Here is a 57,671-nt window from a genome sequence, read left to right as displayed (position 1 = left end):
ACAGCCCATGGCCGCGATCTTTGGAACATCGTATCCCCCTAGGAGAGCGGCGGCTTTGGGAAACGGCATTTCCAAGCCTTCCGCCAGTCCTTCAAGCTCCGAGAGCAGCTGTGGGGCAAACTCGTTATAGATGCTCTTCAACTGTTCCGTATCGATCTCCGGTTTGGTGGCCGCTTCAAAAGCTTTTAATATCGGTTGATTCCGCAGGCTGCGACCCAGCTTAAGCCCGTTATGATAGTTATCTTCTCTAAGCTGCATGATGTGTACCGTGTAATCCGGCATTTTTACCCCTCCACCTCGGCGGTTTCCATATGGGAATATATCCCTTATCCGATTATAAATGCATTTCATCCATCTTCCAATAAAAAGCTCCATCCCGGCATGTTTACATGCTTGGAAGGAGCAGATTTTTAGGCACGGGGCAATGTTTCAAACATTCGAACGTATTGCTCATATTTTTCGGACCAGGCCTCTTTGCGCGACTCCAGCGTCCTGCCATCCAGGAGAGCCCCAATGACGTCCAAACATACGTCCCAACCGGCAATATCCTTCGGTGTATGATCCGTAATTTTCGTTATCGTCTCGATCAGCACCAGACGACAGCCTTCGGGCTCGGGATACAGCTCAAAACGCACCCGGTCCTCTCCCCACGTATACTCCAATACCGATAACTCCCGATAGTCCGTAATTTCAAATTCTTCGAACGTTCCGTCCTGCATATCAAATGTAATTCTGCCGCCTTGGCGCAAATCTTCCACTTTAAGCTCCGAGAACCATTGAGTCAGCTTGTCATTATCCGTCAGATAGGACCACACCTTCTCTGCTGAATGCTTCAGGCGGCGTTCAAATCGCACGCTCGTTCCGAACTCGTCTTGCTGTACAACAGCCAGCATTTTTCATCCTCCTCAAGAATGTATTATTCAACATGGGTTCTTCAATCAAATTACATTTCGATGTTCAAGGAGTTTCATCCTCATCCAGCAACCTCTCCAGATCATCCAGCTTGTTCGTCCAGAATTGACGATAAGGCTCCAGCCAATCATGGATTTCCTCCAGAGGCTTGGCATTCAGGCTGTATACATGCCTTTGAGCCTCTTTCCGCAGAGAGACTAGACCAGCCTCCCTCAAGATGCGCAAATGCTTTGATACGCCCGGTTGACTGAGCTGAATGAGATCTACCATCTCACCCACCGTGCATTCTTTCACACGCAAATAATCCAGTATGGACCTGCGGTTCGGTTCTGCCAATACTTCAAAAAGGTTATCGTTCAACATGTTCATTATATTACTAGGAAGTTATATTCCTGTAAAGTTATATAAAAAGATGACACGATCTTTGAACAAACATAACCCCTGCCTAATAATGAACCAATCCGCTGCTGCTCCCTCACGCCTGCCATCCTGAGAATCCCGCCGACTGGAAGCACGCGATGATTATTATCCATCCAAGGTGGCTGGTTCAACCCCCTTTGGACTTTGATTCCAATTCCCATCAACCCCATATGCCCATCCTGCATCCGAAATATCAAAACGAACGATCTCCGGCATCTGATCCATTCCTGCAGGACGCTGCTTTCAATAAAGGGAAGTAACAGCAAACCTCTGCTGTCTCTTCCCTTCTTTATGGTCAGGTACTAAAAAATATTTTTGTATTGCCGATGTTATAGTTGAAACTTTATTCAAGGCCAATGCGTCATATTGTAGAGGGAAATAATAACAAAGCTAAATTTCAGGAGGTTGAGTGTGTGAAAAGAATATGGACTGCCTTGCTAGCAGCTATACTGTTAATCCCCATGACATTCCAATCGCAGGCACAGGCGGCAGTGAACATCAGCGTCTTGATTGACGGCGTCAAGCTGTATACGCCTCAAGCACCTGTCATGATCCAAGGACGCGTCATGCTTCCGATGAGATCCATCTTCGAAGCCTTGGATGCATCGGTCAAATGGAATCAAAAAACGAAAACCGTCACAGCGACCAAGAATGGCACAACCGTCATTCTAAAAATTAACTCCAAGACGGCCACCATCAATAACAAGACGGTAGCGCTGGATGTTCCGGCGAAAAACTTAAAAGGAAATACCATGGTGCCAGTACGCTTCGTAAGTGAAGCCCTCGGCCAAAAAATCGGCTGGAATTCCAAAACAAAAACGGTCACCGTCAAAACAACGAACAATTCAGGCGGCGGCGGAAATAATACCGGTATCGTACCGGTGAATTATGTAACCCTTCGTGACATCGGCAACGCCGGCGACGGCCGCGATCTTCAGGTCAGCTTCTCCAAATCATCGACCGAATCATTAATTTCGCATTACCGCGTGATGATTGTGAAGCAGTCCAAGACGTTAAACCAATCAGAGGCACAGCGCGTGTCCTCCGCAGCTTACACAACGGTGTACCCGTCCGGCTCGGATCAGACTCTGACCCTCACGTCGAGTTCAAGGGACGTAGATAATGATCTTATCCGCGATAACCAGGCTTATAAAGCTTACGTATTGGCAGTCAGCAAAACAGGCGGGACATATGCCCTTTCCTCGGCTTCGCCGTCGTTGACGCTGACCAACACCAATTCGGTGAACGGAGCAACGAACGTGAAGGCAAGCGATGTGAGCGACTACGGCGATGGCCGTGATCTGCAGGTCAGCTTCACGCGTGCCCAGAACGAGAGCAATGTAACCAACTATCGCGTGTTTGTGGTGAAAACGAAGGATGCAGCTAACTTCAACTTGGCAGCAGCTAAGTCTGTAGCTAGCCAGAATTATACGACAGTGAGCAAAACCAGTACGACGAATACAACGCTGTCCACGACGCTGAGTTCTTCTGCTCGCGATACTTCAAACGAGCTCATCCGCAGCGGAGTCGCTTACACCGTGTTCGTCCAGTCTGTGAGCAGCAATGAGAACGTGCTTGCAAGCAACCTGTCCTCAGGTTCGGCTTCCATCACCCTCAGCACAGGCAATGCAACGGTTCCATCCATTACGCAGGTGACGGATATCAGCGATTATGGTGATGGCCGCGATCTTCGCGTAAGCTTTAACAAGGTATCCAACGAATCCAACATTCACTCTTATCGCGTGTTTGTCGTAAAGGACAGCAATTACAGCAGCTTCAACTTGAGCAAAGCCAATGCTGTCTCCAGCTACAACTATACCCAAGTCAACAAAACCGGGAATAACATCAACAACTTGACGCTGGCGTCGGGTGCTAGAGACGTAGACGGAGCAACGATTCGCAACGGTGTGTACTATCGCGTATTCGTCATGGCCGCGGACTACAATAACTCCAATAATAACGTGTTGTCCGCTCCATCGAGCTCCATCATCTTGAGTTCCAGCACCAATCTGGGCGCAGTCACCAATCTGTCCGTCACTGACGTGAACAACTACAATGACGGACGCGACTTGCAGGTGTCATTCACCCAGCCGTCGGATCGTTCTAACATCAGCTATTACCAAGTATTCGTTGTAAAATCATCTGATAGTTATTTTGATCTGAATAGAGCCAATAACTTAAACAACAGCTATTATTACACTCAAATCAATAAGAACAACAGCAGCAACTACATTACTCAAACCCTGAATTCCAACAGCCGTGATATCGATGGAGAGCTGATTCGCAATGGCATCAGCTATCGTGTATATGTCCTGTCCGTAGGATATTCGGGCAATAACAATGCATTATCCAATTACTCATCGATTACGCTTGGAAACAACAATCAGGGCAATGTAAACCCTGTTTCCACGCCAACCTTGTCCATTATCGGCAATAATGGTAACGGAAGTGACCTTAGAGTTGCCTTCAATCCTGCTAATGGTGAAAACTTCATCGACCATTATCGGATTCTCGTTGTGAAGTCCTCCAAGAGCCTGACTGTGTCCCAAGCTTATGATAACGGGAATTATACCACGGTTAACAAAACCGGCAGAACTATCACTCGAGATTTGGCCAACACGACCAAGGATTCCGACGGGGATCTCATTCAAAGAGGTTCAAGCTACCGGGTGTATGTCTTGTCGGTAGGCTACTCGAATTACGGCAAAGCACTTTCATCCGTCTCTCGTGACGTAACAATACAGGGCGTGACTGAAGTTGGTAAGGCTACGAACGTTACGGCAGCGGATGTGGGCAATGAAGGAAACGGAAGTGATCTGAAAGTAACCTTCTCTCCTGCAAATGGAGAGGGTAATATCGATCACTATCGTATTTTTGTAGTCAAATCATCCAAAAATCTGACATTATCCCTAGCGCAATCAAACAGTTATTACACACAAATGTATAAAGCGAACAATTATAGTCAAAATTTAGACGCTAATGCCCGAGACACAGACGGTGAACTGATTCGGAATGATCAAGGCTATCGCGTGTATGTCTTATCGGTAAGCAACAGATCCTCTAATTACAGCGATGCTCTATCCGCTCCATCCGGCGAAATCAAGTTGCAGGGAGTAAGTGAGGTAGGAGAAGCAAATAATGTTCGAGTGATTGATGATGGTGACCGAGGTAACGCTAGTGACCTGAAAGTATCCTTCACCAAATCTGCAAACGAACAAAACATTAGTCAATACAGAATCATCGTTGTAAATGAATCAGATTTAAGCAAATTTAATCTAGATGTTGCTAATGGTTTAGCAGCAGAAAGCTATCTTACCGTCTTTCCTGGTGCTAACTATAATGATAAACTCATAGATGGAACCCTTGATGCATTCGGAAAGCAAATTGTTAATCAACAAACATACCGTGTGTTTGTTTTATCTGTTAGCAACAACAAGAATATTAAAAACAAGCTTTCAGAAGCTTCCAATTCAGTAACATTGGAAAACAAAACACCTATGGAGATTCCCTCCACTGTAAAAGCAGAAATTGTACGCGGAAATGGCAATGCCAGTGATGTTGATGTCAAGTTCACGGGATCAACTACAGGGATTAAGGAATATCGAATCATGGTTGTTCCTTCAGATAAAGATAAAATCTTGATCTTAAAAGATGCTGAAGCAATAACAGATAGCAGTCAATACACTGTAGTTAAGCCAGTAAAAAGCGAAATAGTGCAAAAATTAACCAACTTGAAAGACGTGAACAATGTTCCCATATCAGAGGGTAAGGAATATAAAGTTAACGTTCTAGTCGTTGCGGATGGAAAAACGCAAAATTCTAACGGCTTATCTCCAGCATCCGAGAATTTCACCATCCCTACCCCACTCCAAACTTCGGCCGTTAAAGCCAGTTTGAATAAAGACGGGAAGCTTCAAGTCGATTTCACGAAAGCGATCAACGAGGCAAGCATCAAGCATTATCGATTGTTGTTTGTGCCAAAAGAAGAAATCACAACCTTCGATCTTCCAAAAGCAACGAAAGCTGCTGCGGTAGAAAATGCAAAAGCAACGATAACACCAAAGGGTAAAGACATCTCAGAAATTATCGACATCGATGCGGTAAATCAAGTTATTCAAAGTGATACGGAATTCGCTGTATTTGTTTTATCGGAATTAAAAGACCAAACAAGTGTGCAGACAACTACCCTGCTCTCTAAACCATCTAACATCTTGAAATTACCTACAAAAACTCCATAACGCGAGTTATAGTGTAGAAGTTTTCAATCAAAACATCAAATGCATCAGTTCTCAACAAAAGCTGTTGCTCCTGTTCAGATTTGACAGGAGCAACAGCTTTTCTACCCCATCAACCCATCAAACCCTTTTCTGACTAACTGCATGAATCATAATCTTACGAAAAGCGGAAGCAGCGTAACCGGCAATGCCTCTTAGGACACTCTATAACATCAACAGCCTGTCGGGATTATTCCCGCAAGCTGTTATCATTCTTCCCCCTGGGCCTTCATACACGCGTCGGAAGATGGCAGTTGTATACTGCATACGATTTGGTTTTTATAATTATTCAGCAGTGGAATGAACAAAAGCTCAAGCGACATCACTTGAGCTTTCATCTGTTTAGGCTTGAGCCATATCTCGTTCAGCCAGAAACTTATCGATAATGGCCGAGATGACATTCATGCTGACAGGCTTGCTTACATACTCGTCCATGCCCATCCCTAAATATTTCTCGCGATCGCCTTTGATCGCATGGGCCGTGACGGCCACGATATAAGGCTTTTTATCGGATGATGCCGATTCTTTTATGGCGCGGACCGCTTCCGTTCCATCCATGAAGGGCATCTGAATGTCCATGAACACGATGTCATACGAGTAACGCTCGAGGGCTTCAACCGCCTCGAGTCCATTCTGGACGGTGGTCGAATTGTATCCCAGCTTCTCAATCATTTTCTTGAGGACTAACTGATTCACCTCATTATCCTCGGCAATTAAAATTTTCAGATCGTTTCCTAAGGAGTGATTCTCGTGAACGGCCTCATTCTCCTGTTTATTGCCAGCATTCGACTCAAACGAAAAAGCAACCGTAAACGTAAAGACAGACCCCGGCTGGTTCTGATTCTTCTCATACCAGATATCTCCGCCCATCAACTGAACGAGTTTTTTACAGATCGCCAGCCCCAGTCCCGTCCCTTCCACCTTGCGGGTCATATAATGGTCCACTTGATAAAAGGGTTCAAATAGCTGCGCAACCTTCTCACTCGACACACCTATGCCCGTATCCATAACGGAGAATTGGATAAGGGCCGAGTTCCCTTGGTTCTCGACACACTGCACAGAGATGGAGACGGCGCCATTAGGTGTAAATTTAATGGCATTACTAAGCAGGTTCATTAAGACCTGCCTCAGCTTCGTCACATCCCCATACACTTGATTCGGCACGTCAGAAGCTACAGAAGTGGTCACCTCAATATTTTTCTCCAGCGCCTTTGGAAGAATCAGGTTCAATGTCTCGGACAAAGCCGTTCTCAGGTTAAATGTTTCCTCCACCAGCTCTGTTCTGCCCGATTCGATTTTTGAAAAGTCTAAAATATCATTGATGATGTTCAGAAGGGTTGTCCCGCTTTTCTTAATGATCTGTACATAGTCCCGCTGCTCCTCATCAAGCTCCGTCTCAAGTATCAGGTCCGTCATCCCGATAACACCATTCATCGGCGTACGGATCTCATGGCTCATCATCGCCAGAAACTCGCTCTTGGCTTTATTTGTCTTCTCGGCTGCTTCCTTCTCGATGATGAGCCTCTTCTGCTCCGTCATGTCCTTGGCAATGATGTAAAAACCCACATTCTTGTTATGGATGACAATGGGTGCCAGTGTAGCGAGCACTTCAACCGTATGTCCGTCTTTGTGATGGATGACGTTAATGCCCTTCTCGACAGCAACATAATCAGCTGAAGCAGAAAGTACGCGGGTAAGGTTACGTTCACCGATCAAATTCGAGATCTTGGTTCCAATTAATTCCGGAATCTTATAACCCGTCAACTGCTCTGCCATCTGGTTCCCGTTAATGATCCTCCCCTCCAGATTGAAGGAGATGATCGCATCATGGTTATACTTCTTCAGCGAAGTGTAGCGTTCAATACTCTCTTGGAGCTTTCGCTCGGCTATCTTGCTCTGGGTAATATCAACAATTTGCGAAATGAAAAATAAAGGGGTTTGATCCTTTTCGTCACGAACCAGAGAAACATGCATAGATGCCCAGATGCCATGGCCGTCTCTATGTACGAATTGTTTTTCCACCGCAATAGTTGAGGACGACTCGTCCAAAGACTGATACAATTTATCTTTATTGTTAATGCAATCAGAATAAATATAATCGGTTGCCAGCTGTGCCATCAATTCTTCTTCCGTGAAGCCAAACATTTTGCAAGCCGCAGGATTTACGCTGATCCAATTTCCTTCTATCGTAACCAGGGCAATGCCAATTGGAGCACTTCTGTAGACATGTTCAAACAAAGCCTGATGGCCAAAAATGTTGATATCACTCATCCTCTGCACCTCCTGATACCGATTATTATACATCAGCATCTTTGAAATGGGGCTTTTTCAGAGTATTTTTATACTGCTAATCATTAGCAGCGTCATATCGGTAAATCAAACAAGAGACGTCATCTCCTGCATAGTGAAAATCCCACCACATTACCAAGCGATTCGCTCTCGTTCACGAAAATACTCCCCGCTCGGTCCATCATCCTCCATCGTCGCCAGCCATACAGCCGTATCAGCCCCTTCGGCAACGGTTAGCGGAGCATCCGCACCGCCCATGTCGGTCTGAACCCGGCCCGGGCAAACCGCGTTTACCTTTATGCCGGTACCAGCTACATCCTGCGACACGAGGCAGGTTAACGCATTCAGCATCGTTTTGGAAATACGGTAAGCCGAGGATGACCCTTTTAAACCGTAACTACCCTGCATTATTTCGAAAGCACCAAGACCGGAGGAGATGTTTACGATTCGCCCGTAATGATGCTTCTTCATCAAAGGGACCGCCGCCTGCGTCATACGCAAAACACCAAAAAAATTTGTTTCCAGCGTTTGGCGCACGACCGACTCCTCCACATCCAGCACAGAAACCCCCCGGTCCAAAATCACTCCGGCATTGTTCACCAGCACGTCCAGGCGGCCATAGTCTGACTGTATTCGCTCCATCATCCGTGCCACATCGTTGATTTCATGGACATCCGCCACGTACAGCTTTACAAGGAGCCCGTCCACAAGCAATTCCTGGACAGCCAGCCTCCCCTTCTCTTCGTCCCGGGATGTAATAACCACCTGAAGTCCATTGGCAGCAAGCTGTCTTGCAATCTCTTTTCCAATTCCGCGGTTGCCCCCCGTCACGACAGCCACTCGCTTCACTTCCTGTCCATCAACCTTGCTCATTACGCCGATCCCCCTTGTCTAAAATAGCTTCCCATGCCGTAATGTTCTCCTGCAAATGGATTTCCGCCTGTTTCAGCAGCTCGATCTGCAGCTGGATTTCATCCAGCTTCCGTTTACCTACCTCAACCGCATTCGGGAGACATTCGATTTTGAGCTGCTCATCAAACGCACATTGGAAAAAGCTCATAATCTCCTTCACCGTCAATCCCAGGCTAAAATACATCTGGATCAACCGAACCCGCTCAATATCCGTCTCCTTATATTCACGATAGCCATTATCTTGACGGTCCGGAGACAATAGCTCCTTCTCCTCGTAATAACGCAAGGAGCGCAAACTTACGCCCGTTTTACGTGAAAATTCACTAATATGCACACGCAGCAGCCCCTTTTTCATTCGATTAACCGCATTGTAAACCATCACATCATGTGAAGGTCAATCCGGAATTCCACAAGCATCAAAAAAAAGAACAGAGCTTAAGTCTGTAATGACTGCTCTGCCCTTTACCCGGGACCTGACGATTCGTTCAGGTTATTTTACTCAGTACATAATAAAACCCATTATCTAAAGTAGTCCATGGCATAAACATAATCTTTTGCCCATTCGGAAAAGGTTAGCTGTGGATCCCAAGTGACTGCACCAATCGCTTTGGCACATCCCCAATCCAATATACGCTGATGGAGCATATGCACCCTAAATCGATCAACAAAGCCTTCCTTATTTGCAGAGCCCTGTAAGTACATCTGTATAAAATGCCGTGCTACTTCCTGTTCCTCGAAATCCCAGTACATAATCACCATCTTAGGCAAATCGGCTGCTCCATCCCCAAAATATCCGGTTGTAAAATCAAAAATGCCGCTGATTCGCCACTCCTGACAAACCGTATCATACGCTACCAGCATATTTTCCGCCTTAAAATCCCCCATAACAAAAGTGGGTGAACCATGCTTATCGAACTCATCCGCCGAGTCACGCAGCACCTCTTCCACCCATTCCGTATCGGTTGGAGTGATCTGGGAATATTGTTTGGCATCCTCCAACCAAAACCGAATTCGCTGGTAGAGCCACTCTTTATAAGATCCCTCAAACGGGCGAATCCTTTGCGTTTGCGGGTCGAGCTCGCCATACTGATCCACTTTCCAGCCGTGCATTTCATTTAAAATGTTAGCTGCTGAAGAGGCAATATCTATTCGATCGGCTCCATCAAGCCTTGCTCTAAGTTGTGGATCATTCATATGTACGCCATGAAGACGAGGCATGATCGCGTAGCTCCAGCCGAATATATCGATGGATTCATCCAACAGATATGGGGCCGATAAAGGCAGTGATGTATACTCTTGCAAATAGTCCGTATAAAATTTTTCTTCAACCAACTGCCCTGTATAAAGGGGATTTCCCTTTAATACATAGCTTCCTTGGCTCGAGTTAATGAACAACGTCTGATTTCCTACTCCCTCAGACGTTTTCTCAGCTGAAATGAGGTTCCCTAGATGGTGTCTGTTCAGCATAGCTTGAAGCTGCTCATCCGTTACATGACCGATGGAGTTGGTTGAGAAAAAGATCTCTGTTGTCAATTAAAGCACCTCCTTAAAAATTTTCGCTTCTGCGCCTTGCCAGGCATATATTTATTCACAAAAAATCCTATCATCAGATGATCCCAAACAGCTTCAGCAGCTTGTTACGGGTACTATATAAGAATTCGATACACGGCGAATAATGCCCTCTACATCAATAGAAAACGCCTCTGTGTATCAAACATCAGAGGCGTTTTCGCTCATTCATCGATTATTCAATCTATGATACATAACGGCCTATCGCCGCTTGATACACACTCTTAGGCCGAAGTCCAATGAGTTTGTCTGCCGGTTCTCCGTTATGAAACACAATCACCGTCGGCATGGACATAATGCCGAATTGAGCGGCAAGCTCTGGGGATTCGTCACAATCCACCTGATAGACATCCAGGCGACCCGCTTCTTCCTGACTCAGCTCATCCAGGATGGGAAGCAGCACTTTGCACGGCGGGCACCACTTGGCTCCAAATTCAACAAGAGTGACTCCATTCTGTTTAATCGCGCTTTGAAAGCTGGCTGCATCTATTTGTGATAAACTCATTTGCATTCCTCCGCTTCTTCCGATTCTCGTTCATCCAGAATCGATTGCATGCGTTCCTCCAGATTCATCTTGATATGATTCAGCTGGTGAATTTGCGCCTCGATCTCGGCAATTTTTTGACGGAAAATCGGGAACACCTCCGCGCAAAACGCCTCTTTATTTTTCAAGACGCAATGCAGGAAACCAGCGATCTGCTCGGTGGACAACCCCAGATTCAAATACAACTGGATAGTACGCACCTGTTCTTCTGCGAGGCTCGAATACTCCCGGTATCCGTTCTCGTTGCGAACCGGCATAAGCAGTCCTTGCTGTTCGTAGTATCGAAGCGAACGGATGCTGACTCCGGTACGGGCTGCAAGTTCTCCGATTTTCATGCTTCTACGCCTCCTAGATGAACGATTCGATTTCATTGTAAACCCTGACACTAGTGTCAGGGTCAAGCAAATTCTGTGAATATTTTAAAATTGATCGTATTAGAAACGACGGAGATCTCCATCGAATGTTATTTTCTTTTCTTGGATTTGCCTTTGGAGCTTGTAGAAAGTTTGGGCCAACGACTTGACGGCACATGCTGGAGCATCGTATGGAATACAGTTCCCCACTGCTCTTCGTTCAGCCTACTGATGGGGAGCTCTCGATCCACCCCCAGCAATCGGACCAGCTTCGTAATCTGGGGAGGCGTGAACACGCCCGCCAGGGCCACGAATAACGGCAGCCTCGAGTCCCGCAATCCGTAGGCTGCCAGCGCTGTAAACTTCGGCTGATGCTGCGTGGCAATGAGCGGCTTCTTCCTCCGGTTGATAGCTAGAATAGCGGAATCCACTTTGGGAGGCGGCGCAAAATGTTGAGGCGATATGGTTCGCACGAGCCGAATGTCGTAATGCATCCTCCAGCTTAAGATACGCGGATCTTGAACAGGAACTGCCGTAAAACGTTTGGCTGCACCCTTTTCCACAAGCAGCACGGCTCGCTGCAGCGGCACGCCGGGATGATCCAGCAGCCTCGCCATGATCGGCGTGGTGATCGAATACGGAATATTCGCCACGACGGCAAACGGACTTTTCGGAAGAGGAACCTCCAGGAAATCAGACTGCTTGACGCGAATGTTGCTTCCATCTTTTATCTTGCTGAACAGTTTATCCACAAACGCCGGATCGGTCTCGATCGCGAGCACATGTGCCGCCTTCTCTGCCAGCGGAAAGGTTAATGCCCCTGTCGCTGCTCCGATATCGAGAACGGTATCGGTGGATCGGATCTGGGCCAAATCGATCATATCATGAATCAGCCGTTTGCTGACTAATAAATGCTGCGCGGAAAAGTTAGACGGTTTCTTCAGCTTTTCCCGATTATTTTTATTATTTTTGGACACAAAAAAGCACCTCATTCATTCGTATAGTAATGAAAAAGGCACAGCACAAATAATCCTTCGCATTTTTACATGAAAATGGATGGATTTAGATGTTCTGTACCTTCATTAACGAATACGTATGAATGCGATGCAACACATGTTAGGACAATCCTCCCTTAGATGAAACGGATAAAATAACAACCACAGTATAGCATAGGCATTCCCCTGCCTCACGGGTACATTCTTTTAAAAAGATTTTTTACCGTCGGTCCATGCGCTGGGTATGGTATGTTGAGGAAGATAGGGTTCAATGGTTCCGAATTCTAATGAATATGAGTCAACTGGCATACTAGAAGGAGCAAACCGATATGGAAATCTATTTCACGAATGAAGTCATAGCGTCAAAGAGTGAGGATAAAAATTATGTGAGAAATCAATTGATTGCGTATAATCTCAAACACTTCCCAGACGACTTAAAAGACCGGTATCAGGAAATCAATTTATTGTTGAGGAATGCGGACGGTCAGATTTTGGGTGGGATTGTGGGGGAAATATGCTGGAACTGGCTGGAGATCCACTACTTATTCGTGGATGAACCATACCGTAAATCGGGGTACGGAGCCAAGCTGTTGAACGAGGTGGAAAAAATAGCGATAGAGAAGCAATGCGAGTTCGCAAAGTTGGATACACTTAGCTTTCAAGCCTTGGATTTTTACATCAAGCAGGGTTATGAGGTATATGGCAAGATCGAGAATGCCGGACGGCATACGCATTACTATTTGAAAAAGGAACTTTAAAAGAAGGCAGTAAAACCGCCTTCTCTGATCTTCCATCTCAGCTCTCCACCGACTTCTTCCCTTTTGATTTGCTGTTTGCCTTTTGCAGGTTTTGCTCGACCCGATATTGAACGATTCGGCGTATCAGGTCATAGGGCAAAGGCTTATCGATGGGAAATTGCAAGGTACCTTTGGACTTATGATATTCCTTTAACTCATCTTGAAACGCCTCAATGCCGCTGGGGGCCGGGTAAAAACCGATATGCTTCTTAAATGCCGCAAAATGCACCAAATTTCCGTGATATTCGAAGGTCGGTATCTGATAGCTGATTTTTTCCTTCGCTTCCGGAGCCATCTCCTGAATCACTTGTCTTAATGTCTGGAGAATGCTTTGAACTTCGGGAGTGCAGCTTGAAATATATTCGTCGATCGACCCATAAACGATTTTATCCTCTTTCATGGAATAACGTCCCTTTCACAGGTTAATAGGTTTCATAAACGAGATCAGCATTCAACGAACGAATGGTTTAACATCTCACATACTTGCGTTTGAAACCAAGCTTCCCTCTCTCGACTTCTTTCCTAATATTTTCGGAAGCGTTCAGGAACTTGCTCTTGTCGCCCCGCTTCATCTCTACCGGTCCTACGGCCTTTGCGGTCTCAACCGCCTTATCATGGAGCGGCAAATAAGATACGGCTACAGTGTACATGAAATTATTCATCGCGGATTTCGTTCGGTCCAAAGACTCATGGATGGTCTTTTCCACCAGTTCGAGCATGGCCGAGATTTTACTTTCCGGGAACTCATGATCGGGTCTGCTTCCGAGCAGCCAGCAGTAACAGCTCCACCCCGCCGACATTCTAAGCTCTTCGCCGCTTGCGATCCATTGATCGGCAACTTCCTGCGCGATATCCGCCTCTGCCAACGTTACGGCAACCACATAATCGGACAGCATATAAAAATAGGCCGCATCCATCCAACGATCATAATCCGCTGCCGTCATCCCTTTAGGGTCTGCAATGATGCCGGCAAAGTACATGGCGTCATAGTTTCCGGTGGCGTAAAGCTGCTCAGCCAAAGGCTGATTGATTTTGATTTTCTTGGCAATCGGCTTCATGGCGCCTGTTGCTACGCCAAAGAGCGGTTCACGCGCCCCATTGGACAGGTACATTTTCTTCAGCCGTTCCTTGCCGAGTGCTTCAAGCTCCGACATTACGGATTCCACATTCATGGTTCGACACTTCCTTCATTGGCTTAGTATGCAGCTGCCGGGTAAGCGGCAGGCCGCACTCCACATGACTTGAGTGTACAATAATAATGACGGCCAAGCCTAGTCTCTCTTGATGGAAAGTTCCGGATTCTGTTCAAGGTTTTAAGCAAAAAAAACGGCGATTACTTCCCGATGGAATATCGGGAAGCAATCGCCGGCAGCAGAAGTTACATAGCCTCCGGTTCTTCCAACTGGACTTTCGGTGTCACCACTGACACGAGCAGTTCGTTTGCCGAAGAGATCAGCACGACGCCGTCAGGCAGTTTAAGGTCCCCGACATGTAAAGAATGCCCAATCTCCAGTTCGCTGATTTCAACAGGAATGGTGGCAGGAATACGGTCCGGGAAGGACTCAATCTCGATGAACGTGCTTTGTATTTGGACGACTCCTCCAAGTTTGGCTCCCTTGGCGGCACCGATGTAATCGAGATTCACTCTCGTGCGCACAACTTCATTTATATTAATACGTAAAAAGTCGACATGGATGTATTCACGAGTGATTGGATCACGCTGAACCGACTCCAGCAAAACCGGAAGCGGCTCCCGATCGTCAAAACGAAGCTCAAGGATTCCTCCTTTGCCGTTCCTTGCCCATTTGCCGAATTCTTTGGCGGACAGTTGAATCATCATATTCTCTTCCCCTGTGCCAAATACAATTGCCGGAATTCGCCCCGATAGACGAAGCTGCTTAAGTCCGGTTTTGTTCATCGCGGCGCGCGTTTCTGCTCGTAAATTTACTCTCATCTCAACAACACTCCTCAAATTATCGTTATTTTGGGTGTACTCACCATCAATCATCCATAATGAACTACGGATTTCTCCCCCCGTAGCGGGGAAAGTAGGAGCACCATTGCATCACCTCCAGATAGACATTTAATGTAAAACGCTTTTATATATGCGAGAAGGCACCTCGTCCCATGGGAACGAAATGCCTAATTACTTGCTACCATATCATAGAAAAGGGGGGTTGTCGACCGCGGTGGTATGGGGGGGCCATTACAGGAAGGAATTCCGAGCGGTTATGATTATACGAAAAAGAGGAGCTTTCCGCCCCTCTGTGTAGTTCCATCAAAACATCTCATCTATTTGTCCTACCGTACATTTATCGAAAACCTCTTCAAAATTCAGACCCTTAGCGAGCCACGGAATCCCCTGGCAGCATAGTATGATTCCGCTCCATTGTGGTACACGAAGACAGTGTCGTAGCGGCGATCACAAAAAATGGCTCCGCCGAGTTTTCTAATACTGGCAGGTGTTACCACCCAGCTCGATGTTTTCAAATCGAAATTTCCAAGTTTTTGCAATTCCCGGTATTGTTCTTCCGATAGCAACTCTATGCCCATGGCGGTTGCCATTTCAACAGCACTATTCTTCGGTTTGTGTTCTTTTCTTGATTCCAGCGCTTCACGGTCGTAACAAATACTTCGGCGGCCTTTTGGACTCTCAGCTGAACAATCATAAAAAATGTATTCGCCCGTCTTGTTGTCATGACCTACAACATCCGGCTCTCCGCCGGTTATTTCCATCTCATGGAGCGACCATAGCTTTTCAGGATTTGCTTTAAGCTTTGTTTGTACGTCATCCCATTCCAGGCCTATATGGCGGTACATGTTTTTCTCATAACGGGCTTTCAATGTATGGAGTAGCCCTTCACGTTGCTCTGTTGACAATTCCTTTGCCAAGTTAGATTCCCCCCTCATACAATTATGTGCGATACCCACCACACCGTATAACTTTGAGCAACACTATCACATCTCATCTATTCTTTTCTCACCAACAACGTTACCGCTTCCACATGGCTTGTCTGCGGGAACATGTCGACCGGCTGCGCCCATTCGATTTCATAGCCGCCCTCCAGCAGAACCTTGCAATCTTTCGCCAGGGTTGAAGGATTGCAAGAAACGTACACAAACCGCTTCGGCTTGGTGCGGAGCACTGTCTCCAAGAAGCGCGGGTCCAGGCCGGTGCGCGGTGGGTCGGCAATGATGACGTCCGGCTTCATGCCCTCCTTGACCCAGCGCGGCAGCAGTTCCTCTGCCTGGCCGACGTGAAAGCTCGCGTTAGCACGTCCATTTCGCTGCGCATTGGCCTTGGCATCCTCGACGGCTTCAGGGATCGCCTCGATCCCGCGCACCTCCTGGGCATAAGGCGCAAGCCACAGCCCGATCGTACCGGTTCCGCAATAGGCGTCGATGACGGTTTCCTTCCCCGTCAATCCGGCTGCCCCCCGGACCGACTCATACAGCTTGACCGTCTGCTGCGGATTCAGCTGGAAGAACGCTCTGGGCGACAGCGAGAATTGCAGGTCGCTCAGCGATTCCTGCATGCTCTCGGCTCCCCACAGCGAGATCGTCCGGTCTCCGAAGATGAGCGAGGTTTTCTTCGGATTGATATTGAGTGAAATCCCGCTCACCTCCGGAATGGTAAGGCGCAGCAGACGAACGAGATCGTCCTGCCTTGGCAGCTTGCTTCCGGCCGTGACCAGTGTCACCTGAATCTCCCCGGATTGGAAGCCGTGGCGAACCACAATCGTCCGTACGCCGTCCTTGTTTCCATTCTCTTTGTGCAGCGGAATCCGCAATTCTTCGAGGACCGATTTGACCTTCTCCACCGCTTCATTCACCTTCGGGTGCTGAATCGGGCAGCCGCTAATGTCCACAATCGTATGGCTGTCCGCTTCATAGAGCCCTGCAATCACTTCATGGCCCTTCCGTTTCAGCTGCAGCTGTGCTTTATTCCGGTAATCCCATGGGTGCTCCATGCCAAGAATCGGCTTAAACTTCACGTCGTCACGTCCTGCGTATCGGCTGAATGCTTCACGCACGATATCCGTCTTGGCATGCAACTGTCCCTCATAAGAGATATGCTGAATTTGGCATCCGCCGCAAATACCAAACACCGGACAAGGAGGCTCAATACGGTGAGGCGAACGCTTCTCCACTTCTACCAACTGTGCCTTTATAAATTTAGGCTGGACCTCTTTTACCTCGGCTTTGACGACTTCGTTCGTGATCGCTCCGTCAATAAACACTGCCTTGCGGCGGTAATAGCCGACTCCTTCGCCGTTGATCCCAAGCCGTTTGATCGTAACGACTATAATGTCACCGGCTTGCAGCTCATCTGCGTGCTCACGTCCAGATGAAGGCCTTGGCCCGCGTACTTCTTGCTTATGTTTATCGGATGGTTTCGCCTTCGAATACGATGAAGACAATAACGAATCCTTGTTCTTCCTATATTCACGCTTAAAAGCCGGCTTGGCCCCAGCTTGGTTCGCTGCAGTCCGCTCACCCGGCTTATTCCCGTATGCCGTTGATTTGTTGTTTTTGGTTCCTTGTCCAGAACGTCGTTGTTCACTCATGCCTTGATTTCTCCATCCTTAATGGTATCGTGTCCAATATACCATGCCGAACCTGCGAATGCTAACGGGCCGTGTTCTTTTTCCCGATTTCATCGGTGTTCTTCTGCTTCCTTGGCGTCAACATCTTCACCGCGTAAAACCGCAAAAAAATATTTTTGCAATTCGGAAACCAGAGGTGATCCCCCGGCGTATAATTCCATTATCATACATTCTCATATGGAGGTATCTTTTATGTCGTTTTTCAACAAAATGCTAGCCAGTGTAGGAATTGGAGCAGCCCAGATCGATACGCATCTCGAGAAATCCTCCTATTATCCGGGTGAAGAGGTACGCGGCATTATTCACATTAAGGGAGGGAACGTAGAGCAGACAGTCGACCGCATTTACTTGAAAGTGATGACGGAATATACCAAGGAAAGCGACGACAAGAAATACATAGAATCCTATACCCTTGCCAAAATCAATGTCTCCAGCCGCCTCACGTTGAAGCCTGGCGATCAACAGGAAATACCATTCTCTTTTCCCCTGCCGTTAGAAACACCGCTCACCATTTCACGGCAGCCGGTATGGATCCATACCGGACTCGATATCGATAATGCCATCGATCCGAAGGATCGTGATTTCATCGACGTTGAACCGAACGCGGACGCATCCGTTGTGTTTGACGCCGTGGAAGCCCTTGGCTTCAGCTTCAAAATAGCAACATGCGAATATCACCCTAGATTAGGCCGGGGTGTTCCATTTGTGCAAGAAATTGAATTTTATCCTGGCTCCTCCTATGCCGGCCATATCACAGAGCTTGAATTGATCCTCTATCCGGAGCAGGACGGCATTTCCATTCTGGTCGAAGTCGACCGCAGAGGCAGAGGCGTTTCAGGCTGGCTCCAGCGATCACTCGATATGGATGAACAGCATTCCTGGGTAACCCTGGATCAACAGGATCTGGATCAAGGTCCATCCCACGTGGCCCAAATGCTTGACCGTGTCATCCGCAGATCGATTTAATGAAAAATGGCCCGCAAGGCAGCTCACTTGCTCCCAAGTGACACTCCTGCGGGTCATTGTTTTTTAATGAATGATATCGCTTGTTAAATAAAATAATGCGGGTACTTCTCGCGTAAAATATCCTGCTCCACAACGACAAGACGCAGATGACGCTCCATCACGTTCATGGCCTGCTCCGCTTGTTTATTGACGATCAGCTGATATATTTCCTTATGCTGCGAGATGATATGCTCCCAGTTTGAATCCTTGGACAGGCGAAGCAGCCGCAGACGGTTGAAATGAATATTCAATTGCTGCAGCATCTTCCAGGTCCGTTCTTTGCCCGTACCCTCAAACAGAATTTGATGGAACTCCTCGTCCAGCTCAAACAGCTTATAGAAATTATGGTTGCCCGCGCATACGTCCTGAAGCGCAATATTGGTTTCCAGACGGAAACGGAACTCTTCGGGGAAAAACTCACAGGCGAGCGCCACGATTTCCTTCTCGATCTTCTCCCGGATAAACCGGCCTTCCTCAACATGCCTGAGATTAATACGGGATACGATTGTCCCGCTTTGCGGAATGATGTCGAGCAGTTCCTCCTCGGCAAGTTTCATGAACGCTTCCCGGACTGGCGTTCGGCTGACGTTCAATTCATCCGCAATTTCTTTTTCCGAGATTTTCGTACCCGGCTCCAGCTCCAGATGGAAAATCCGGTCCTTCAGTAGCTGATATGAATATTCCCTGGTAGAGCCTTTAATCTTTTGCTCTGTTGACATATATACGTTACCTCTTTCTCCTATGCTCAATGTTCTCTTTGCTTAAGTTATCCTCCCTCTATATTACCTGAATCAAGGGCACGGACGGTATATCATGTACGGGAATCTTCGGAAAAAACTCTCGCAGCCGCTCCGCCACGCAGACCATACCGGGCTCCTCGCTGGCGGCATGGCCAAGCAGGAGCATGGACGGGTTCCGGCCTTGGGCCGCTGCATCGCCGATGTATTCGGGCGTCTCCCATTCCGGGCCTTCGCCGGCGATAAGAAGATCCAGCCGCTCATTCACACAAAGGGGAATGGCGTGCGTTCCGCCGCCCCGGTAGCCAACGGTTATGCCGATTCTGGAGCATGTTCCTCTTTGGTTCCCGATATAACGAAGATACGGAAGATTCAGCTTTCTTTTTATATCTTCCACAACATCCTGAACTGTCATTTCTCCGGGCAGTGTGACTACGGCCGCTGTCGGAAGGTACTTATCGATATATGGTTCCCAGTCCAGCGCCTGAACCAATCCCTGCGTAATCATGTCGAGAGTCACTTTCACCATACTAGTATAACTAGTATAGTAGTTAGTTTCATTTTAATGGACGTTTTCTACAATTTCAATACATTTTTTTCTCATGTATAAAATTCGATCCCGTGCCTAAAAAAAGCCGTGAGCGCATTCAGGCTATGGCCTGTTGCGTCACGGCTTTCGGATTCCATTCCTGCCTAGGTATTCATCATGCATAAAGGGCAGAAGTCTTCGCTTCTGCCCCTCGAGGTTTCCCCCCTGCCAGCTCAAGATTTACTTCAGCTCCGTCACGTTGCCGTCAATGCTGATACTCTTGATATCCATATCCCCCAGAAAAACAAGGTTATTCTTGCTGTCCAGATTATACAGCCATTGAAACCCTCTCATTGTCGTACTTGTCGAGCTAGCATGAAGGATCAGTTCTGATCCGTCCGCGGCGGTGACCTTAACCTCCGGCGTGTATTCCGGCAGTTTATCCAGCTCACCGTCCGTACGCTTGCCTTCGATGGCCACACCGATGGAAGATACGCTAATGGTGCTGAGAGACAGTGCTTCCTCACCCTCATCAATCGCCAGATTCAGGCTCTGCTCTCTTTGCTTGCCGGGAGAAATGGTGAATTTAACATCCCATGGCCCTTCGACGGTATGGGTGTCGCCCGCTGCCGTGATTCGATCGGCTGTAATCCGTGCTTTTAACCCGTCGAGGTCACTCATCGCATCCATCTCAAATACGCCGACAAGCTTTTTGTTATCGTCAAGAAGCTGCTGCCCCACCATATAATTCACATTATGTTCCGTTTTCAGTTCAAGTCTGGGTATCGAAACACCCGCAGGGAATGGCGTACCATCCTCTTTCGTAAAGCTGACAACCAAATAGCCGCTGTTACCGACATATATGCCTTCTTCAACATTCATGGTCACCCCAGACACGGTATCACTTCCTCGTATGGGTGATCGCTCATCTTCCGCAATGGACGCGGATTGACCGAAGAACTGCTTCAAACTATCCATGTATTGGCTCGCAAAAGCGGTCGTGCTAAGTATCATAATCATCGCCGCAGCGATAACGATACTCGCTTTATATTTTTTTACTTTCCTGTTTTTAAACACCATCGTTTCCTCCTCTTGAATACGGTTCATCGCTCGGTTCTTGATTCGTTCCATACTGATCTGCTCCGTCAACTCGCGTTCCTCTTCCTCCGTAAGGAGGAGATTGTCTAGCTCCTGATTGTCGATATTGGCCATAATATCTACAATTCGCCGCTTCACTTGCCTCCATCTCCTTTCGCTATCGATTTGAAGCTTCACTCCTATAGACACGATCCTTATAGAAATCCTACGGATTCTCGATTTCATAATGAATGCGCAGTTTGTCCCTTGCCCGGCGGATCCGAGCGGTGACGGCTTTCTCCTGCATATTCAGCCTGCTTGCAATATCGCGGACTTTCTCCAAGTAGAAGTACCTGCGGATGAATATTTCGCGATCCGGTTCGCCCATACCCTGCACCATGCCGCTTATCGTTTCCTTCTCCTGCCGGAGAATAACCAATGCCTCTGCTGAGGGGCAAGAAACGGCATCATCTTCCAACTCGGATTCAATGACCCGCTGTCTTTTTCGTAAAACATTCAAGGTATGATTACGCGCGGTGATGGCCAGATAAGGCTTGAGACTATCTCCGCGCAGCATGATTGTGGACCCGTCTGTCCACAGCTTGACCAGCACGTCACCGGTGATTTCCTCCACATCGTAGGAATTAAACCGTCCACCAGCCACCTTAGCGACCACCGCGGCAATGTAGCGTGAATAGCGGTCAACCAAAGTTTCAAAACATAACGGATCTTTCCTCGCAAGCCCATCCAGCAATGTCCGATCCTCCATGGACCCTCCCCCCTTTTATAACCATCTATTTTGTTGAACCAAGCCATAGATCCGGTGCTACTATATAAGACACCTATAATTCCAAAAACCCTACACATCTTTCGAAAAAATGATCCCTTTGCAAGGGCGACAGGTCCATTGGACAGCTTTGTAACGACAAAAAAGCCGATCCATTTCGGACCGGCTTTTTTGCAAACTTTTATGAAATTATTGTAATTGGGGAGAAGCTTCGGATTGCTGTCTGGAAATGATAAACAGTACGATCCAGATCAGCAGGAATCCCAGAAGCTGAGGACCTGTCACGATCTGCTGGAATACGATCCAGTTGATGAGCACGCCCACCATAGGAAAACTCAATTCCGCAAGTGTTGCCACGGAGGCTTTGGTCGTGGTTAACCCTTTATAATAAACCAGCAAACTCAGGAGACCCGGCAGCAATGCCTGACCGATCAGGTTCAGCGATACCAAGGCAAATGCCCCGGTATTCCAGGCCGGCATATTCCATGCTGCCCCCTCACTCCATGTAATGACGGTCAGGAGCGGCAGTGCCAGCACGAAACGCAGCGAGGTTACCGTCTCGTATTTCAGTTTGCCTACCATCAGGCGCCCCATGACCGTTGAACCGCCCCACAGGGCTGCCGCACCTAAGGACAAAAGGCTGCCAACTTGAATAAACTCGTTCCAATGGCCAATCGGAAGGGTTAGGCCAAAGGTCAGTAAATACGTGCCCGCCAAAGCGATAATGAGAAGTATCCCGAAATGGCGCGGAAGCTTCTCTTTCAGAAGTAAGCTGGCCAAAATGATGGCAAACAGCGGCTGAAGCTTCTGAAGCAGCAGGACGGCATTCAGATTGCCGCTCGACAGCCCCATCGTAAACAATACGGTAGCCAATGCCGAGCCGCCCCAGGATATAAACAGCAGCGCACCGACATGATTCCAGCCAAGGCCTTTTAGTTCCTCGCGGTTCTTCCACAATACAGGGATTGCAATCAAGGATATAATGATGTGTTCAAGCAAAACGATCTGAGCCGAAGTCAGATTCTTGAGCAGAATGACCCGGAATAACGGGTCTACGCCCCACAGAGCGGCTCCCAAAACGACAAGCCAGAACCCTCCCTTAAAACGTCGACTTGCCTGTGCGTCGGAATCATAGGGTTTCATTTTAACCCCGGTATTAATATTACTCATCTTGCCCTCTCCTGTCTTGAATACGGAGGTCTTACTAGCAGAAAGCCCCCGCCATCGACATGTGTCGACGTATACGGGGGCTGATCAAATAAGCCTGCGTCGAAAGGAAAATTTCCCATCTACGGCAAACTCATCTTTGATCTTCTCCCATCCGGACTTTACCGTCGGCCTTGGAATTGCACCAAGTCAGTCGCTGCATTCATGTTCGTGCCAGAACGCAGCGAGTCGCGGGCTGAGTTTCGTTCACGCCGGAACGAACCATCACCGCCGGTTAGGAATTTCACCTTACCCCGAAGATCCATATTCATGTTTTATTTTTGTCATGCATCCATACTAAATTAACCGATAATCCCTATAAGCTTAGTTGATGAATTGAATTATAACATGAATCCTTTCATGTAAATACATCTATTTTCAAAATAAATGAAATTAGACTTAAATACAATGAAAAATCTCACGTTCAACCAAGACTTACTGAGAATTATACAGCAAGTATCGATTTGTTACCAGTATGATTTTTTGCCATTTTCCTTTTATGTTATATCGAATACCTTGAAGATGGACCGGGTACCGACTGCCCCAGCCTGAAGGCATAACAGATCGAGAGCTTCCTTGGTATTGAGGCTCATTCCGCCTGCTCGAGGCAACGACATCGATAGATCTGTTGAACTGGCGGCGGTTTCACTCTCGAACTGCTTCGTCTCGCTTAATAGCATTTTGCTCCCATCCGGCCGAACCATATACTGACGCAAATAACCGCCTTCTCTAACGGTTACCATCTTTCCCTTGCCCTCTTCTTCCTTCTTGTTCTTCTGGAGCAGCTGTTCAAACCCTTCTTGGGCTGGTTCGGCTTTCTTCGATTTCACAGGACTCCAGTATGTATATGCTGACTCAACGCGCATGAACTCACATCCTTATCCAATTGTTATTTCAACCCTTACTTCAATTATCGGATGCCTGGACACTTCTCTTTAATCGCTCACAAATGACTTAGATATAAAAAACCGCCCGAAAGGTTTCTGATCAACCTTAAGGACGGTCTTATAATTTCTAATGTATTCCCGCTTCGCTTAGTTCATGAACTTCAATGCTGCCAAAGTCCGCTTCAGAACAAGTGCTGCTTGTGCACGGGTAACCGAATCGAGTGCTCCGAAATTACCCTGATTATCACCCTGCACGATGCCTTGCTCAGTAAGACTGGCTACATGGGCAGCCGCCCAGACAGGGATGGATGCCTGATCTTTGAATTCATTACCAGCATTTGCATCCTGGTTTGGCAGGCTTGTCGGACTTACCGCTTCCATAGCCCGGGTAATCATCACAGCCATTTCTGCCCGGGTCATGCCGGCATTTGGTGAGAAAACACCATCTGTGCCGCCTTCGATCAAGCCGTAACGCAACGCTGCGCCGATCTCGCCAGCATACGCGGAGGCATCCTGGACATCCTTGAATGCTCCGCTCTCGATAACTGGACTAAGTCCCATCGCACGGACCAGCATAGCCGTAAACTCTGCTCGCGTGATTACCTTGCCCGGTGCGTACGAGTTAGCGTTAACTCCGTTCACGAGAAGCTTGGAAGCCATAGATTCGATTTCCGCTTTCGCCCAGTGCCCGTTTAGATCCGCAAAGGTTTTCTTGTACTGCAGTAGTGCATAAATGCCGTTTCCGGCATGCTTCACTTCGATGGCCGGTTTACCGTTCCATGTCGTCGCTGCAGCCGGTACAAATCGGAAGGTTCCTGCATCGGCGTCATAGATTATAGCAGTGACCGAATTCGGAGCTGTTCCTGCCGGCAGCGGCAGGATGCGACTGACCACACGCTTCTCGAAATCCTTTACTTCTTGCTCTGCGCCTGGCACGCCAACCGCTACGCCAAACTGAAGTGCTCCATTCGCAGCCATCACGGCGCCCATGGAAGTTGCCTTGCTTGTCATAGCATCCACCACGCTGCTACCAACCGGGGTCATGGATATTTTCACTTGGATGCTGCCGGAACCTTGTACAGACTTCAAAACCTCATCCAAATGCAGAGCCGTTACCGGAAGATGGAACGCACCAAGTGCGGTCTCCAGCACCAGGATCGTATTCGAATTCCGTTCCATGGCCTGATTCAGACCAACTGCCGAAAGAGATAGATCAGCGGCACGGTTCAACTCAGGGGCCCGAATAATGAGTTCCTGCTGCCCGTTCGCAGATAATCCGGCAACTGCCTTCTTCCACGCCTCTTCCTTCACCGTAATGTGGTCCACTGCTGCACCTGCAGCGCTTATATTCAGATCCTTACCTGTCATTACGTTGGGCAATGATGTATTTCCACCCGTGGAAGGAGGGTTAGGCTGCGTTGTCGGCGGTGTTACAGAACCGCCTGATCCTGAACCTGATCCCGGAGAGGAGCCATCACCTGGATTCACCGGTTTCTTCTGCTCGGTAATTCGTCCCTCGACCTTCGGGGAGACCTTTCCGCCAAGCTTGGTCACGTATTCCATGAAGATTTCATAATCCGGATAACCCAGATCCTCGTTATATTTCCCTTCGGCAATCGCTTCGGCAAAGGATTTATATCCGTCCCCGCCTTTGGCCACAAAACTGTTCGTTGCCATCCTGTACGTTTCGGTCAATACCAGGGGTTTATAGCTTCCGCCCTTCATAATCTGTACATCGTACACTTTATTTCCTGCCGGAGCGCTAGGATCCCATTTGAATTTCATCCCGGCGATTTGCGGGAATTTCCCCGGCAGATCGGCCAATTTCGCACCGCTAATTCCGTTTTCCAATCCGACCTTCAGCTGCTGTCCTGTGACGTCCATGACAAACAGCGTGTTTCCGAAAGGCATCACCGTGCGCAGCTCGCCCATCGTGATTTCACCTTCATCAATAGCGGCGCGAATACCCCCTCCATTGGTGAGGGCAACATCGGCGTTCTTAAGCTCCTTCGCTTTTACCAGCATGCCATCCGCAATTAGATTACCGAGATTCGTTTCCTTGGAGCGAACATTCTCGCGCTTACCGTCCAGCAGAACATCTGCTATACCGACTACCTGCTTCATGAGCTCTTCTAATTCGGCATTATAAGGGGCCAGCATATCCTTGGCCTGCTTGTCTTCTGCCACATTGCTATCCACCGGAATCAGCTGGCCGCCGAGCTCGCCTTCTCCGACGAGGACCTTGCCTTCCTTGTCAAATTGCAAGTCGACCCGGCCGAGGTATTTCCCCCATTCATTCGCTTGCACGATGACGGTTGGTGTACCGTGTTCATTGTCCGTCACCACTTCCGGTGCATTGAGCGTCGTGTGGGTATGGCCTCCAACAATGAGGTCGATGCCTTCAACCGCTTCGGCAAGCGCCTGATCTTTGGCGTAGCCCAGATGCGACAGACCGATGATGATGTTAAGTCCTTCCTGCTCCATTGCCTCCACCGTTGCACGAGCTGAGGTTACCGCCTCGTTGAATACCACATTTTTACCCGGGCTGGACGTCTCAGCAGTATCTTCAGTGGTTAAGCCGAATACCCCGACCTTCTGGCCGTCAACTAGCAATGTCACGTATGGATATACCCCGCTATTTGCCGTCGTCTTAGGCTGATCGGTATCGATCACGGCCGGCTTACGGATCAGGTGCGAAATGTTAGCATCCTGACTAAGATCCACATTCGCGCTGACGAGCGGGAATTGTGCCTTGCTTACGAAATCTGCTAGCGTCTTGGTGCCTTGATCGAATTCATGGTTACCGAACGTCATCGCGTCATAACCCATATAGTTCATGAAGGCCAGATCGGCCAATCCAAACCATTTGGTAAAATACAGATCGCCGGAAAATACATCCCCTGCATCCAGCAGCAGGCTGTTTCCGCCCTCGCTGCGGACCTGCTTAACCAGTGCAGCCCTTCTGGCGACTTCGGACAGATGCGCATGCGTATCGTTCGTATGCATAACCGTTAATTTCCATGGCTCTCCTTCCGGCGAACCATCCGTTACCTTAACCGGTACTTCCGCTGATCCATAGCCATCCTTGCTCAGAACGGTGATCACGGCTTCACCTACGGATACCGGTGCAACCAGACCGTTCGGATCTACGGTAACTACCGTTTCATCAGAGGAACTCCAGGCCAGCTCGCTGGATCCGCCCAGAGCGGGATCAACGCTCGCTTGCAATTGTACCGGGGAACCGCCCGGATTCAGCGTGAGCGAAGAGTGATCCAACGTAATTTTGGTCACCTGAAGCTCCAGCAGTGCCACCGTTCCGCTGACCTCATTCGCAACCAGCAGCAGCGGGCGTCCTGTCTTGCTGTCTGCGGCCGGAATAAAGTCCAGTCCCTCCGGGCCGGAATCCGATGCAATCCCTCCGTTAAAATCCCGTGTGTTGATGTAGTTCAGAAACGCCGGATCGGATGGGTTCGTTACATCATACGTCATTACCCCGCCAATGCGCTCCAAGCCGACAAAAGCCAGCGTCTTCTTTCCTACCTTACCCACCGTTACATATTCGGGCTCTGGTCCTTTCTTGGAGCTGCGGCTGTCCAGATCGGTTTTGTCATTGCTGGCATTGAAATGATTCGGTAAACGCTCGGCTGTAATCTTCTCAAAATCACTGCCGCTGTCATACACCTGGGACATATCGGCTGCATTCCATATGGAGAATGAACGACCTCCGTACAGGTACAGTCCCTCATTGCCCATATCGCTGGCAACTTCAACCTTATCGTAGGTGGTTCCTTTGTCTGCCAGAAATTGTGCTGCCGGGGACAACGGATCCAAATTAGGTTTCATTTTGCCAATGTTACTTTCATTGCTTCGCTCATCCCAGCCTGTTGCGTCCCCTTCATTCGCGGACAGAATGTACTGCTGTCCATTCACGCTGTAGGTCGCGATTCCGTCAGGCATATACATTCCGTAAAAAGGAACGTTCTCAAACTTGATTTGTCCATCCTTCAGAAGGTCAAGCTGATTCTCTGGTTGATTGAAGTCCTTATACCCGAGTCCCTTAACCGCTTGAATACGCTTCGCGGCGATATCGACCACGGCGATCGCATTATTCTCCTGCAAGGCGACGTATGCCGTCTGCTCATCTTCGGACAACGAGATGTACTCGGGCTCAAGATCATGAACAGCATCGTCCTTGTTTCCGGTGCTGCGAATTTGCCCGTCCGCTTCCACAGGTCCGCGAATATGTACCTGATCGTCCATGATCGACGGGTCATCAAACTTCAGATAACTTACTTCGCCCGATAGGGTGTCGATAATCGTAATGCTTCCTTCCGGATCAGAAGCAGTCTCTGTACGAGGCTCGCCTTCATCCGCTGTCAGGATATAACGGCCATCGGAAGTATACTTGACCATGTCCGGCTGGATGCCGGTTTTATAAGATCCGATCAAACCGCCGTCATAGTCGAGTACCAGAACCTTGCCGGCTTTTGCATGATCCTGCTCCTGAACAGCGACCACCACCTGCTTCGTCTTGGTGTTGATATCCACGCTGGTCAGGTCCCCATACAGAAAACCGCCCGTGCTTGCCAAGTCTTCCACATTGATCTGCTTGTCCTTCAGCAAGCTGCCATCAGCGCCAAGCGACACGATTTCGAGACTAGCCGGCTGAGTTGAACCATTGACCAGATAGAGCTTCCCGTTATCCTTGTTGTATTTTACAATTTCCGCAACGCCGCCATCCTTATTGGAGGTCCCTACAGAATAATGCCCGATCATCTTCATGGCTAGCTTGTCAGCCACCGGATCAGGCCGTTTCCCCAATACTTGCAATTTAACAATCGATTGAGCCGTAGCAGGTATGGCTGCACTATCTTGTACCGTTACCTCAACCGTATATTCGCCCTCTTGCCCAGCAGCAGGCGTACCTGTAATGAATCCTGTATCGGACTTAATGTCCAAACCTACCGGTAGACCCGTCGCCGAGAAGGTATACGGTGCTTGTCCGCCATACACATCAACGGTTACCGTATATGCTTCTTCTGCATGAGCAGCCGGAAAAATTTTATCGGTAATGCCGAAATGAACGGCAGCGACAGCTGCATCTTGTGATGCTGTCTCCATGCTTGCCGTCCGGAGTATCTCCTGTCCCTCTTCAGCCATAACGGTGCCCGCCGAAAATAGAGAGGCCATCGCGATTTCCGCCGCCATAAACAGCGAGACTACTTTCATGCTTTTATGCTTCAACTCCATATCCCCTCTTCTATCCTTATTTAATTTCAAGTGTAAGGAAGAAGTGTTAACGCATCCTCAATAAAGGTCACGGTTTGTGTAAAATGGACGCTACACAGCAAAAAAGCCGCGACAGCCATGCCGGGCTTCTGTAAGCGGCAGCTGTGTCCGAGCTACCTGCCGCCTTGAAATTACCTTCATATATGCTTTGTGATACTCCACTTATCAGAAGAATTACCCGCTTTCTCATCGTCTTTAATCAATGATTCCAAAATGCCTCATCGTGGCTATGGTTATCAATATACACCAACGTATAGAACAAGATGTCCCACATGAGCAGAAAGCCCTGAATCAACCGCTGAACCATCCATTCAATCTTCTTGTTCGAAATATATCTCCGCCTCTGCTTAAAAAGCCATACCGCGAAGACCTTGGGAATATCTCTGAATGTCGTCTTCGGCTCCATCTGCTGCGTCTTCCTCTTTGTCACATTTCCGACAATATTGTAGTCAAATCGACATGATGTCTGATAAACTAACATAAGAATTGCTATTTGTAACAAACACTTCACAAGAATAACAGCCGAAGATCAATTCATGACTATTCGAGGCCATAACGTGTGAATATCATTTATGTTTGCCTAGGAAAGAGGAACCAACATGAATCGTAACTGGTTTACGCGGATGCTCATGCTGTATATCCCTGTCTTTCTGATCGTCCCCGCCTTTTTATTTTTTGTCTTTTCCCAATCATTGAGCGAAAGCAACCGACAGGATGCCGAGCGCTCCAATGCTTTCGTAACCCAACAAGCGATGCTGATGATTGATACGTCGTTGTCTTCGCTGGATCAGAAAATTTCGCTCGAGATGCTGCGTAATCGAAAGGTCATATCCTTTTTCTCCAGAAGCACGGAAAAGGATCTGCCCCTTCAGGTGGACGTGATGAATCTTTTGCGCGATTTAAAAATGACCAACCCCCTGATTCATTCCATCTATATGGTTCAAGCGGATCATAATCAAGTCCTCAATGAAAGCACGAGCTATCCCTTGGATCAATATGCCGATAACGCCTTCATTCGCTCCAAGCTGGAAACACCCAACAGCCATTGGTCGGATATCAGATCATACAAGGAGCTGCCCTCCGACAAAGGGGTGCCGGTCGTTTCATTGACGCGCAGCGTTTCCATCTTCTCGAAGCATCATGGGCTAATCGTCGTTAATGTAAGCGCTGACGCCTTGCAGGGAATGCTTCTTCAAATGCACGATCCGTCATCCCGCATACTAAGCCTGTATGATTCCCAAGGGAACAGCTTATTTGATATGGCAAAATCAAAGACTTCTGTAAGCAAGCCTGTAACCAACAACGGCGCCCTTCAGTCAGAAGCGAATTCCGAGTATACGGGCTGGCGCATCGTTAGCAGCGTTCAAGGGGCGGATACCTTCAATTTCATCATTAGCTTATCAAATATATGGTTTATTGCCGGTTTGCTTCTATGTGCCGTTTCGGTTGCCTGGATCGTCTACGTGACGCTGCAAAATTACAGACCCATTCAGCGCCTGGTCAACCAGCTGCAGCAGCTATCCTCCAAGGATGACGTCCCGGAGGAAATCCATAAAAACGAATTTACGTTCATCAATTCCAAATTGCAAAATATGATTGATCAGAATAAAAGGTTCCAGTTTCAGTTCGAGGAGGACTTGAAGGCTCAGCAAAATTTTTTCATGTACGAGCTGCTGGAAGGGACGCGCTCTTTCGATCTGAAGGAATGGGAGAAGGAAGCAGCCAAGCACGGCCTGCCTGTGCTGTTTGGCAACCCATTGGTTTTTGTCCTGGAAATTGATCATCGTTCAGAGTGGAGCGCCAACTACGGTCAGAAGCAGCATCGCTCCCAGCAAAAAGCCATTGAAACGATCATCCTGGAAGCGGCGTCGGATCACGCCTGCGAGGTAAAGCTTCTGTGGGTGTCCTTGCACCAGCTTGCTTGCATTTTGGTCATATCGCCACAAGCGGAGAAACAGGGATTCGAGGCACTCTCCTTCACCGAAGAATGCCAGCGCCGATTTGCCGATGCCTTATCGTTCACCGTATCCGTCGGCATCGGGGAGCCGGTTGAGCATCCGGATAATCTGCATGATTCCTATCACGAGGCATTGGATGCGCTGCAAACGAAGCCCGTAAACCGAAGTGCCATGATCATTCCTTATTCGTCCGATGCCTTGTCGAAGGATCACAGCTTTCATTATTTTCAACAGGTCGACCGGATCGTTGACGCCTTCCAACTGCAAGAAGTCAAGTGGAAGACACAGATGCAGGCGCTCTTTCAGAATATGCTGGAAGAAGGCATATCCCGACGGGGCGCAAGCAGCGTACTGCATTACCTGACGTACCATTTGAACAAGACGGCTTCCAGTATGAATGACGAATACTACCTGCTCTGGAAAACGGAAACGATGCCGGCACTCGACCGGATTCAGAAAGAAATCGACCTGCCGGAAGATTGGACGCAGATGGTGCTCCAGCTTCTGGAGCAATTTGCCCAACGGCTGGATAAGCAGCGGAATCTGCGAAGCCAGGGAAACCTCGTACAAGAGGTTAAGGCTTATATTGAAAAGCATTATACGAAAGCAGAACTATCCCTTGACTACTTGCAAGACAAATTCGGGATCAGCGGCAAATATCTGAGCAGATTATTCAAGGAAGAGTATGGCTTGAAATTTGTGGACTTTTTGATCGATTTGCGAATTCAGGAAGCGAAACGACTCCTTACGGAAAGCGCATTGTCTGTACAAGAAATTACGGAACGGGTCGGTTACAGCAGCCCGATATCATTTGCCAGGACTTTCAAAAAAATTACCGGCGTACCCCCAATGGATTATCGTAAAGGCAAATAAAACGGCGCAGACCCCGATCTCAAACGAAGGCCGAGGAGGACATAAAAGTCTCCCTCGGCCTTCTCCCGTCTATGCCTTGGTTGCTCCTACCCGCGCAGTGATGCCCTTCACTGCAAAGTAGAAAATAGTTTCTCGTAGAGAAAAGTTTTTTGTGATTAATATTACATACAATTTCCAGTGTTATTTAAATTGCCATCGCGGTAACGTTTACACTAACACTGTATTCACCTTTCGGTTTGTTTTACGAAAAGTGTTTGTTGTCCTGACTTGGCACCAGGTGTTTTTATTAAGGGCATAGGAACGGCGCCTCACCGCGCTTTCCACAATACTAAAAAGCCAGAAGGGGATGAACTAGCATGGTAGACAAGAACAGAAAGAAAAAGGGATGGACGGCTCTTATCGCTGCAGCCCTTACGTTATCAACCGTATTAAGCGCATGCTCGGGTGGTAAAGACCCGGCATCGGCAAGCAACGACCCGTCCGAAGGTGATCAAATTACGATCTCGTTCGAGACGTCGGTGTATGCGGAAGAACCTCATAAGAAGGCAATTGATGCGCTCATTGCCAAATACAATGAATCCCACCCTAACGTCACCATCAAAGTTCACGGCACAGACTACGAGAATTACTGGGATAAACTGACCACGGAGATTCTGGCAGGTACACAGGGGGACATCGTTCAGGTATACCCTGAGAATATTGCCACCTATAATGCGCTGCAGAGCGGCGGCACTTTCGTGAATCTCGACGAAAAGATTCAAGCGAGCGGACTTGAGGACAAGCTTGTCGGACAGGAACTGAGCAAGGTCGACGGCTCCTATTATGCGCTGTCCAATTACGCATGGGGATCAACCGGCATTTTCTACAGCAAATCGATGTTCGAAGCGGCCGGAATTGATCCTGCCTCCATTCAAACGATGGACGACTTCAAAGAAGCCGCCATTCAACTTGGCGGTGTTAAAGACGGGCAATACGGGTTCTCCAGCGTCATCGGCACACATCCCTTTATCGCCTCGGAATGGTACAGGCTGCTCGCTCGTCCGGTATCAGGAGGAATTTACTTCCCGGACGGCGAGGTAGGCCCTTACGAAGCCGACCGGATTAATGTCAACTCGGCACCGAACGTTTGGGCAGCGGAGTGGTGGCAGGATCTAATCAAGAACCCGCAGGCAACGCCTCCAGGAACCCGCGACAAGAAGGTCAGCCGCGAGATGTTCTGGAATGGGCAAGCCGGCATGATGATGGATGGCCCTTGGTTTATCGGCATGACCAAAGAACGCGATGAAGCTTTAATGGACGACCTTGGGCTCATTCCGCAGCCTTCCGTCGTATACGAAGGCCAAACCTATAAACCGAACCCGCACAATTACCCGATCGTATCGATGATTTCCAAAGACAGCAAGCATCTTGATGAAGCTTGGGAGTTCCTTGAATGGATGACATCCCAAGAGGCGCAGCAGATTATCGCCGGCTCCGGCATGATTCCGAGCAGCAAGGAATATGCCGAATCCGAAGAATACAAATCGGAGAATCCGCTGGCTGCCCAATTCTTCGATTTCCAGGAGAATGTATATGCGCCGGCCGTTATGGACCCGCCAATTCCCGAACTCGGCTCCCTCTCCCAAATCCTGATCAATGCCGCGCAGGAAATGTTTGTTGGCATGAAAGACGCCAAGACAGCGCTGGACAGTGCAGCTGAGCAAATGAAGGACACGATGCATTAAAAAACATTCGGATGATCAAACGTTTGAAGCCGCCTGGCTTCATGGCCGGGCGGCACTTACATCATAAGGAGGTAGGGGAATGAATCCAACGCGAACGGATGTGACAAGCAGGCAAACTCCCTTGCCATTGAAAAGACCATCGAGGGCAAAGCGTTTATGGCTAGAGGAAAAACGACATTTCAAAAAAAATATAGCCGCATATTTATTTATTGCACCGCTGGTCATTACCGTTGCTCTCGTGCTCCTCTATCCGATTCTGAAATCGGCGCTGATGAGCGTGCAGTACTGGAAGGTTGCCAAACCGATTGCCGAAGGCAATCCCTTTGTAGGATTGGACAACTATACAGCCGCGATCCAGTCGGGGAACTTCCTGAAATCGTTAGGCATTACCTTTCTATATATTATCGTGACGGTGGCTCTGCGTTTCCTGCTCGGAATCGGTACGGCCGTCCTGCTGAATATTCCCTTCAAGGGCCGAGGGCTTGTAAGAGCACTGGTGATCATCCCATGGGCCGTACCTGAAGTCGTTGCATGTCTCGTATTTATTCTGATGTATGATTACCAATTCGGCGTGATCAATGATCTGCTGCTGAAGCTCAACCTGTTGGCCAATCCGGTCGCTTTCCTCGGCGAAGCCGACACCGCGCTCTGGGCAGCCATGTTCGTCAATGTATGGAAGGGCTTCCCGTTCGCGGCCATCATGCTGCTGGCCGGTTTGCAAAGCATATCCAAAAGCTTGTACGAAGCAGCGGAAATCGACGGTGCCTCGAAATGGCGCCAGTTTCTCAGCATCACCTTCCCGATGTTGAAGCCCGTATCCGTCATCGTGTTCCTGCTGCTTATCATCTGGACCATTAAGGATTTCGGCATCGTATACGTCCTCACCGGGGGCGGACCGAGCCGGGTAACCGAAATACTGACCATCTTCATCTACAGGGCAGGCTTCAAATCGTTTGACTTCGGTCTGGCCTCCGCTGCAGGGATGATCCTGCTGGCGATCTCCATTGTGTTCACCGTCATGTACATGAAAGCGACGAAGGCTGGTGAAATGTCATGAGCAAAGGCCCAAACAAGATTCTAGTATATGTATGCGCTGTTTTTATTTCGTTGTTTGCCGTGTCTCCTTTTCTATGGATGATCTTGACTTCGTTGAAGCCTCAGGCCGAAATCTACAGCACGCCGCTGACGTACCTGCCACATGAACTTAATTGGAATGGTTACAAGGGAATGCTGAATCCCAATGCGGATGACAGCGCCAACTTTATGAAATGGTTCGGTAATACAGCGCTAGTCTCGCTGCTAACAACGGTGTTCTCCCTTGTCATCTCCGCTTTTGGCGGCTATGCGATGTCCCGGTTCGGCTTCCGGGGACGGATGTCGCTCGGATATATCATCTTGTTGACGCAGATGCTCCCCGGCTCACTGCTCATTATTCCGCTGTACCTGATCATGAAGGATTACAATCTGCTGAATTCCCATCTGGGTCTCGTCATCGCATATACCACGTTTGCAGTACCGTTCTGTACATGGATGCTAAAAGGCTACTTTGACAGCGTGTCCCAGTCCATCGACGAAGCTGCGAGCGTAGACGGGGCCAACCGATGGACAACCTTTATCCGGATCCTGCTTCCGCTCACGCTTCCCGGGCTCGTGGTAACTGGCGTCTTCTCTTTCTTAACCAGCTGGAACGAGTTTATGTTTGCACAGACGTTCATCAGCGATTACGACAAATGGACGCTGTCGGTCGGCATCGCCAGCTTTCAAGGACAGTATGTCGTCAACTGGGATTACCTCATGGCGGGCTCCGTCATAACCACACTTCCGATCGTGATTGCGTTCTGGCTGCTGCAGAAACATCTGGTCAGTGGAATGACAGCCGGAGCAGTTAAATAATTTAACCATTCTAGGAGGGTTCACAATGATAAAAATCGGAATCGTAGGCATGGGGATTCGCGGGAATATGTTCGCCGATACCCTTAGCCAAAATCCCTATGCGGAGTTGGCCGCGGTCAGCGATGCTTATGAAACAACACGAAACGCCAGCATGGATAAATACGGGGTTCCCGGTTATCTGCAGGTTGAAGATATGCTGGCAAGCGAGGCTTTGGACGCCATCGTTATTGCCACGCCGGATTTCCTGCATAAAGAGCCCGTTATGCTTGCAGCACGGCAAGGCATTCATATCATGGTTGAAAAACCCTTCTCCACCTCCGTCGAGGAAGCCGAGGACATGTACGCCGAGGTCGAGAAGGCGGGCATTAAGTGCCTCGTTGCATTCGAGAATCGCTGGAATTCTCCATTCGTTGCAGTTAAGGAAGCGGTCCAAAATGGTGACATAGGCAACATTCTGACCATCAACACCCGCTTAAATGACACCATCTACGTCCCCACCAAAATGCTGAAATGGGCCGGGGAATCAACGCCCGGCTGGTTCCTTTTCCCTCATGCCACGGATATTGCCTTATGGCTGAAAAGCGGGGTTCTGCCGGTGAGCGTTTACGCGGTAGGCACGAAGAAGAAATTAGTCGCGATGGGGATCGACACCTACGATTCCATGCAAACGATCGTGTCCTTCGATGATGGCACGCACGCTACATTTACGACCAGCTGGGTGCTGCCCGAATCGATGCCGCTTATCTACGACTTCAAGGTCGAGATCATCGGCGAAGACGGGGCATTGTATGTCGATTTATCCGATCAAATGGTCCGTAAAGGCGGCAGCGTGTACAGTCATGTCCATACGCTCGGTACACCGATCAACGGCCAATATACTGCAGCACCCAATTATATGCTCCATTCCTTCGTCGATCATATCCGAATGGATACGATGCCGGAATCCGGCGCAGCTGCCGGTTTGTTGAATACCAAGCTGGTGCATGCCATCCATCGCTCCGTCTTAAGCGGACAAGTAGAGCAGGTGTGACATGGAGACATGCCCAGCAGTTGAACGATGTACATTTCTTGACATGCCTGCAGTTAGGGCCGAGAATGATCGCTTATCCATGACGGTGGTTCCGGGCTGGGGGAGCAGCGTCATCTCCCTGCGGTGGAAACCATCCGACACGGAATTGCTGCGTATGCCGCCTTCCATGACGGAATATGAGCGGACACCCTTGTTATATGGCATTCCTGTTTTATTTCCGCCCAACCGGATCGAAAACGGGAGTTTTACTTTTGAAGGCCGGCCCTATCAATTCCGGATCAACGAGCCGCAGCATCATAATCATGCGCACGGGCTTGTTCATGACCAGGCATGGGAAGTCGGACGCTGCTGGACAAAAGGGAATCGGGCCGTGATCGAAACCGTGTTCTCTTCAAGAGGCCGTCCAACGATCCTGTCGCAATTTCCCCACGAGTTCACCATCCTTCTGCGTATGAGCATTGATGGGGCCTCGTTCAGGCAGACCGCGGAAATTCGCAATAAAAGCACAAGCTCTTTTCCATGGGGACTGGGATATCATACCACCTTCCGCTTTCCCTTCGGAAATGAATACGGTCAGGAACGCTGCACGCTGCAGGCCCCTGTCGGGAAACGATGGGTCCTTAATGACCGCGTGCTGCCGACCGGCGAGCTCGCCCATGATTTCCGCAGCAGAGGCTTACGGGATGGCATCTCCGTCAGTCAGTTTCCGCTCGATGATCTGTTCCTTGCCATGCCGGAAGACCGTAATGAAACGGTATTAACCGATTCGGCGGCAGGCCTCCGGGTTACATACCGTGCGGATGACGCATTCAAGCAATGGGTGCTGCACAATGGCGATGGAGCGAGCGGTTATCTATGCCCCGAGCCTTACACATGTGCTACCAATGCCTTCAACCTGGAACTGGATCCGGAAATCACCGGCATGCAGGTGCTGGAGCCCGGCAGAACCGCCTTGCTGTTCTGTACCATCCATGTAGAAGAACTCTGTTCCTCATCCGATTAAACCATAACAGAAGCGGTCCGTAATCAAGGATGTTTCCTTGAACGGGCCGCTTCATCATGTAACCTGTTTCACCAATTATTTGGATTAGCAAAAGACGCGATACGGAACCCCCCGAACCGCGTCTTTCGATTGTCATATCTTCCGATTACTCCGCCTGGTAGCGGTCAAATGCAGCCTGGTAAACCTCCATATATCGGTCCATCCCCATCTTGTTGAGTGTATTCACATACTCTTCCCATTGGCTGAACGAGGCCGAACCATTCACGAATTTCGCTTCCATTTCCTTCACGTAATCCTCGATATCTTTACCGATCGAGGTCATGACGTCCATTTCCTCCAACGTAAAGTTAAAATTGTACAGGATCTCCTTCACGGCATACGGCTCTGCTTTTTCAGCAGCGGCCATTGCGTTAGGTCGTGTCTCCGAGGCTTTGAACCATCTCTCCCGCACAAATCCCGGATAGCTGCCCCCGAGCCAAGTGAAATACTTGGCCAACGCCTGATCCTGCGTTAATCCATTTGGATTTTCCGTAATCTCCTTCACATACTCCAGTTGACCCTCAGCGTTCTTCGTGTAAGTCTCGCCTTCTTTACCCATGAAATAGAACTGGGCTCCCTCATCCCCGTAGAAATAATCCATCCAGCGGATCGTTGCTTCCGGATTCGGGTTCTTATCAGTAATCGCAAATGCACCTACGTGAACCATCGGAACTTTGACATGAGAATAGAGTTGATCTCCATGCGGTCCCTTAAGCGCCCCGAGCCCGATGTATTCTTTTCGTCCCATCACCATCTCCGGATTCGGCACAATCGTGGCACCGAGCAGGCCCTCCTGCCCTTTCGCATTCAATGCGCCGCCCTCAATCGTGAAGATCTCTTTATCGAGCAGTCCCTCTTGGTGCAGCTTGTTGACGAACTGCAGCATTTCCTTATACTCCGGCAAGGCTTTGGTGAAGCGCAGTTTCCCTGTATCCGGATCTATGTCTACCAATTTATGGCCAAGTCCACTTGTACCAAGTCCCCAAGAGCCTTTCAAGTGATCGATGATTCCGGTAATGCCTGTTGAAGCGAATGGAATCTCATCATGCTTACCGTTACCGTTCAGATCGGTTTTCTGGACCGCCTTCAAATACGCATAGAATTCTTCGGTCGTCTGCGGCTCTTTCATCCCGAGCTGATCCAGCCACTCCTGATTAATCCATATCGGTGTACCAATCAACATGGAGAGCAGCGCAGGATCGTAGAAAGAAGGCAGGGAATAAATATTACCGTCCGGCATCGTCAGCCCTTTTCGAATATCAGGGTACTGTTCCATCAGCTTTTTAAAATTCGGTGCATATTGATCGATCAGATCATTCAGCGGTATAAATACTCCCTGCTCCCCATAACGGGTTAATTCTGCGGAGCTGACCCTTGCGGAGTAGAATACATCCGGATAATCTCCACCTGCCAGCGCTAGGTTCCGCTTCTCTGTAAGGGTATCGAATGGAATGAGGTTCCAGGTCACATTCACATTCGACATCTCTTGATAGGTTTTCCATACAAGCGTTTCCTCGAATTTGCTCCCGTTTGATGGCGACTTGCCCGTGAAGAACGTCAAGTTAAGGGGCTCGTTCACAATCGGCATGCCGGTCTCGTTAACATTGGCTTGCGGCGTCTCCCCCTTATCCGCTGCACCTTCGCCGCTTTTACTACCGCAGCCTGCCAGCAATCCGGCTGCCAGTACAGCTGCCAATGTAAGTGAAGTCCATTTTCTCATCACCATAAAATTCAATTCCTCCTCATGAAATATCCGTAATCAACCTTTAATTGCGCCAATCATAACACCCTTCACAAAATACTTTTGCAGGAACGGATACAGCAGCAGCATCGGCAGATTTGTCACAATGACCGCCGCATATTTGATCGCTTCCGCATCCATTAGACTTCGTGCCAGTGAATCATCACTGATATCAACCATCTCCTGCATTTGTCCCTGAACCAGAATTTCACGCAGGAACAACTGCATCGGATAATTCGCACGGTCCGACAAATAGATCAGCGCACTAAAATACGAATTCCAGTGGCCCACTGCGTAGAACAAAACCATGACAGCTAATATCGGTCCGGATAATGGAAGCACAATCCGCAGCAGCACCCGCATGTTAGAGGCCCCATCGATAAACGCCGCCTCCTGCATTTCCTTCGGAATGGAGCTTTGGAAGAAGGTCCGCATGATGATAATGTTCCACACCGATACGGCCGAAGGGATAATGATGGCCCAAATCGTATCCAGCATCCCCAGTTCCTTAACCAGCAAGTAATTGGGGATCATCCCCCCGCTGAAGAACATGGTGAATACGATGATCGCCGTAAAAATGCCGCGGCCGTTAAAATCGGCTCTCGATAATGGATAAGCCGCCGCGATCGTCATCAGTACATTCAGCGCTGTGCCCGTCGTGGTATAGAGCAGCGTGTTTAGAAATCCCCGCATGAGCTCCGAATTGGCAAATAACCGTTCGTAGCCGACAAACGACAGTTCCTTCGGCCATAACCATACTTCCCCCCGCATCACCGTTTCCGGAGCGCTGATGGAAGCAATCAGAACAAAAAATAAAGGATACAGTACAAGGAGTGTAATAAAAGATAGTATAATGTAAATAAATACACCGGCTATTCGTTCACTGCGGCTTTGCGGCATATGCCATCATTCCTCCTTACCATAGGCTGTTCTCGCTGACTTTTCGGGCAATCCGGTTTACGGTAATCAGCATGATAAAGTTGACGATGGAGTTAAACAGGCCGACCGCAGCCGAGAAGCTGTACTGGGCACCCAGTATACCGCTCCGGTATACGTTCGTGGCGATGACGTCGGAGGCTTCCATATTGAGCGAATTTTGCATCAGGAAGATCTTCTCAAAGCCGACGCCAAGAACGGAACCGATGTTCAAAATGAGCAGAATGGTCATCGTTGGTGCGATCCCCGGCAGATTAATATGCCAGATTCGCCGGAGCCAACCCGCACCATCCACCTTGGCCGCCTCATGCAGCTGCGGATCAATCCCGGCAAGTGCTGCCAAGTAGATAATTGAGCTCCAGCCCATGCCCTGCCACACGCCAGACCACACGTAGATGCTCTTGAACCAGGAGGGCTCCGTCATGAATGCGATCGGCTCTCCGCCGAAGGAGGTGATAATCGAATTGACTAGGCCGCTGACCGGCGACAGGAACATCATGATCATGCCAACGACGACCACCGTAGATAAGAAATGGGGTGCATAAGTTACGGTTTGTACAAATCGGCGGAACCGGCCCGATCTGGCTTCATTAATCATCAAGGCCAGGATAATTGGAATCGGAAATCCGACCGCCAACTCATATAACCCGATACCCATCGTATTTTTAATAATCCGCCAAAAATAAAAGCTGTCAAAAAAGCGTTCAAAATGCTTGAAGCCCACCCATGGACTATCCATGATCCCTTTGTTCGCAATAAAATCCTTAAATGCAATCTGGACGCCATACATGGGTACATAATGAAATACAATGAAGTATAACAGAACTGGTGCAAATAAAGCGTAAAGCTGCCAGTTTCTGCGAACCTGCATCATCCAGCTTCGCCAAGCACTGTTCTTGCGAATGTTTGAATGCGCTTCCACGGTGTTAAGATGACGTTGTAAAATCGGCAATCCCCCCTCTTTCGTCTATGCGTCTTCGTGTGTCCCCAAGGTCCACGTCTGCATCATAAACGACCCGAACGCATAAGGGGTATTGACCATTTTAATGATGTCTCGCCTTTCATTGGATGACTGGGCAGAAGCGCCATTTTCCTAAAGCATTGCTTAAAATCTAAAATATTGACTATCCATTTTTTACGAACGATTAACACGAATCGGGCACAATCCTTAACACTTGTCCTATATAATGTTGTGAAACCTTGGACGTCAGAAAAATACAAAGGGGGGAAGGCTGTGAATTGGATCAGACATAAAAGTCGCAGTGTATTCTTTAAGATTTTTCTGAGCTTTCTGGCCATCATCGTGTTATTCGGAATGTTCTATATGGTCATCTTCCAGCTTTTTAAGACCAGCCTGCAAAAAGAAATCATCGACACCAGCCAGCAGGCCGTTCACGATTCCGCGGAACGGTTCACCAATCAATTCAGCAGGCTTCAGGTGCTGATGTTTGATATATACAACCAATCCGAATTAATCGGCTTCAATAATCAGCTTCGCAACCAGGCGGGAAACGAAGTGAATTACTTGAAAGCCCGAGATGTGATGATGCAGATGCGGAGCGATATTTATAACGCGTTATTCTTTCTGGAGGATACCCTGATTTATCTTCGGGAGTTTGATTTTGTACTGAGCAAATCCGGAAGCGGCGATGCTTCCTATATGTTCAATCGTTCCTATGCAAGTTCGATGTATCCTTATTCATTCTGGAGCAGCTACGAAGGCCATCAGGAGTCCTTCAAACTCCTCCCTGCATCAACCTATCGAATCAACAACGATTTGTCCGAGAAAAAACTGATGCCCTTTGTCTATAAACAGCCGGATAGTCCTTATGAGGTCATTGCCCTCATCGATATCGACAAGGCTGCCCAGTCCTTCTTCGGCGAGTCGGTTGATCGTGCACTCGCCATTCTGAATGCCGAAGGCCAAGTGCTGTATACGCTAGGCTCCATGAACCAAGATCAGCTTCCGTCGTTTGAAGCCGGACAGAAAGCCGTGCTGAAGGATGGAACCTACTATTTTGCCGAAGCCGGATCCGACGGACTGACCTATGTCTCGGCCGTACCTTACAGCCATGTCTCTTCTCAGTTAAGCCGGTTAACCGGCGGTTTGCTGCTCATCTTCTGCCTGTCGCTTGGCGTGGCCCTTGCCGCTTCCTATTTCCTCAGCCGCAGATTGCACAAGCCCGTGAAGCAGATTCTAACCACCGTGCTGAACAGAGCCAACAGTACATCCATGCCGGAATCCGGCACCATCACGGAGTACGATCTGATCCAGAACCGTATTCAAGAGCTGTTCCGGGAGAAGGAAGAAATACGGGAGCGCATGAACAAGCATAAATCGGTTCTAACCAGTTACTCTTATATCAGTCAGTTGAAGAGCATCAATACCGATATCAGCGAGTGGGAGGACTTCCTGTCGGATGACGGAAGCTTTATCGTGGTTTTGTATCACATCCGTTTCCGGATGAATCCGGTTTATGAGCTCCCCCTCCAGACCGATCAGGCTGTGCGCCATATCCTGGAGCATATTCATCTGATCACGGCTGAGCGCTATCCGGGGTCTCATACGTTCCAGATCGAAAAGAACGAGATTGTATCTATCTTTAAACGGGAGGAAGCCGCCCGCCTGGAGGATCTTCTGCTGGAAATCAAGAACATGTTAAACGAGGAAAAGGAATTGTTCCTGGTCACCATCGCCGTCAGTTCCCAGGTGAGCCATTCGTCCGAATTCAATCAAGCCTACCATCAGGTCAAAGGACTGGCTGCGCAGGCACAGCTCCTGGAAGAATCCCAGATGGTAACCAAGCAGCGGGTTCTTCCAACCACCGTCAATCTGAGCCCGTCACAGGAAAAAGGACTGCTGGACGCCCTGCAATCCGGCAGCGACAGCCGCTCCTTGCAGATCATCGACCAGGCGCTCGAAGCAATGCAGCGTAAGGAGGCGGGCATCGCGCAATTTCGTTTCTTCGCCGATTCGGTCGCTTCCAAGATTCTAAGCTATATGGAGATGGCCCAGATAGATAAAACTTCTGTCCAATCCCTGAAGCGGTGGAGCGCAAGGCTGGCAGAATGTCATTGTTTATCTGATTACCAGGGGGTATTCCGTCAGCTCGTCGAAGCCTCCTGCGCCCTCATTCGCAAGAAAAAGGATACCGGCGACGAGCCGCTCATCGCCATGTTCATGAACATCATCCATAACCAGTATGCCGATGATCTGTCTCTCGACTATTTGTCAGCCAAGCTGAACTTGTCGAGCGCCTACCTCTCCGTCTATATCAAGGAGAAGACCGGTCTTAACTTCAGTGATCATCTGCTTGGCATCCGCATGAACAAAGCGAAGGAACTGCTGGCGTGCACAGACTTGACCGTTAATGAGATCAGCCAGCGTGTCGGCTATCTCAACATTACTTCCTTCAACCGGACGTTCAAGAAGGCCACCGGCATAACGCCGGGCGCTTACCGCCGGCAGCATGTGGTGCAGACCCATGCGAGCGGTTAAAGGTCTATCTTAACAACAGGGCCCTTCGTTCCGCTATACAGCGGAACGAAGGGCCCTGTTATTCTAATATGGATCGCTATCCTTTATCCAACCCGATGCCTTTCCCAAATCGCTTTGCTTCGTGATAATAGTAACTGGCTATGCCAATATCGAATATCGCTAACCCCATAGGGTTGAAGAAAACCGTTTCATGATCGTCGTAAGCCGCCAGGCCGTCACGACATAGAATATCTGAAAGCGTCAGGACGTCGGATTCCTGCAATCCCGTCATCAGATGCAGTTGTTCCACATCCGTGTTCTCACGGCAAACCTCCATCCATTCATCGACAACAATGGCCTTGACCCCGGCTACGCTGTCTGTTGTATAATCCCGCAGCGACACATTGAGAAGCAGCATCCCCTTCGATGGCTTCTCATTGATATATCGCTCTTCCGAGACGGTGCATGTGGCAAGAACATCGGCGTTTCGGTAGACAGGCTGCCAAGTATCCGCAATATCTGTGATGTTCCGAACCTCCTCAGGAACGGTTGCCGGATCGATGCCTTTGAGATCGTATAGATGCACACGTTCCAAGCGATCCCCCAGCAGCGCCCTGCACATCGCGAGGTGCATCTGCCCCACTGGCCCCCAGCCAATGATACCGATCCGTACGCTCTCGAGCCGCCTGGCTTCAATGAAGGCTTTCAGCATTAACCCGCTTACCGCGGCTGTCCTCAAACCATTCAGCAATCCGCTATATATGACAGCCACGGGCTCACCGGTCAACGGATGATTAAGGATTATCGTGTTATGCGCTCTCGGCAGACCATTCAGGCTATTGCCCGGGAAGCTTGCGATCCACTTGATGCCGGACATATTTACATTTCCTCCAACAAAAGCTGGCATGGCAATGATTCGATTCTCGGGGGCGCGAAAGCGTAAATACGGCTTTAGCGGATGAACGCAGTCCCCGTTCTCTTTGATCCTGATGATTTCATCTATCTTTTGAATCAGCGTTGACCAATCCATCCCGATTTCACGTATGTGTCCGTCATGTAAATAAATCATGATCTATCCTCCAAAGAGAAAGAACCGGGTCCACACCAAACTCCTGCTGTACCCATATATCGTTATACACCGTGTCCAAATACCTTTCACCACGATCAGGTAAAATTACCGCACATAACGCTCCTTCAGGGATGCTGCCCGACATTCGCTGGACTGCTGAGATGACCCCGCCAGATGAAGCGCCGGCGAGAATCGACTCGTACCGAACCAGATCCCGGCAGCCCCGTATGCAATCTAGGTCCGACACGTACTCTATGCGGTCCGCTATATCCTCGTGGTATAAAGCCGGCGTTATGCCGGCACCCAGTCCAGGCAATTTCCGCGGACCTTTCTCTCCTCCAAAAATAACGCTTCCCTTTGCATCCACAGCCACAACTTGGGTAGACCACTGCCGATCCGCAATATACTCTCTGCATCCCCGGATCGTGCCGCATGAGCTAGCCCCGCAAAACAAATAATCAATCTCGCCCAACCGCTCAGCGATTTCCTGCATGGTGGTTTCTTTATGGGCCAAATAGTTGTCCGGATTACCGTATTGATTGGTCCAGTAAGCATTAGGCATACGGTGAACCAGTTCATTAACCCTTCTTATTCGTGCAGGCAGAAATTCACCGGTTTCCTTGTCGGGCTCCGTGACCAGTTCAAGCTCCCCGCCAAAGCTGCGAATGATGCGGCGATGCTGATCGGTTGTGCGCGGATCAATGACACAGATGAAACGCAGCCCCAAGTAGTTGCAGAGTTGTGCCAGGCTGATGCCCAGATTGCCTGAGCTGGATTCAATGACGACCGTGCTCGGCGTGATCTCGCCGCGGCGCATGGCCTCCCGAAGCATATGAAGCGCCGGTCGATCCTTGGTGCTTCCTCCGGGATTCATCCACTCCAGTTTTCCGTATACATCAAACGAACGGTTGTTAAACAATCGACTAAGGCGGATTAATGGAGTGACACCGATCACGCCTGCAATCCCGTCTTGAAGTTCCAAGGTCATTCTCCTTATTTACTCGTACCATATTTTTTTATGTTTAACCGATGTCGTACCTGCTCCTGGCTCACCATCTCCGCGAATCACCTGGATTTCGCCAAGGATTCCGGACTGTATCATCGTACCGATCTCGGGAATCTGCTGCTCGATATCATGCTTGATCCTCTGTAATATCGCTTGCACTGCCGTGGAATGGAATATATACACGATCAAGGCGTTATGAGCCACCTTCACCTGAACGCTGCCCGCATGCAGATGGCGCAAGGCGACATTTTCAATATCATAGATGCTGATCTTCTCTCCATGCTTCAGATCTGGTCCGATTCGCTTAACGATGCTGCTAAAGCTTTGACGGAGTCTTCCATCCACCATCACTGGGCGCAAATCGCGCACTACGTCGTAGGTGACATAGCGAATGGCGGGAAAAGCTTCCCGATAACCCGATGTCAGGACGAGCACGGATTCCTCCGGATTGACAAGCGGTTCAAGATCAGCGTCCAGTTGCTCCGGGCGTACTCCCTCGGCAAGCAGTCCGTCCGTCAGAAGATATCGCCCGTGTTCATGGGAGTAATAAGCAATCGTGCCAATCTCGATGGAACCGTACGTATCCGTAATATGGTCTGCACCGATTCCGAGCCGTTTGGCGGTAAGCTGAATCCAGGCAGGGGAAGCCATTTCGCCAACCAGTATGACGTGACGGATGCCATATACGGTCGCGTCAATCGAAGCGTTCAGGATGCGATCCAGTATCGACGGCATCGTATATAGCACCTCCGGCTTGCACAGTGCGAGCCGCTCAAGATGCTGCTCAATCGGCGCCTGAAAGGGGATCGATTCGGCGTTCATACCTAAGCGGCGGAACACCTCGATCGACGTTGCCTCCGCGTGCCCGGTACCCATATCCGCAATAGCCGATCGATATTGGCCGGATCCAAGAATCTGCCGGTACACCTGGAGCTTAAACCGAATATAATCCTCTTCATCGGCTTCAGAGTAATAGATCGCTTTGCGCCGACCCGAACTCGTGCCGGAAGTACGATAATAATGAACATCACTTCGAGCTGCCAACGGATTGTCGTCCGTATAGTATAACTCCTCCAGCACGGTGTGCGTCATCAGCGGTAGATGCTCCAGTTCTAACCTCGGCTCCTGAGCCATCTCATCGAGCGCTCTTCCGATGCTCCCCCGTACCCAGCCCTCATACCATGGCATATAACGACGCGAGCGGACCAAGGCTTGCTGCAGAATGTTGGAATCCCGCACTTCGCTTCCCCCTTCGACAGATTGGAGTCCACTACCCCTGACAATAGTCTATGTCGCTTCCTTCATTTCGTTCGATTCCCCCTATAGAAAAAAAGCTGCACGGTTACACTTTGACCGCCAGCTTCGTACAATAACACCATATCTTCCTGAAATGAGGCACATCTTATGAAAACCTCCCGATTCACGGTGAAGAGCAAGTGGACCAAAACAAAACTTCTGCAAAGCCAACAAGAGTTGGCGAAGCTCGTTCCACCCACCCAGCTGTTTTCACGGAGACATCTGTTTGACATGCTGGAGCGCTACGGCATGGTATATGTGAAACCCGATGCTGGTTCACAAGGTAAAGGGGTCATGCGCGTGGAGAAAAAGGGGGCGGCATATCAGTATCAAAACGGTATAAGAACATTGACTTGTCGTTCTTATCGAGAACTGTGCCGATCATTGAGTAAACAAATAGACAGCAAGCGCTATCTGATCCAGAGAGGAATACATTTGCTGACATATGATCATCGCCCTTTCGACCTTCGTGTCATGATTCAAAGAAACCCGGAGGGGGAATGGGAAGCTACCGGAACGGTTGGACGTGTCGCCCATCCGAGAAAAGCGGTTACCAACGGCAGCCAAGGCGGTACGATTTATGCCGCAGACCGACTTATTCGCGCAAGTGCGGATGATGCGAAGACAAACGAACTCCTTCAAGAGATTGACCGTATTGCCTTGGCAGTGGCTGCTCACATGAGCCATACTTATCCTGCATTGAACGAATTGGGACTCGACCTCGCAGTAGATCGCGACCTTACGCTCTGGATACTGGAAGTGAACACGCTCCCCGATCCATGCCCATTCACCAAACTTAAAGAGAAGGACACCATTGAAAGAATCGTGTCCTATGGAAAAGCGTACGGGCGCTACTATCCCTTGAACTGTAAAAAATCGAAGCAGGGTATGTAAGACATATTCATTTCATGTAAGGAGGAATAGCAAAAAAACCTTCGGTTATCGCAGCCTGTCGAGCCTGGGATCAGGTAAAATACCCAAACTCTATCGGCCGCGGACCAGAAGGTTTTTTCTCATGCATAAATGGACTTATTTGATATCCTTAATCTTAGTCTGCCTTTACGGATTGCTCATGAGGGACATGGGCATTGAGCGCTCTCCTCTTCCGGCTGGCAAGCCATTTCTTGCTCCAGCGCGACAACAAAGATAAGACGTTAACGTCCACCAGCCGGTAGAATACATGGGCAGCGCCAAAGATCACCGGAACCGTGATTAGACTCGTCACGATTACATTCCACCCATAGGAGAGAAATGTGCTGAACAGAAGAAATAGATGGCATCCCAGTGTACAGATGATCGTGAAGTGCAATAGATAGAGCGAGAACGATATCTTTCCCAGATAGGCAAATAACTTATGATGAAACAACGCTTGCAGCCATCTCGAATTCAGCAGGGCTATCAGAATCAGAAACGACCCGATCACATGATAAAATGCAAAAAATTCGAATCCATCCGATTCCCACACGAGAATAGAATAGATCGTTCCCTCCGGATCCAAGTATGGATAGGAGCCAAGATAAATGCCAACCGTGATCCATATGAAGGTCATCCATGGTGCATTGAAGTAAGACAGCCAATCCCGATCACTATGCTTCAAGTCTGCGAGCAGCATCCCCAGCATGAATCCCAGGTAGTAAGAATCGTTGAAGACGTAGATCAGGAGAACATATGCAGCATAACGGATCACCCGTCTCCCACACAGGACAAGAAACCCAAAAATCAGAAACGATCCGAACAGCTCATATGTCATGGTCCAGAGTACAGGATTATACTGCGATCCATACGTGAAAAAGGTATGAAACAAGCCTTCCTTCAGCATGACCAGCAGATTGTCGCTAGCCATAAACGGATCAGGCATCGAAGATAACGTCATTCCGCGTATTTTGTCGTATGCTCCGAGATCCAACACGATGATCAGATAAGCCAGGAAGACGGATACCAAGGCGGGTGCGGCCAAACGAAAATAGCGGCGAATAGCAGACGAATAAATGATGAGCCTGTCCCCGGTTTGAAAAAAACGATAGCTGAGCACATATCCGCTCAACACAAAAAACAGACAGACGGAAAAGTTGCCGTTAAACAGCAGATTGAACGGTGTTCGCGCGGCAATCCCCTCGAAAGCGAAATGCTCGATCTCCTTCCTCCCCTCAAAAACAGACGGTGCAAACACCTGAAAAAAATGAGACACAACCACAATCAAGGCAGCTAAACCTCTCAAACCATCCAAATATACAATTTTCATAACAACCCCACATTCCCCTAGAAATAGGATGTTTGCGAATGCGAAACATATTTCAAAGGGCAGGAAGAGGAATGCTGTACACGATTCGTTTTTCAGGGATAATCATCTTTAAGAAAATGGCTGACTCATAAACTGAAAGCGTTTTCTTAAATCGAAGGAAATCAATAGGGGAGGGTAAAACATTGAGTATTTATTGGAGTCAGGTTGATATTGAAGAACTAACGGGATCAGGTGTCGTTTATTTTAACTCAAAGATGGAAATGTTGGAAGGTCTTCCGTGCAAAATGTATAAATTGACCTATCAACAGAGCTTATGGACGCATTGTCATGATTATTTTCAGATTTGGTATGTGGCGAAAGGAGCATTCCAACACACCGTTAATCAAGAGGCGTACGAGATCTCCAAGGGCGATATTTTTGTTATACCTCCGTTTACCCTGCACAGCGTCAGCATTTCACCCGATGAGGACATCGAGATTTACGGATGCGAATTTATGCCAGTCTTCGTGAACGAGAGATTTCAGGAAATGCCAACAGATCATACTTTTTTCGATGTGGGGTTTCTGGAATACTTTCTGCGCAAGGAAATGAACGCCCAATCCAAAATAACGCTGGACAGCGTTACCGACGTAACGGTCCAAAATGTCTTGAAGGACATGCTGATTGAATACGAGAGACGAACCCCTTTTTTTCAAATCTCGCTCAAAGCGAAACTGCTTGTCCTCCTCTCGATTCTGGTACGGCAGGTCAACGGTGAACTGCTCAGAGAAGGGTTCGAGAAATCAGAGAAATACCGGGGAATCATGACAAGAGTCGTTGATCATATCCATAACCACTACCAGGAAGATATGAATCTGAATGATCTATGCAACCTTTCAAATTTATCAAGGTCCACGTTCTGCATCCTCTTCAAAGAATGGACAGGCAAAACATTCAACCGGTATCTCACCGACCTGAGGATTCTGCAGGCCATGATGATGCTGAAGCAGCCGGAGTTAACCGTTACGGATGTTTGCTACTCCACCGGATTTAATGAACTCTCCTATTTTTGCAGAATCTTCAAAAAATACACGGGCATCTCCCCCACCGACTTTCGTAAACAAGCGATCAAATAGAACGTTTAATGCCATACGATAATCCTATTTTTGAACACGATAGTGAAATGAAATGATTTTTTTACATGCTACGATATCCATAATTCTTACAAATAACTGGATCAGGGCCGGTTGTTTAGTCAACTGTTTTGGGGAGGGAATTGATAGAACTTCGATTACGATTACACGATTGTACACGATTGCTCAAGGGGAGGAAGAGGAATGAAGAAGAAACATTTGATATGGAGTCTTATTCTATTGTTCTCTATCGCAACAGGATGCTCTGGCGGTAATCCGCCGCAATCGGGCAGTGATGCTGGTGACAAGCCATCCGATAATCCGCCTGCCCAGGATGCCGTAACGCTCGACTTCTGGTACGGATGGACCGGACCGGAAGCGGAAGCGCTGGAACGATTGATTGCCAAGTGGAACTCGGCCAATCCCGACATTCAAGTAAAAGGCCTATCCCAAAGCGACTATCAGAAACAGCTTACCGCGATTACCGGGGGCAATCCTCCGGACATCGCATCCCAATTCGGACAAAATGTCGTGCCATGGGGGCTGCGCGGCGCCATGATGCCGCTGGATGATTATATAACGAAGGACGGCTTGGATCTTAAAGACTTCGTGCCGGCTGCCCTAAGCACTTCCCAGCATGAAGGCAGGACATATGCGATCCCGACGGCCATGCATGTATCCATGCTGTTCTACAACAAGGATATTTTGCAGGAAGCCGGTTATGACGGTCCACCGGAAACGATAAGCGAGCTTAAAGAATATATCAAAAAGCTGAGCATCGTCGAGGATGGCGGGCGCCTCCAGCGACTCGGATTGTGGCCCGGAATGGATGCGTATACGTTCAGCTATGCCTTTAACGGATCGTTTTATGATGAAGCAGCCCAGCAGGTGACGCCGGACCATCCCGGAATCCAATCAGCCATTAAGCTCTCGAAGGAGATCTGGGATCAATACGGTTCCGATAATCTGGATCGATTCTCTTCCGGGCTTGGCCAATACATGTCAGCACAGAATCCGTTCTTCTCGGGCAAGTATGCGATGACGATCGATGGAGAGTGGCTGCCCACCTTCATCAAACAATACTCGCCTGATCTGAATTACGGAATTGCCCCGATTCCTTATGATGAGAACAACCCGGAACTTCAAAACTCCGGAAATGTGACTACCAGCGTATTCTATATCCCAAAAGGCGTCAAAAACCCGGACGCTTCCTGGAAATTCATTAAATGGATGACCGAACCGGAGCAAATGGCCGAATTTACGGCCGCCCTTGGGAATCTCCCAACGAGAAACTCTGCTTTCTCCAATCCACTCTATGAAGATGTGCCCGGATTCAAGGAATTCCTCGACTATTCGGGAAGCGAAAACCTGAGGTCCTTCCCGGCTTCCTCCTACGCGAACGAATACATGACGGAGTTCAGCGCGCAATATGATGCTATCCTCCGAGGTACCGTCAGCATGGAGGAAGGCTTGGACAAGGTAAAGGCAAAGATTCAGCCTCTGGTGAAATGATGAGCTAAGCAGGATCTGTCCAATGCAGCGATGCATTGGGCGGGGCTGCATACTAAATACTTGAAGCGGAAGGAGAATCGCGAAGATGAGAGTCTCCACAGCAGCGAATCAACGAAAGCCCATATCAGGCTGGTCCAGGAAGGAGCGTCATTATGTATATCTTGGCCTGGCGTTCGCCTCTCCTTGGATTATCGGCTTTCTGGCTTTTACGGTCTATCCGTTCTTCGGTTCGCTCTATCTGAGTCTGACCGAATACGATTTATTCAGCCCTCCCAAGTGGGTAGGGCTTCAGAATTACGAGCAAATTTTTGCGGATGACCGCTTCTATAAGTCGCTCGGTAACACCTTTTTTATGGCGTTCATATCCGTGCCGATCACGCTGACCGTCTCTCTGCTGATTGCCGTGATGCTCAATTTCAAAGTAAAGGGGATCAATTATTACCGCACCATCTTCTACCTTCCATCCGTCATACCGATCGTTGCAAGCGCTCTATTGTGGACATGGATGCTGAACCCCGACTTCGGTTTGGTTAACATGGCACTTCGCACTCTCGGTTTAACGGACCCGGCGTGGCTGCTGGATCCCCGTTATACGAAACCGTCTCTTATCCTGATGAGCCTGTGGGGTTCGGGTGCGGGCGCATTAATCTTCCTGGCCGCCCTCCAGGGCGTGCCGAGGCAATATTATGAAGCGGCTCAGGTGGACGGAGCGAACTGGTGGTACCGGTTCTGGAAGATTACGGTCCCTGCCCTGTCCCCGATCATTCTTTTTCAGCTCATCATGGGTTTAATCGGAGCCTTTCAAATTTTTACGGAGTCTTATATTCTGGCAGGAGGCAAGGTGGATGGAAGTGGCTCTTTGGGCGGTCCGGAACAGTCTCTGCTGTTCTATGCGGTCAATCTGTATCAGGAAGCCTTTGTTTTTCTGAAAATGGGATATGCCTCGGCGCTTGCCTGGATTCTGTTTATTATCGTATTGCTGATTACGTTCATCCTGTTAAAAACATCAGGCCGCTGGGTCTATTACGGAGGTGAGTAACATGGCTGTCAAGTTGCGAGTGATCTTACCGCATGTAGTCCTTCTTCTATTCGCTGTTATCTTCCTGTTCCCATTTGTATGGCTGGTGATGACCTCGTTGAAGACGCCGGAAGAAATACTCAAGTTTCCGCCGAGTATTCTGCCTGAAACGTTCCAATGGTCGAATTATAAAGAAGCCCTTCAAGCCATTCCTTTTACACGCTATATGATGAACACGTTTCTGATTTGTATGGTGAATATCATCGGTCAGCTATTCTCTGCACCGCTGGTAGCCTACTCGATTTCCCGCATTCCTTGGAGGGGCCGAAACATTATCTTTACCATCGTGGTGGCGACCATGATTCTGCCGGCTCAAGTGCAGATGATCCCGCAGTACATCATCTTCACCAAGCTCGGCTGGGTGAATACGATCATGCCGCTGACCATCGGCGCATTCTTCGGAGCACCGTTCTTCATCTTTTTGCTTCGGCAATTCCTGCTTGGCGTACCGACCGAGTTGTCAGAGGCTGCCAAAATTGACGGGGCTTCGGAGCTGCGAATTTATGTCCAGATCATCATGCCGATCCTGAAACCGGCTCTGGCTACCGTCGCTTTATTTTCTTTTGTGTGGTCGTACGTGGATTTCATGGGACCGCTCATTTATTTGAACGATTCGGCAAAATGGACCATCACCGTCGGCCTGCAAAGCTTTCAGCAGGATCACGGGGCGCAGTGGGAGAAACTGATGGCGGCTTCCACCATCATGGCGATTCCCATGATCCTGATCTATTTCTTCGGACAGAAGTATTTCATGAAATCGGGATCGGCGTTGACTGGGTTTAAATAAGCTGGACCTTTGGAATGAATGCCTTCTCTTCCATAGTGGTTCGGTCCTGCTGACCGGCTATGAACACGGAAGAGAAGGTTTTTTACGTTTCCAAATCGAAATAAAGGGATGTGGAAGAAACCAATATCAACAAACCCAAAGGATGAGAATCATGCCTCTTCGTATCACGACCATGACCGAATCGTTCGCCGATCAAATCATGTTATGGAACTATGAACCTCCCTATGACTTCTACAACAGCGAGCCGGATGAGGAGTTTCGGAAAGAACTCCTTGAGTGTTCCTATTACGCCATACTCGATGAGGAAGGGCAGCTCTTCGGCTTTTGCTGCACAGGCTCATCAGCCCAAATTCCGATTGCGATCCCGTTAGGTGCATATGACGAGGATCTGCTGGATTTTGGACTTGGCATGAAACCGGAATCGACCGGACAAGGTCGGGGAAAAGAGTTCCTCTCGTTCGTGCTGTCGTCCATCGCTGAAATTCACAATCGCCAATCGTTTCGACTGACCGTTGCCAAATTCAACGAACGAGCCATTCGCTTGTATACCCAGCTGGGTTTCACGGAAGTAACATCGTTTGATTATGGCGGCACTACGTTCATAACGATGATTAAGATGCCGGTCTCTGGATTGTGAAATAAAGAGGGTGATCCCGCTGCGGGATCACCCTCTAGTTTGTTATTGGTAAATATCGCTAACTTCCGGATTGGGTCATATCACCCGGATTAGTCGTTTCCACTCCAAGCAATGGAGCAATAGCCGATTCTTAACCGCTATTCAATAGCGATGTAAACGTCCACCATGGTATGGGCAGGATCAAACTGCCGCATATCATAGCGTTCATAATCGCCCGTATACGTCCTTTTTTCGGCTGATTGCTGGAAGTAACTCCAAATTTCATACCACACCTCAGGGACAACTTCCATCAAAGGGCCACGTCTTGTCCGGAATACCATGTACTTGGCTGCTGGGACGGACGCTTGCTGCAGTTCCTCCGAAGACGCTGCAGCAGCCACGTCTTCCTCTATCCTGTTGCCGATAATCAAGGTGTATTCCCCAGATGCGTCGCTTTCGTAATCGGTGTACAAAGCATATATGGCTTGATCCTTATCAGATAACTGTGTTTGCAAACCGCTTTGGAAATACCGGTCCCATAACTGCGGTATCTTGCCTTGCGGTCCTGCCTCCGCTTCATTCGTCGTTCGAACGCCGACACCCTGAATGGACATGGCGGGTCTAACTTCTATAAATCGTTCACTCTGATTCTGATTGCTATCACTCATGTGTATCCTCCTTAAAATGAATATATCTCTATTCTAAAGAGGTAACGTGGACATCTATCTGTCCTGGTTATCGTAGCGCTGCATAATCAATTGTGCTCTTCGTTTCACTTCCTCGGCCGCTTCGCCCGGCTGCTCAACCAGCACCTGATCACCAAAGCTTAGAATCATGCCGTAAAACCACTCATCCAATTTGTATAACACGTGAACGCGTAAAGAGCCGTCCGGGTTGACAGTTACTTGTTCCGGCGGAAAAATATCCGCTACCCGCTGACGCGCGGCTGCTTCGAATAACAGCACAGTCTCCTGCTCCTGTGCGCTCGACCAAGAAGCATCCCATTCTAATCGTTCCATGCTCGGTATCATTCTTGTCTCCGAAGTCTCATCCAGCATCTCGATATGCTGCATGCGCGATAATCGAAAGATTCGATGGTCTTCCCGCTCCAGACAAAAGGCTTGTACATACCAAATATTGCCCTTCAGTATCAAGGATGCCGGTTCAATGGTTCTTCGCTCCGCGTTGCCCTGCGTATCAATATACTCCATCTCGACCCTGCGCTTTTCTTGAATAGCCTTTTTGAGCAAGCCCACGGTGGGTTTCAGTCCTTGACGCTGTCCCCAAGGCTGAAAGTCCATGACCACAGGTTCCCTCCGATATTCATCGCCAAGCCCCTGCTCTACCCTATGCAGCAGCGCTTTTACCTTCTCAAGCAGGATGCCCATCTGCTGATCATCCAGTGCACTGCTCATCCCTTTGACGGCTGTAACCAGCGCACTCATTTCCTCAGCGGACAGCCAGTACTTGTCGATCATATAATGCTCCATAATTTCAAACCCGCCGGATATCCCCTGGTGAGCAACAATCGGAATCCCGGCTTGGCATAGCGTATCCATATCGCGATATATGGTTTTGCTCGATACTTCAAACCGATCGGCCAACTCCTTGGCGCTCAGTCTCCCCCGGTTCAGAAGCAGGACGGTTATGGCTAATAGCCGGTCTATTTTCATTGCATGCGATCCTTTCGCCTCTCCATCATTCATGTTCTTCCTTAACTCAAGCTTAACAGATTTGGCATGTGTTCATGTAACCGTTAGGTCAGGTTCAGATGCTCGTTAGCCTGTTATGCTACAATGATAGGCACGGCAATCAAGTCAAAGGACGGGATGAAACGATCCATCCCCAAGAACGTAGACATACATAAAAGATGAAAAATGTACGAATCTGTAACATCAAGGAGGAACATACATATGGACAATCGACTTGACGCCATGCGCAGGTGTCACCCGGACTCCGTAACGATCTCCCGCATAACGGGTTTCATTACGGATGGGGTTATTCTACTCGCTGCAGCAGCCTATCTGATTATGGCTGCTATATTCGGGTGGACCCTGATACCGGGCTGGATCACCATCGGACTTTTGGTTCTCGGAGCCTGGTTTACTTGGGCCGTGCCCTCTTTCACCTACAAACAATTCGGCTTCAAGGTAAGCGAGGAAGAATTGGAGCTTCGCTCCGGCTGGATCTGGCTCAGTGACACCCTTGTCCCGATGACGCGGGTACAGCATGTCGAGCTGGAACGGGGACCGCTCCTTCGTAAATATGGCTTAGCAAGGTAAAGGTCGTTACCGCCGCAACGACTCATGTCATTCAGGCGCTCAAGCTGGAAGAAGCAGAGGAATTGAAAAAACAGATCGGCGAGCTGGCAAAAGTGGTGGATCACGATGAATGAACCGACAAGACTTCACCGGCTGTTCATCCTGTTCCCGCTCGTAAGCAGCGTTAAATCACTCATTCCGATCGCCGCTCTGGTATCCATCAAATTCCTTAACGGAAAATCGCTGCGCGACATCCCCTGGTACTGGCTGTCCGCCGTCATCGTCATCCTGGTCTCGCTTCTGCTTCTGTACGGGTATCTAAAGTGGAAACGCTTCGTCTATACGTTAGAAGAAGACAAAATCCTCATTCGCCGCGGCGTTCTGTTCCGTGAGGAATTGTCCATCTATACGGGCCGCATTCATTCCATGAATATGGAGCAACCCTTGCTGCAGCGCATACTGGGACTTACCCAAGTCCGAATCGAAACGCCGGGCAAAACGGAAGGTGGCGGCATCCTGCCTGCCATTACCAATAGCGAAGGCGAACGGCTGCAGCGCTGGCTGCGCGAGCAAACCGTAACAAAGCAAACGGAACGGGAAGCTCACCAAGCTCATGAAAGTTCCGACCCATCCGATCAGAGCTTTTCCGCTCCGAGCGAGAGGCCATCTGTTCAACATTCGGAAACCCGAGAGAATTACGAATCCATTCAACCTTCGAATCAGAACATGAAATACGGAAGCGGTGTTTTGGAGAATTCCGATTCAGGCTCCGTTGACAGAAAGAATGCAAACGATCCAATCACCGTAGAGGAAGAACGCAGCACGCTG

50 protein-coding genes and 1 riboswitch (2 of these 51 cut by a window edge) are annotated in these 57,671 nt (G+C 48.9%); of the genes, 18 read left to right on the top strand and 32 right to left on the bottom strand.

What is annotated here, in order from left to right; translation table 11 throughout:
• The 3 genes from ACOZB4_RS28300 to ACOZB4_RS28290 all read right to left on the bottom strand — a co-directional run.
• Nucleotides 1-282: the start of a C45 family autoproteolytic acyltransferase/hydolase gene (locus tag ACOZB4_RS28300; protein WP_379415865.1), read on the bottom strand. It extends 726 nt beyond the left edge of the window; the window shows 282 of its 1,008 coding nt (coding positions 1-282); its start codon is at nucleotides 280-282; its stop codon lies off the left edge, out of view.
• Between the two features lie 128 nt (nucleotides 283-410).
• A complete protein-coding gene (locus tag ACOZB4_RS28295; RefSeq protein WP_379415867.1) occupies nucleotides 411-893 on the bottom strand; it encodes an SRPBCC family protein in 483 nt (160 codons plus the stop codon).
• 64 nt (nucleotides 894-957) lie between these two features.
• Complete coding sequence (locus tag ACOZB4_RS28290) at nucleotides 958-1,275, bottom strand: ArsR/SmtB family transcription factor (RefSeq protein ID WP_379415870.1); 318 nt, start codon at nucleotides 1,273-1,275, stop codon at nucleotides 958-960.
• A gap of 470 nt (nucleotides 1,276-1,745) precedes the next feature.
• Between ACOZB4_RS28290 and ACOZB4_RS28285 the strand changes: the two genes are divergently transcribed.
• Nucleotides 1,746-5,570 (top strand): stalk domain-containing protein, encoded by a 3,825-nt coding sequence (locus ACOZB4_RS28285; RefSeq protein ID WP_379415872.1) that lies wholly within the window; start codon nucleotides 1,746-1,748, stop codon nucleotides 5,568-5,570.
• A 378-nt stretch (nucleotides 5,571-5,948) separates the two neighbouring features.
• Here the strand turns inward: ACOZB4_RS28285 and ACOZB4_RS28280 are convergent, their stop codons facing one another.
• From ACOZB4_RS28280 to erm, 7 genes are all read right to left on the bottom strand, one after another.
• A complete protein-coding gene (locus tag ACOZB4_RS28280) occupies nucleotides 5,949-7,877 on the bottom strand; it encodes a PAS domain S-box protein (protein ID WP_379415874.1) in 1,929 nt (642 codons plus the stop codon).
• Between the two features lie 150 nt (nucleotides 7,878-8,027).
• The gene (locus tag ACOZB4_RS28275; protein ID WP_379415876.1) at nucleotides 8,028-8,768 is read right to left on the bottom strand and encodes an SDR family oxidoreductase; all 741 of its coding nucleotides are present in this window, start codon (nucleotides 8,766-8,768) and stop codon (nucleotides 8,028-8,030) included.
• Nucleotides 8,755-9,162: a MerR family transcriptional regulator gene (locus ACOZB4_RS28270; RefSeq protein ID WP_422759708.1), complete on the bottom strand. Its 408-nt coding sequence runs from the start codon at nucleotides 9,160-9,162 to the stop codon at nucleotides 8,755-8,757. The genes ACOZB4_RS28275 and ACOZB4_RS28270 overlap by 14 nt, the downstream gene beginning before the upstream one ends.
• Nucleotides 9,163-9,326: 164 nt before the next feature.
• Nucleotides 9,327-10,340: a phosphotransferase family protein gene (locus ACOZB4_RS28265; RefSeq protein ID WP_379415879.1), complete on the bottom strand. Its 1,014-nt coding sequence runs from the start codon at nucleotides 10,338-10,340 to the stop codon at nucleotides 9,327-9,329.
• 220 nt (nucleotides 10,341-10,560) lie between these two features.
• Entirely contained in the window at nucleotides 10,561-10,881 is a 321-nt protein-coding gene (locus ACOZB4_RS28260) for a thioredoxin family protein (protein WP_339271185.1), read from the bottom strand.
• Nucleotides 10,878-11,255 carry a MerR family transcriptional regulator gene (locus ACOZB4_RS28255; RefSeq protein WP_076322957.1) on the bottom strand — a complete coding sequence of 126 codons (378 nt, stop codon included), beginning with the start codon at nucleotides 11,253-11,255 and terminating at the stop codon, nucleotides 10,878-10,880. The genes ACOZB4_RS28260 and ACOZB4_RS28255 overlap by 4 nt, the downstream gene beginning before the upstream one ends.
• 128 nt (nucleotides 11,256-11,383) lie before the next feature.
• Nucleotides 11,384-12,250, bottom strand: coding sequence for a 23S ribosomal RNA methyltransferase Erm (erm, locus tag ACOZB4_RS28250; RefSeq protein ID WP_379415882.1), 867 nt, complete (start codon nucleotides 12,248-12,250; stop codon nucleotides 11,384-11,386).
• Nucleotides 12,251-12,597: 347 nt separating this feature from the next.
• On the opposite strand from erm, the gene ACOZB4_RS28245 reads away from it, so the two are divergent.
• Entirely contained in the window at nucleotides 12,598-13,026 is a 429-nt protein-coding gene (locus ACOZB4_RS28245; RefSeq protein WP_379415884.1) for a GNAT family N-acetyltransferase, read from the top strand.
• Between the two features lie 37 nt (nucleotides 13,027-13,063).
• On the opposite strand, the gene ACOZB4_RS28240 is transcribed toward ACOZB4_RS28245, so the two are convergent.
• From ACOZB4_RS28240 to rlmD, 5 genes are all read right to left on the bottom strand, one after another.
• A complete protein-coding gene (locus ACOZB4_RS28240; RefSeq protein WP_379415886.1) occupies nucleotides 13,064-13,465 on the bottom strand; it encodes an iron chaperone in 402 nt (133 codons plus the stop codon).
• Between the two features lie 67 nt (nucleotides 13,466-13,532).
• Complete coding sequence (locus ACOZB4_RS28235) at nucleotides 13,533-14,237, bottom strand: DNA alkylation repair protein (RefSeq protein WP_379415888.1); 705 nt, start codon at nucleotides 14,235-14,237, stop codon at nucleotides 13,533-13,535.
• Nucleotides 14,238-14,443: 206 nt separating this feature from the next.
• Entirely contained in the window at nucleotides 14,444-15,019 is a 576-nt protein-coding gene (locus tag ACOZB4_RS28230; RefSeq protein WP_076322952.1) for a 50S ribosomal protein L25, read from the bottom strand.
• A 380-nt stretch (nucleotides 15,020-15,399) separates the two neighbouring features.
• Complete coding sequence (locus ACOZB4_RS28225) at nucleotides 15,400-15,957, bottom strand: DUF4256 domain-containing protein (RefSeq protein ID WP_379415892.1); 558 nt, start codon at nucleotides 15,955-15,957, stop codon at nucleotides 15,400-15,402.
• Nucleotides 15,958-16,034: 77 nt separating this feature from the next.
• Nucleotides 16,035-17,633 (bottom strand): 23S rRNA (uracil(1939)-C(5))-methyltransferase RlmD, encoded by a 1,599-nt coding sequence (rlmD, locus tag ACOZB4_RS28220; protein WP_379415893.1) that lies wholly within the window; start codon nucleotides 17,631-17,633, stop codon nucleotides 16,035-16,037.
• A 231-nt stretch (nucleotides 17,634-17,864) separates the two neighbouring features.
• On the opposite strand from rlmD, the gene ACOZB4_RS28215 reads away from it, so the two are divergent.
• Entirely contained in the window at nucleotides 17,865-18,638 is a 774-nt protein-coding gene (locus tag ACOZB4_RS28215) for a sporulation protein (RefSeq protein ID WP_076322948.1), read from the top strand.
• 83 nt (nucleotides 18,639-18,721) lie between these two features.
• Here ACOZB4_RS28215 and ACOZB4_RS28210 read toward each other — a convergent pair whose 3' ends face one another.
• From ACOZB4_RS28210 to ACOZB4_RS28175, 8 genes are all read right to left on the bottom strand, one after another.
• Nucleotides 18,722-19,396, bottom strand: coding sequence for a GntR family transcriptional regulator (locus ACOZB4_RS28210; protein ID WP_213645935.1), 675 nt, complete (start codon nucleotides 19,394-19,396; stop codon nucleotides 18,722-18,724).
• Nucleotides 19,397-19,454: 58 nt separating this feature from the next.
• On the bottom strand, nucleotides 19,455-19,943 hold the full coding sequence (locus ACOZB4_RS28205; RefSeq protein ID WP_379415896.1) for a Nif3-like dinuclear metal center hexameric protein: 489 nt from the start codon (nucleotides 19,941-19,943) through the stop codon (nucleotides 19,455-19,457).
• 240 nt (nucleotides 19,944-20,183) lie between these two features.
• On the bottom strand, nucleotides 20,184-21,179 hold the full coding sequence (locus tag ACOZB4_RS28200; protein ID WP_379415899.1) for a hypothetical protein: 996 nt from the start codon (nucleotides 21,177-21,179) through the stop codon (nucleotides 20,184-20,186).
• 67 nt (nucleotides 21,180-21,246) lie between these two features.
• Nucleotides 21,247-21,789: an RNA polymerase sigma factor gene (locus tag ACOZB4_RS28195; RefSeq protein ID WP_379415901.1), complete on the bottom strand. Its 543-nt coding sequence runs from the start codon at nucleotides 21,787-21,789 to the stop codon at nucleotides 21,247-21,249.
• Nucleotides 21,790-21,996: 207 nt separating this feature from the next.
• The gene (locus tag ACOZB4_RS28190) at nucleotides 21,997-22,977 is read right to left on the bottom strand and encodes a DMT family transporter (RefSeq protein WP_379415903.1); all 981 of its coding nucleotides are present in this window, start codon (nucleotides 22,975-22,977) and stop codon (nucleotides 21,997-21,999) included.
• 135 nt (nucleotides 22,978-23,112) lie between these two features.
• Nucleotides 23,113-23,279: riboswitch (FMN riboswitch) on the bottom strand.
• Between the two features lie 231 nt (nucleotides 23,280-23,510).
• Complete coding sequence (locus tag ACOZB4_RS28185; RefSeq protein WP_213645928.1) at nucleotides 23,511-23,879, bottom strand: hypothetical protein; 369 nt, start codon at nucleotides 23,877-23,879, stop codon at nucleotides 23,511-23,513.
• A gap of 168 nt (nucleotides 23,880-24,047) precedes the next feature.
• Nucleotides 24,048-29,150 (bottom strand): choice-of-anchor I family protein, encoded by a 5,103-nt coding sequence (locus ACOZB4_RS28180; protein ID WP_422759707.1) that lies wholly within the window; start codon nucleotides 29,148-29,150, stop codon nucleotides 24,048-24,050.
• A 238-nt stretch (nucleotides 29,151-29,388) separates the two neighbouring features.
• A complete protein-coding gene (locus ACOZB4_RS28175; RefSeq protein WP_379415909.1) occupies nucleotides 29,389-29,619 on the bottom strand; it encodes a hypothetical protein in 231 nt (76 codons plus the stop codon).
• Nucleotides 29,620-29,788: 169 nt separating this feature from the next.
• Here ACOZB4_RS28175 and ACOZB4_RS28170 point away from each other — a divergent pair, with 169 nt between their 5' ends.
• The 6 genes from ACOZB4_RS28170 (at nucleotide 29,789) to ACOZB4_RS28145 (ending at nucleotide 37,670) form a co-directional block, all read left to right on the top strand.
• Nucleotides 29,789-32,020 carry a helix-turn-helix domain-containing protein gene (locus ACOZB4_RS28170; protein WP_379415911.1) on the top strand — a complete coding sequence of 744 codons (2,232 nt, stop codon included), beginning with the start codon at nucleotides 29,789-29,791 and terminating at the stop codon, nucleotides 32,018-32,020.
• A gap of 356 nt (nucleotides 32,021-32,376) precedes the next feature.
• Nucleotides 32,377-33,744, top strand: a complete 1,368-nt coding sequence (locus ACOZB4_RS28165) for an ABC transporter substrate-binding protein (protein ID WP_379415914.1) — start codon at nucleotides 32,377-32,379, stop codon at nucleotides 33,742-33,744.
• 79 nt (nucleotides 33,745-33,823) lie between these two features.
• Nucleotides 33,824-34,801 (top strand): carbohydrate ABC transporter permease, encoded by a 978-nt coding sequence (locus ACOZB4_RS28160; protein WP_179090637.1) that lies wholly within the window; start codon nucleotides 33,824-33,826, stop codon nucleotides 34,799-34,801.
• The gene (locus ACOZB4_RS28155) at nucleotides 34,798-35,637 is read left to right on the top strand and encodes a carbohydrate ABC transporter permease (protein ID WP_213645922.1); all 840 of its coding nucleotides are present in this window, start codon (nucleotides 34,798-34,800) and stop codon (nucleotides 35,635-35,637) included. The genes ACOZB4_RS28160 and ACOZB4_RS28155 overlap by 4 nt, the downstream gene beginning before the upstream one ends.
• Before the next feature lie 25 nt (nucleotides 35,638-35,662).
• Complete coding sequence (locus ACOZB4_RS28150) at nucleotides 35,663-36,667, top strand: Gfo/Idh/MocA family protein (protein ID WP_379415918.1); 1,005 nt, start codon at nucleotides 35,663-35,665, stop codon at nucleotides 36,665-36,667.
• 43 nt (nucleotides 36,668-36,710) lie between these two features.
• Nucleotides 36,711-37,670: an aldose 1-epimerase gene (locus ACOZB4_RS28145; RefSeq protein WP_379415921.1), complete on the top strand. Its 960-nt coding sequence runs from the start codon at nucleotides 36,711-36,713 to the stop codon at nucleotides 37,668-37,670.
• Between the two features lie 145 nt (nucleotides 37,671-37,815).
• Here ACOZB4_RS28145 and ACOZB4_RS28140 read toward each other — a convergent pair whose 3' ends face one another.
• The 3 genes from ACOZB4_RS28140 to ACOZB4_RS28130 are packed head-to-tail and all read right to left on the bottom strand — an operon-like array spanning nucleotide 37,816 to nucleotide 41,257.
• A complete protein-coding gene (locus tag ACOZB4_RS28140) occupies nucleotides 37,816-39,435 on the bottom strand; it encodes an extracellular solute-binding protein (RefSeq protein WP_339292582.1) in 1,620 nt (539 codons plus the stop codon).
• 33 nt (nucleotides 39,436-39,468) lie between these two features.
• Nucleotides 39,469-40,350 (bottom strand): carbohydrate ABC transporter permease, encoded by an 882-nt coding sequence (locus tag ACOZB4_RS28135; RefSeq protein WP_076322931.1) that lies wholly within the window; start codon nucleotides 40,348-40,350, stop codon nucleotides 39,469-39,471.
• Nucleotides 40,351-40,366: 16 nt separating this feature from the next.
• A complete protein-coding gene (locus ACOZB4_RS28130; RefSeq protein ID WP_237566323.1) occupies nucleotides 40,367-41,257 on the bottom strand; it encodes an ABC transporter permease in 891 nt (296 codons plus the stop codon).
• A 363-nt stretch (nucleotides 41,258-41,620) separates the two neighbouring features.
• Here ACOZB4_RS28130 and ACOZB4_RS28125 point away from each other — a divergent pair, with 363 nt between their 5' ends.
• Nucleotides 41,621-43,885, top strand: coding sequence for a helix-turn-helix domain-containing protein (locus ACOZB4_RS28125; protein ID WP_379415926.1), 2,265 nt, complete (start codon nucleotides 41,621-41,623; stop codon nucleotides 43,883-43,885).
• 76 nt (nucleotides 43,886-43,961) lie between these two features.
• On the opposite strand, the gene ACOZB4_RS28120 is transcribed toward ACOZB4_RS28125, so the two are convergent.
• From ACOZB4_RS28120 to ACOZB4_RS28110, 3 genes are read right to left on the bottom strand one after another with little or no spacing between them, the layout of a single operon-like run.
• Nucleotides 43,962-44,933 carry a 2,3-diaminopropionate biosynthesis protein SbnB gene (locus ACOZB4_RS28120; RefSeq protein WP_379412943.1) on the bottom strand — a complete coding sequence of 324 codons (972 nt, stop codon included), beginning with the start codon at nucleotides 44,931-44,933 and terminating at the stop codon, nucleotides 43,962-43,964.
• Nucleotides 44,917-45,921, bottom strand: coding sequence for a 2,3-diaminopropionate biosynthesis protein SbnA (sbnA, locus tag ACOZB4_RS28115; protein ID WP_379412941.1), 1,005 nt, complete (start codon nucleotides 45,919-45,921; stop codon nucleotides 44,917-44,919). The genes ACOZB4_RS28120 and sbnA overlap by 17 nt, the downstream gene beginning before the upstream one ends.
• Before the next feature lie 9 nt (nucleotides 45,922-45,930).
• Nucleotides 45,931-47,178 (bottom strand): CoF synthetase, encoded by a 1,248-nt coding sequence (locus ACOZB4_RS28110; protein ID WP_379412938.1) that lies wholly within the window; start codon nucleotides 47,176-47,178, stop codon nucleotides 45,931-45,933.
• 165 nt (nucleotides 47,179-47,343) lie between these two features.
• Here ACOZB4_RS28110 and ACOZB4_RS28105 point away from each other — a divergent pair, with 165 nt between their 5' ends.
• Complete coding sequence (locus tag ACOZB4_RS28105) at nucleotides 47,344-48,129, top strand: YheC/YheD family protein (RefSeq protein WP_379412936.1); 786 nt, start codon at nucleotides 47,344-47,346, stop codon at nucleotides 48,127-48,129.
• A 154-nt stretch (nucleotides 48,130-48,283) separates the two neighbouring features.
• Here the strand turns inward: ACOZB4_RS28105 and ACOZB4_RS28100 are convergent, their stop codons facing one another.
• Nucleotides 48,284-49,477 (bottom strand): acyltransferase family protein, encoded by a 1,194-nt coding sequence (locus tag ACOZB4_RS28100; RefSeq protein ID WP_379412933.1) that lies wholly within the window; start codon nucleotides 49,475-49,477, stop codon nucleotides 48,284-48,286.
• Nucleotides 49,478-49,659: 182 nt separating this feature from the next.
• Here ACOZB4_RS28100 and ACOZB4_RS28095 point away from each other — a divergent pair, with 182 nt between their 5' ends.
• From ACOZB4_RS28095 to cpaA, 5 genes are all read left to right on the top strand, one after another.
• Entirely contained in the window at nucleotides 49,660-50,592 is a 933-nt protein-coding gene (locus tag ACOZB4_RS28095) for an AraC family transcriptional regulator (protein ID WP_379412930.1), read from the top strand.
• A gap of 201 nt (nucleotides 50,593-50,793) precedes the next feature.
• Nucleotides 50,794-52,101: an ABC transporter substrate-binding protein gene (locus tag ACOZB4_RS28090; protein WP_379412927.1), complete on the top strand. Its 1,308-nt coding sequence runs from the start codon at nucleotides 50,794-50,796 to the stop codon at nucleotides 52,099-52,101.
• An 85-nt stretch (nucleotides 52,102-52,186) separates the two neighbouring features.
• On the top strand, nucleotides 52,187-53,140 hold the full coding sequence (locus tag ACOZB4_RS28085; RefSeq protein WP_379412924.1) for a carbohydrate ABC transporter permease: 954 nt from the start codon (nucleotides 52,187-52,189) through the stop codon (nucleotides 53,138-53,140).
• A gap of 1 nt (nucleotide 53,141) precedes the next feature.
• Entirely contained in the window at nucleotides 53,142-53,966 is an 825-nt protein-coding gene (locus ACOZB4_RS28080; protein ID WP_339271129.1) for a carbohydrate ABC transporter permease, read from the top strand.
• Between the two features lie 151 nt (nucleotides 53,967-54,117).
• Nucleotides 54,118-54,603 carry a capreomycin N-acetyltransferase CpaA gene (cpaA, locus tag ACOZB4_RS28075; RefSeq protein ID WP_379412919.1) on the top strand — a complete coding sequence of 162 codons (486 nt, stop codon included), beginning with the start codon at nucleotides 54,118-54,120 and terminating at the stop codon, nucleotides 54,601-54,603.
• A gap of 137 nt (nucleotides 54,604-54,740) precedes the next feature.
• On the opposite strand, the gene ACOZB4_RS28070 is transcribed toward cpaA, so the two are convergent.
• Together ACOZB4_RS28070 and ACOZB4_RS28065 are read right to left on the bottom strand one after the other, a co-directional pair.
• Nucleotides 54,741-55,250, bottom strand: a complete 510-nt coding sequence (locus ACOZB4_RS28070; protein ID WP_379412911.1) for a GyrI-like domain-containing protein — start codon at nucleotides 55,248-55,250, stop codon at nucleotides 54,741-54,743.
• A 54-nt stretch (nucleotides 55,251-55,304) separates the two neighbouring features.
• On the bottom strand, nucleotides 55,305-56,255 hold the full coding sequence (locus tag ACOZB4_RS28065) for a helix-turn-helix transcriptional regulator (protein ID WP_076323166.1): 951 nt from the start codon (nucleotides 56,253-56,255) through the stop codon (nucleotides 55,305-55,307).
• A 240-nt stretch (nucleotides 56,256-56,495) separates the two neighbouring features.
• On the opposite strand from ACOZB4_RS28065, the gene ACOZB4_RS28060 reads away from it, so the two are divergent.
• Together ACOZB4_RS28060 and ACOZB4_RS28055 are read left to right on the top strand one after the other, a co-directional pair.
• Nucleotides 56,496-56,864, top strand: coding sequence for a PH domain-containing protein (locus tag ACOZB4_RS28060; protein WP_379412908.1), 369 nt, complete (start codon nucleotides 56,496-56,498; stop codon nucleotides 56,862-56,864).
• Nucleotides 56,865-56,969: 105 nt separating this feature from the next.
• Nucleotides 56,970-57,671, top strand: partial view of a PH domain-containing protein gene (locus ACOZB4_RS28055; RefSeq protein WP_379412904.1) — the beginning only. The gene runs 972 nt beyond the window's last position; 702 of the gene's 1,674 nt are visible here — the first part of the coding sequence; it begins with the start codon at nucleotides 56,970-56,972; its stop codon lies beyond the right edge, outside the window.

Origin of the sequence: Paenibacillus sp. NPDC058898 (genome assembly GCF_049316025.1) — a bacterium.
Lineage (GTDB): Bacteria > Bacillota > Bacilli > Paenibacillales > Paenibacillaceae > Paenibacillus_AQ.
This window is presented reverse-complemented; position numbering and strand designations above follow the sequence as displayed.

What these genes read in the sequence shown, in the direction of transcription:
- ACOZB4_RS28295 (WP_379415867.1), bottom strand. Translation starts at nt 893, where the DNA reads ATGCTGGCTGTTGTACAGCAAGACGAGTTCGGAACGAGCGTGCGATTT.
- ACOZB4_RS28290 (WP_379415870.1), bottom strand. Translation starts at nt 1,275, where the DNA reads ATGTTGAACGATAACCTTTTTGAAGTATTGGCAGAACCGAACCGCAGG.
- ACOZB4_RS28280 (WP_379415874.1), bottom strand. Translation starts at nt 7,877, where the DNA reads ATGAGTGATATCAACATTTTTGGCCATCAGGCTTTGTTTGAACATGTC.
- ACOZB4_RS28275 (WP_379415876.1), bottom strand. Translation starts at nt 8,768, where the DNA reads ATGAGCAAGGTTGATGGACAGGAAGTGAAGCGAGTGGCTGTCGTGACG.
- ACOZB4_RS28270 (WP_422759708.1), bottom strand. Translation starts at nt 9,162, where the DNA reads ATGAAAAAGGGGCTGCTGCGTGTGCATATTAGTGAATTTTCACGTAAA.
- ACOZB4_RS28260 (WP_339271185.1), bottom strand. Translation starts at nt 10,881, where the DNA reads ATGAGTTTATCACAAATAGATGCAGCCAGCTTTCAAAGCGCGATTAAA.
- ACOZB4_RS28255 (WP_076322957.1), bottom strand. Translation starts at nt 11,255, where the DNA reads ATGAAAATCGGAGAACTTGCAGCCCGTACCGGAGTCAGCATCCGTTCG.
- ACOZB4_RS28245 (WP_379415884.1), top strand. Translation starts at nt 12,598, where the DNA reads ATGGAAATCTATTTCACGAATGAAGTCATAGCGTCAAAGAGTGAGGAT.
- ACOZB4_RS28240 (WP_379415886.1), bottom strand. Translation starts at nt 13,465, where the DNA reads ATGAAAGAGGATAAAATCGTTTATGGGTCGATCGACGAATATATTTCA.
- ACOZB4_RS28235 (WP_379415888.1), bottom strand. Translation starts at nt 14,237, where the DNA reads ATGAATGTGGAATCCGTAATGTCGGAGCTTGAAGCACTCGGCAAGGAA.
- ACOZB4_RS28230 (WP_076322952.1), bottom strand. Translation starts at nt 15,019, where the DNA reads ATGAGAGTAAATTTACGAGCAGAAACGCGCGCCGCGATGAACAAAACC.
- rlmD (WP_379415893.1), bottom strand. Translation starts at nt 17,633, where the DNA reads ATGAGTGAACAACGACGTTCTGGACAAGGAACCAAAAACAACAAATCA.
- ACOZB4_RS28215 (WP_076322948.1), top strand. Translation starts at nt 17,865, where the DNA reads ATGTCGTTTTTCAACAAAATGCTAGCCAGTGTAGGAATTGGAGCAGCC.
- ACOZB4_RS28210 (WP_213645935.1), bottom strand. Translation starts at nt 19,396, where the DNA reads ATGTCAACAGAGCAAAAGATTAAAGGCTCTACCAGGGAATATTCATAT.
- ACOZB4_RS28205 (WP_379415896.1), bottom strand. Translation starts at nt 19,943, where the DNA reads ATGGTGAAAGTGACTCTCGACATGATTACGCAGGGATTGGTTCAGGCG.
- ACOZB4_RS28195 (WP_379415901.1), bottom strand. Translation starts at nt 21,789, where the DNA reads ATGGAGGATCGGACATTGCTGGATGGGCTTGCGAGGAAAGATCCGTTA.
- ACOZB4_RS28190 (WP_379415903.1), bottom strand. Translation starts at nt 22,977, where the DNA reads ATGAGTAATATTAATACCGGGGTTAAAATGAAACCCTATGATTCCGAC.
- ACOZB4_RS28185 (WP_213645928.1), bottom strand. Translation starts at nt 23,879, where the DNA reads ATGCGCGTTGAGTCAGCATATACATACTGGAGTCCTGTGAAATCGAAG.
- ACOZB4_RS28180 (WP_422759707.1), bottom strand. Translation starts at nt 29,150, where the DNA reads ATGGAGTTGAAGCATAAAAGCATGAAAGTAGTCTCGCTGTTTATGGCG.
- ACOZB4_RS28170 (WP_379415911.1), top strand. Translation starts at nt 29,789, where the DNA reads ATGAATCGTAACTGGTTTACGCGGATGCTCATGCTGTATATCCCTGTC.
- ACOZB4_RS28165 (WP_379415914.1), top strand. Translation starts at nt 32,377, where the DNA reads ATGGTAGACAAGAACAGAAAGAAAAAGGGATGGACGGCTCTTATCGCT.
- ACOZB4_RS28160 (WP_179090637.1), top strand. Translation starts at nt 33,824, where the DNA reads ATGAATCCAACGCGAACGGATGTGACAAGCAGGCAAACTCCCTTGCCA.
- ACOZB4_RS28155 (WP_213645922.1), top strand. Translation starts at nt 34,798, where the DNA reads ATGAGCAAAGGCCCAAACAAGATTCTAGTATATGTATGCGCTGTTTTT.
- ACOZB4_RS28150 (WP_379415918.1), top strand. Translation starts at nt 35,663, where the DNA reads ATGATAAAAATCGGAATCGTAGGCATGGGGATTCGCGGGAATATGTTC.
- ACOZB4_RS28145 (WP_379415921.1), top strand. Translation starts at nt 36,711, where the DNA reads ATGCCTGCAGTTAGGGCCGAGAATGATCGCTTATCCATGACGGTGGTT.
- ACOZB4_RS28140 (WP_339292582.1), bottom strand. Translation starts at nt 39,435, where the DNA reads ATGGTGATGAGAAAATGGACTTCACTTACATTGGCAGCTGTACTGGCA.
- ACOZB4_RS28135 (WP_076322931.1), bottom strand. Translation starts at nt 40,350, where the DNA reads ATGCCGCAAAGCCGCAGTGAACGAATAGCCGGTGTATTTATTTACATT.
- ACOZB4_RS28130 (WP_237566323.1), bottom strand. Translation starts at nt 41,257, where the DNA reads ATGCAGGTTCGCAGAAACTGGCAGCTTTACGCTTTATTTGCACCAGTT.
- ACOZB4_RS28120 (WP_379412943.1), bottom strand. Translation starts at nt 44,933, where the DNA reads ATGATTTATTTACATGACGGACACATACGTGAAATCGGGATGGATTGG.
- sbnA (WP_379412941.1), bottom strand. Translation starts at nt 45,921, where the DNA reads ATGACCTTGGAACTTCAAGACGGGATTGCAGGCGTGATCGGTGTCACT.
- ACOZB4_RS28105 (WP_379412936.1), top strand. Translation starts at nt 47,344, where the DNA reads ATGAAAACCTCCCGATTCACGGTGAAGAGCAAGTGGACCAAAACAAAA.
- ACOZB4_RS28100 (WP_379412933.1), bottom strand. Translation starts at nt 49,477, where the DNA reads ATGAAAATTGTATATTTGGATGGTTTGAGAGGTTTAGCTGCCTTGATT.
- ACOZB4_RS28090 (WP_379412927.1), top strand. Translation starts at nt 50,794, where the DNA reads ATGAAGAAGAAACATTTGATATGGAGTCTTATTCTATTGTTCTCTATC.
- ACOZB4_RS28085 (WP_379412924.1), top strand. Translation starts at nt 52,187, where the DNA reads ATGAGAGTCTCCACAGCAGCGAATCAACGAAAGCCCATATCAGGCTGG.
- ACOZB4_RS28080 (WP_339271129.1), top strand. Translation starts at nt 53,142, where the DNA reads ATGGCTGTCAAGTTGCGAGTGATCTTACCGCATGTAGTCCTTCTTCTA.
- cpaA (WP_379412919.1), top strand. Translation starts at nt 54,118, where the DNA reads ATGCCTCTTCGTATCACGACCATGACCGAATCGTTCGCCGATCAAATC.
- ACOZB4_RS28070 (WP_379412911.1), bottom strand. Translation starts at nt 55,250, where the DNA reads ATGAGTGATAGCAATCAGAATCAGAGTGAACGATTTATAGAAGTTAGA.
- ACOZB4_RS28065 (WP_076323166.1), bottom strand. Translation starts at nt 56,255, where the DNA reads ATGAAAATAGACCGGCTATTAGCCATAACCGTCCTGCTTCTGAACCGG.
- ACOZB4_RS28060 (WP_379412908.1), top strand. Translation starts at nt 56,496, where the DNA reads ATGGACAATCGACTTGACGCCATGCGCAGGTGTCACCCGGACTCCGTA.